The organism is Serratia sp. Ag1, assembly GCF_000743355.1.
In the GTDB taxonomy this organism is placed as follows: Bacteria; Pseudomonadota; Gammaproteobacteria; order Enterobacterales; family Enterobacteriaceae; genus Chania.
Genome location: NZ_JQEI01000007.1, coordinates 1 through 51,039, shown reverse-complemented (window position 1 = coordinate 51,039; position 51,039 = coordinate 1). Strand labels below are relative to the sequence as shown.

The window sequence follows — 51,039 nt, the reverse complement described above, 5'->3', positions numbered from 1 at the left end:
CGCTCATCAACACGGCTGCCTGCTTTAGTATTTCTTTTTCCATTTCCAGCCGTTTAATCTGCGCTCTGAGCGACTGGATTTCACGTTGCTCTGGTGTCAGTGCAGGATTGTCCGGCGTCACCCCGCTGACTTCTTCTTTGTACTGGCGTATCCATTTACGCAATTGGCTGGGGTCCAACTCCAGAGCGCGTGCAACCTCGATGGTTGACCGCTGCTACTTAACGACCTGCTCAATAGCTTCCAGTTGGAATTCAGGAGAAAAACGGCGTTTGGTCTGTTTAGGTTGAGTCATTATCAATTACCTCAATTGGCTGTAATTAAATTAACAGGCTATTGAGGTGTCCGGGATTACTGGTCCACTACAAAGACAGGCAATAATTCTTTCGCCAGCCTCTGTCGGAGCCACGCTACGGGTGGTGCGGGTCAAAAGCCGTATGTTTAACCGCTCTTCCAATGCTTTCATCGCATGGCTGAGCGCGGACTGTGAAACGCCAAGCTTACCGGCTGCTTTGGTAAAACTTCGCTCTCTTGCAACCACAAGAAAGATCTGCAGTTCGTTAAAGTTTTCTTTAAGCATTGGCGATTCCCTGATGCCAGCCCCCTCAAAGAGCACTGATGAAGGTGGTTCATAGATACCATCATATTAATCCAGTTAAGGCATTAATGATAATGATCTTACCCCTGCAGTGTGGACATACTCTCTGTGAGGCTCTGGCTTTCAACCTGCTCCCGTCTGGGCCGCCACAAACTCTGTGAGCAGCCCATCAGCCGTTAAACAAGTTAGCATCGAATCGAATGTGGCAATGTCACTGATAAGTCATGGTTAACGTGGTAATACTGTTCGCCACACCTGGCGTAACCGTGCTTTTCGTCTGGTAATAACGAGCCTGTAACGGGAGCGTCAGGGTGGTTGCGGAGGAATTACTAAGCAATATCCGTGCACCTAACGTCAGCGGTTTGCTGTTATACAGCAACTGCACCGCGATTCCCGTAGCAGCATCCGAGGCACTGTTCAGATTCAGCAGACCATTAGCGGCATCCTGAATATTCCCGTCAACCTGGAAACTGACCTGCGTTCCTGTCGAACAGGACAGGGAAATACTCAGGTCTTTCGTATTACTGCTGGCAGGTGTGCTACCAATACCGGTAAATTCGCTCTTTTTAACGTTGCCCATATCGACGCTAACGATGTTGTTATTGAGAGAACATCCTGTCGAATTCACGGAAAAGCTATAAAACCCAAACGTTACCTCAGGGGATTGCCAGGTCGACTGATTGTTTCTCAGCACCAACGCCCCCACCGTTGTCGCGTTCACCATCCCGGACGTAACCGGGCCGGTTTTGTAAAACACAATCCCTGGCGTGCCAGACATACTAGTAGGGTCAATCATTCCATTGGCTTTACATGCCAACCGCGTATTGACGTCCCCACCTATCGTATTTGTACCATCCACATTGCTCGCCGTACTGCTGCCACTACAACCAGTAGCCAGTACATAGACTGAATAACCAATGCCCGGGAGGTTGGTGCTATACACCCGTCTGCCATTGATCATCATGAGATAGTTCCCGTATGCCTTGACACCAAACTCTTGATAAGTCAGGGCTGGAGCACTGTTCACACAAGAAAAAGGGATGGAATTCGGAAAGAAAGCGCCCAGAATATCCCCAACAGCTGTATCACGGGCCACGGTTACTGTTGGGATCCCCCTGATGTAATTCGGCTGCGGTGTTGAACAGGTATAGGCTGCCGCCATTTTCGAAAACAACATCAATAAAGAAAAACTTAAAAAAAGAATAATACGCATAATTTCTCCACTCAGTGACAGACCAGCGTCACACCAGGCACAGAAGACGAGCTGCCCGTTAATCGATAAGGGGCACTGCACTGCCCTCCTTGCCACGTCACCTGTACCGTGCCCTGATCGGGCACGCCGGTCAGCCAGACGCGCTTCTGTTCATCCACAATGCCTGTTGCCGTACGCTGGTTGTTTTGTACGCTGGCCGTGGCTCCAAAAGGAATAGTCGTGCCTTGCAGGGTAAACATCACCTTCTGCCCCGAAGCCGTCGGGAAGTCAGCCAACACCAGTGCTCCATTTGTTGGCACGATGGTGCGTGTATCACTCAACAAGTCGACACCCTCTCCCAGCGATGAACTATCCAGCGTTAAACGGGTTCGCTGATAAGGGCTGACATAGGGCACTACGGCGTAACCCTGGCTATTGGTATACACCCCGGTGTTATTAAATAATTTCAGGCCTGCGGCGTCTTCGGCCCGCACGAGCGCCGTTGTCTCACCCAAGGGTTGCGTGAACGTCAGCCCATAAGGATGGAGAACCATGCCCCCCTGAGCGCCATACGTGAACTGTTGGCTCTGCCGTGAATAGTTGTAACCTGCCCGATATTCACCCGTTTGCCCTTTGTAATTCATCGTGACGTTGCCCATCGAGCCCGCATGCTGGCTGTTGTAACCCTGCTGCGCACTCCATGAGAGGTTATTATCGGCAAGAGCCGTCCCCGACAGACCGGTCATCATCGTGGTATCCCCACGTTTATTACTGGACCCTGTCATACTTAACCAAGTGTCAGGCAAGAACTTGCTCAGCGGAACTTGTACTGACAGCGAGAGCGTCTGATCGCTATTGTTAAAACGGGAAGCCTGTGAATACCCATAGTTCAGAGAGTAATTGATCCCGTTGTAACTGGTGCTGTACCCCGTATTGATCGTCCGCTCTTTATCGCCGCCCCAATAGCGCTGCTCAAAGGCTGACAGATACAGGCTGCCATAATCTCCCAGGCTCTGATTGATATTGGCCTGCGTCCGGCTACGTTTCGTTTGTGTCTCACGCCAGTTTCTATACGCTTGCTGCTCGTCTTTAGTCTGATAATCCGCTGGCATTTGATCGTAGTAATCACCGTTGGCTTCGTTAAAATCACGATAACCAGAAGTCGAATAACGATATCCCAGGACCGTAAATGTTGTGCCACTGGTAACAAGGTCTTTCGAATACTGAAAACGGAAAGAACCACCGGTCTTGGTATCATAGGCAAACTGGCTACGAGAAAATGTTCCATCCAGCGATACCGATCCTAAATCCCCAAGACCTTTCCCTATGCCTAAAGCCACAGAAGAATAGTCATTAGAGAAAATACCGCCGCCATACACCGTTGCGCTCCACGGTAGACCATAAATTCCCGACCCCTGAATAAAAGAGGGCTCTCTGCTCGCGATATCGGATGAACGATATTTACCTGCCGCCAGAGCATATTTAAAATGCCCTTCGCGCAGCATCACCGGCACGGCAGAAAATGGTTGCACCGAACGGCGCTCTGTTCCATCGGACTCGCGAATGATGATCTCCAATTCCCCTGACGTGGACGTTGGATATAAATCGTCGATCACAAAGGGGCCGGGAGGCACATATGACTGCCAGATAGTGTTCCCATTCTGGCGTATTGTGACCTGCGCATTGCTACGGGCAATCCCCCGGACAATCGGAGCAAATCCACGCTGACTCTCGGGCAGCATATTGTCATCGGAATAGAGTTGCAGGCCACGAAACGCGAAGCTATCAAAGACATCCGACTGCGTTTGCCCTTCCCCCATCACAAACTGGCTTCTCAGCGTTTTGATATCCCGGTGCAAAAAGGTACTGATCTGTTCCCACCGATCGCCTTCATGGCCTCTGGTGTAAGCACTGTAACTGCGCAAACGCCAGGCTCCCAGATTAACGCCACTTCTCAGATTAATATAATCGCTGCTGGCGGTTTCTGAAGCGCTGCTATTGTGGGTGGTAGAACCGGAATAGCTGTAATTAAGAAACAGCATATTCAAACCGTCATCCCACTCGGTTTCTGGTACATCCCCCTGCGGATTACTGGCCACATATTGTTGTGGAACGGTAATATTGAGACGCCGCTGAGGAAAATCAAAATCAATGTGGCTCTCAGGCAAAAGCTGCTCGATCCCGGCAATATTACTTTTCATATCAGCCTGCATCAGTGCTGGTGTCGCATTTTTAGCCACACCCCACAACAGCAGGTCTTCAGCCGTTATCTCTGGCGTCAGTTTTCCGCTCTCTGATGTAAAAGTAATATCACGCTCTGTGGCATAATTCCCATTCAGGTAAATAGATACCGTATAAATACCCGGAGCCTGACTGCCTACCTGACTGAATTGTGAAAGATCGATATCCCGAGACATATTACCGCGAATTTCAATCGAATCCGGGGCAAAATAATCATCCGCCTTAGCATTGGCTGCATACAGGTTGAGTAAGACTGCTGCGATAGGCAGGGTAAACTCTGATTTTAGCGATTTCTTATTATAATTAATTGGTCTCATTGGGCTATCTTTTTAAACTATTATAAAGTTGTTTGATGCTCTGCAGTGATACCGCCAAAGTCATTTATTGCACGCCAGTGAATCTGACTGCCTGGAGAAACACTTTGACCCAGCGATACTTCCTGACCCGGTAACACCATAGGAAGATTTTTGATTTCTTTACCGTTCACTTTTAAATCGTAAAGTGAAACGCTGTAAGGCGTTGGATTAGAAACAAAAAGCGCACCATTCTTGCGGTTGAATGTCAGTTCCTGCCATGCTGTTGCCGGATCCCCACTCAAACCAGCAGGCCGATAAATGAGTTTCATCCGGGCTTTCACCGCGATGAGCAGTTCATTATTTGCCTTGCTGTTGTTGGCAGGGATACTTTTAATATTCAACCAATAAACAGACTCTTTATCCTGTGGAAGCTGATTATTGCTTAACACTACCCGCACTGAATTCTGTGTATGAGGTTCGAGACGGAACAATGGCGGCGTGGTGATAAACGTTTCATCATTATCATCACCGTTTTCTGATTTATTCACCCAGGATTGAATAAGAAAGGGTCTATTATCAGGGTTGTTGACACTGATGGAAGCCTGCTTGCTGTTACCGTCATAAACAAGGCGGGTACCACCAATCTCCACGCCAGCAGAAGCAACGGCGGGCATTAAGAACATAAATAATAAAAGCGTACGTCGGGAAAACTGAAACATGGGTAAATCCTGTCTTGAGCAAAATAGGGCCGAAAACGGCCCTGCGATCTTACAGATACGTGATGGTGAACGTCGCTGTAGCATTAGCGCTACCAGCAGAAACAGAAGTGCCTGTCGCCATGTATTTAGCGATATAGGTCATTTCATTTACGCCAGTCGAGGTCAGCGTTTTAGCAGCTGAAGGTGAACCCACTGGAATCAGTGTGCTGCTGTTATCTTCATAGATAGCAACCCCAATATTCCCTGCGGTCTGTCCAGAATTCAGGCCGATAATTGCGGAGTTACCTGCTGCCGTCTTACCATCGAAACGTACTTTTGCGCTATTTGCAGCTACCGGGCAAGTCGTCAGTGAAATTGTAAAACGCGTTGGCGATGCCGTTGAACCTGCGCCACTAAATGCGCTGGTTGATACCGTTCCCAAATCTACAGTCTGATTGGCTGATGCGCTGTCAACAGTACAAGCAGTATCGGTCACATTGCCGGTGAAATTAATCACACCATCAGCAGCGTTTGCAGATTGTGCTGAAAATAATGCTGCTAACGTTGCAATTAATAAAGTCTTTTTCATGATATTTCCTTTGATAGAGATACTTAGTAGTAAACTATTACTTAAATGAATTTAAAGGTATAAACTGACGACTACTTAAACATATTATTAAGTAGTCACACTCACCTATGCGCAGGTTTAAAAACCGAAACACTGGATGTAAATGATATCAAGCACACCCCGCCATCAGTTATTGAGGCATATTATGCTCAGTTTTTATCAAATCCCTATAAGGAATACCTTAAAAGGTCAGAAATTACGTTTTTCACACACACTGATTTAGAAATGACATAAAAAAACAAAAATAAGGATTTCCTTATTTATTATTCTCTTTGTCGTTTATACCGTAGCGGGATGCCAAAAATTAACTATGATGCTATTTTATCACCGTCACGTCTGGCCCCCCATCAGCTCAAGACGTTATTGTACTTACTTGCGATAGCTTTGCTGTGTTGCATCATCGTCACAGCCATTTTTTATCTTTATTATTCCGTCAATAGCACGGTCGCCTTACCCATTTCTCAGCTGATTAAAAAAAACCTGCCTATTTTTTATGGCATAGCCGCTATGACCACTATGCTCACGATGTTTGTCGTCTTGAGCATTTGGTATGTGTCGCGGAAAGTTTTGCATCCGGTTCTCAGCCAGTTTTCAGCACTTGCGGATAGCGAGGCGCTGAATCGTAAATTGGTTGAGATGGCATCGGTTGGCCTGGCTCTGGTGCGAAGCAAAGATGCAGAACTGCTGTTTTCCAACGAACTGGCACAAACCTGGCTACAAAACGAGCGAGAGTGGTTTACCCGAATCTCAACGAAAAATGAGCCTTCCACCAGCCATGAACGAGTACTGCAAGATGGACGTACCATTCAGTTGAGTTGTACGCCGACGTTCTGGGAAGGCGAGTCTGCAATTCTCTGCGTGCTCAGTGATATTTCGGAACTGAAAGAGAGTGAATGTTCACTGGAGGAAGCCAAAAACGCAGCAGAATCGGCAAGCCAGGCAAAAACGCTCTTTCTCACCACAATGAGCCACGAAATACGCACCTTGCTGTACGGGATTTTGGGAACACTTGAGCTGTTCGCTCTCAGCGGATTAAGCGGGCAACAGCGTGAATATATGAAAACGCTTTTGCATTCATCCTCGAGTTTGCTGCGCATTGTGAACGACAGTCTGGACCTGTCCAGTATTGAAGCTGGCCAATTGACGCTGGAGAACGCGCCCTTTTCGCCGATGGAACTTGCCGAATTGGTCGTGGCAACCTATGCGGCGAAAGCAGAGAACAAGGGCCTACAGATCTATGCCATCTCTGATACCAGCGTCCCACATCTGCTGATGGGAGATGCCACCCGGGTGCGCCAGATCCTGGATAATCTGGTCAGTAATGCCGTCAAATTCACGCTCTCTGGCCATGTCGTGTTGAGAGTGAATGCCGCACAACCCTTTTGCGATAACGTCAGTCTGGCCTTTCAGGTTGTGGATACCGGGATTGGTATCACCTCCGAACATTTGCCCCGGCTGTTCGATCCGTACTTTCGCTCTGTCAATAAGTTCACTGGCAAAGATTCAGGCTCTGGCCTGGGGTTGTCCATCTGTTCACGCCTGGCCCAGTTAATGGAAGGCAAACTGTGGATCACCAGTGAACGCGGCCTGGGAACCCGTTTTACATTTGAGGTGACATTACCTTTGGCGAACGATGACAGCATGCCGCCATTCCCTCACTTATTGCCAGAGCCGGTTTACATTGATGGCACTGTGCCTGAGATCGTCAACAACCTGTGCGAGTGGTTACGCCATTGGGGAGCTCAGTCGCTGCCTTTTCGCAGCGTTACAACCCATGAGAGATCCAGGGGGATTCTGATTCAGACCTGGCCTTCATCAGTGCATACCGTGCCCTGGCGTGGCAAGCGGATTATCGCACTGCCGCCAACGTTAGATCATGAACTTAAAAGTGAAAATGACACGGTAATTACAGGCGCTTACAGCGTTATCGGCATAGGGCGCCTCGTGCAATCCATGCAGCGCAGCACCATTCCGGTGTCACCCGTCTCCCCTCCTTTTATTACGGAGAAATTTGATTTGCGTCTGTTGATTGTTGATGACAGCCCAATCAGCCACATGATTTTGCGTGAACAGTTGGAACTGCTGGGGTGCATGGTCACCTTAGCTAACAATGGTCATGATGCCATTGATTTGTTTGATGTTTTTAAATTTGATGCGGTAATAACAGATTTGCACATGCCCGAGCTGGATGGATATGAAGTCACCTGTAGGCTCCGAGAACAAGGATATGAAGGGCAGATAATCGGCCTGACTGGTAATGCCTACCAGGAGGAAAAAGAAAGAGGGTATGCGGCAGGAATGAGTTGCCTGTTGCGTAAGCCTCTGTCGCTATCACAGTTACGTGCGTTGTTGCGCACTATGAACAAAAGCAGGAGCTGACTTTATGCAGCCGAATTACAAAGTGCTGGTTCTGGATGAGCACCCGCATAGCATAAGACACATACATGCGATGTTACGTGCAACTGGCCTCTTTGATGTCCGCATTGCCAACAGTGCAGCCGGGGCTCTATCCCTATTGGAGAATCACCATTTCCATCTTGCCATCATTGATATGAGCATGCCCAATGTGGACGGCTTTCAGTTTATCAGCGAGATTAGCAAACGGCAGATGAACACCATGCTGGCGCTGGTCAGCACACGTTCACGTAGCCTGATGAACAGCGTGAGTCTGGTCGCCAAGGAGCATGGTTTGGCCGTGATTGGCACCTTCAATAAACCCTTCTGCGAAAAAGCACTGCAACTCCTCTTGCAGCAGATGAGATCCAAGGTAGGCGAAATCCCCCCCAAACACCGTGAATATGTGAACACCCAACATACGTTTGATAAACGTATGGTTGAGAATGGCCTGAAGATAGGGGATATCAAAGCCTGGTTCCAACCCAAAATTGACCTAGGCAGTGGCAAGATTGTCGGTGCTGAAGCCCTGACCCGCTGGGATCACCCAGAGTACGGGTTTATGGTCGCAGGCTCGTTTCTCGACGCAGTACGCCGCTATAAGCTCCAGCAGGCTCTTTTCTTTAGAATGCTGAATGATGCCCTAGATGCGCATCTGCTCTGGCAACACAGTGGCTACACCGTGCCGGTATCACTCAACCTTCCCGTTCCTTTGCTTGACGACCCTCAACTGCCTGACCAATTATTTCAACAGGTTACCGAGCGTGGCGTCGATCCGGCAAACCTGTGTTTCGAACTGCTGGAGGACGAGGCGATTTCTCACCCGGTAAATTATTATATGGGAACCAGTCGCTTACGTTTGAAAAAGTTCGGCTTGGCTCAGGATAACTTCGGGCGTGAATACAACTCAATGTACAGCCTGATCTCGACACCGTTTACTGAACTGAAGATTGATAAGTCCTTTGTGAATGGCGTCGCCGATGATGATATGCGGAAAACGGCGCTGATCTCCTCGGTGCAACTAGGCAGGCAGTTGGGGCTGACCGTCACGGCAGAAGGCGTTGAAACAACGCGTGACTTACAGTTTCTGCGCCGTATCGGTTGTGATTTTGCTCAGGGCTTTTTGATCTCTGCAGCCATTAGCGCCGAGGATTTTGGGATTCTTCTGGTCGCCGAAGACAGCGATGTGTATTCGCTGTCCTCGTTCACTTTTTAGGTGAGCATCGCCCATGCGAGATGGATTGGTGTTGAACAGATGAGTTATTCCACCTTTTTCAACGATAATCTCTGGCTGTCGTGCGCTGCGCTGCTGCTGTTATTACTCAGCACGCTGGGGGGGCTCTTATATATGCGCTGGCATAACCGCCACGTGATCTTACCCACGCAGGAAACCCAGCGACAAATACTCGAAAACGATGCCTTCAACCAAACGCTGATCCAAACTGCCCCGGTGGCGCTGTGCCTTATTGCCCGTGATAATGGGCACCTGCTGTTTGCTAACGCGCTGGGGCTAGACTGGCTGGACACAACGCCCGGGCAACCATTAAAAAACACAGAAGCCATGGCGGCTCTGCTCAACCTGGTACAGTATGCCACTCAAGATGGCACGATCGAGCGGTTTGACATCTCCAGCGAGCGGACACTTTATGTGACTTATGCCCCCACACGCTATAAGCAACAGGACGCCATTCTTTGTGCATTCACAGATGTGACGTCCCATGCTGAAGTGGAACGCAACCTGATCCGCGCCAGAAAAGCCGCAAATGACGCTGACGAAGCAAAAACCACCTTCCTGGCAACCATGAGCCACGAAATCCGCACCCCCTTGTATGGAGCACTGGGTACGCTGGAGCTGCTTTCCATGACGCAATTGAACAGCCAGCAACGTCAGTATGCGGAACGGATTGAAGATGCCTCACAAATGCTGTTGCAGATTATCAGCAATATTCTGGACATCAATAAGATCCGAGCCGGGCAACTCCAGTTGGAACAGACCACATTCAACCCACGGGAGTTAGTACAAAACTGTACCAGCACTTATGCTGGAATGGCTTATCGTAAGGGATTACTGCTTTTTTCCACCGTCACGACGGACGTTCCCGTGAAGATCGCAGGCGATCCGGCCAAGCTACGCCAAATCCTGAATAACCTCATCAGCAATGCCATAAAGTTTACTGAAACAGGTTTTATCATTGTGCGCCTGGGCCTGATCGAGAACGTTTCTTCAAGGCCGCGTTTATTACTGGAAGTGTGTGACAGCGGCATAGGGATCAGCAAACATCGCCAAGAGAAACTTTTCACGCCGTTCTATCTTGCCGATACTGAACACAATATTGCTGGAGGCGCTGGCCTGGGGCTCTCTATCTGTGCGCGCTTGGCTGAGTTGATGAATACAAAAATTCAATTCAGGAGTGAACCCATGATGGGCAGCCGATTCTTCTTCGAGTTAGAATTTAGGCGCTTGTTTGAAGCCCCTCCGGTCAAGCCAGAACTCCATAAATCTAAAGTCTGGGTGCGCACCCCTCATCCAGAGTTAACAGAGAATATCTGCGCTTGGTTAAACCAATGGGGAGCACGGGCAACAGCTGTTGATGAGATACCGGAAGCGATTGATGCCTCTGCGGTGATGCTGGACGTGACACGCAGGCCACATAACGTTACCGTCGACTGGCAGAGCCGGTATCTTGAGCTTTCTTTATCCGGGGAAACAGGCCCATCAGGAATCGATGCCTACTGCATGAGCAGCATTGGATTTGGTATCGATCGCCTGATTCGCAACAAAGCGCATATTCCGGCCTCCGCAGCGGATTCACGACACGCTCATCTACGCATCCCGGTAACAGAAGATGATCCGCCTGACCGGGTTACGCTGCAATTGGCTGAATAGACCCGAGTATCTCGGGTTAAAAGACTTTGTTGTCATCAAGCTCAGATAAGAGGCACTGCCTGCCCCCTTATCTGCTCTTATGAGTGTGCTAACTGCGAACCAGATCGTCGCCGTAGCCAATCCATTTATAGGTGGTTAGCGCATCCAACCCCATCGGGCCACGCGCGTGCAGTTTCTGGGTACTCACTGCGACTTCGGCTCCCAAACCAAACTGACCGCCGTCGGTGAAACGGGTGCTGGCGTTAACGTATACCGCCGAAGAATCCACCGCGCGCACAAAGTACTCGGCATTGCTCAGTGAACGGGTCAGGATCGCATCCGAGTGGCTGGTGCCATGGATGCGGATATGGTCGATCGCCTGATCGACATCGTCCACCAGCGTCACGTTCATATCCAGCGATAACCATTCGTCGTCGTAGTCTTTCGCCTCTACTGCCACCACCCGTGCCGGGCCTTCATGCAGCAATGGCATAGCATTATCGCTGGCATGCAGCGTCACCCCCACCGCAGCCATACGCGCACTCAGTGCAGGCAAGAAGCTGTTAGCAATAGTGCGGTTAACCAACAGGGTTTCTACCGAGTTGCAAGCACTTGGCCGTTGGATCTTGGCATTTTCAATCACCGTCAGCGCTTTGTCATAGTCCACGCTGTCATCCACGTAGATATGGCACACACCAATGCCGCCAGTAATCACCGGGATCGTCGATTGCTCGCGGCACAGTTTGTGTAAACCGGCACCACCACGCGGGATCAGCATATCGACATAACGATCCATACGCAGCAGCTCATTCACCAGTGCGCGATCGGGGCTTTCGATCGCCTGCACGGCGGCGGCAGGCAGGCCGCATTGTTCCAACGCTTGCTGGATCACTTTCACCGTAGCCTGATTGGTGTGGTGCGTTTCTTTGCCACCCCGCAAAATAACGGCGTTGCCGGTTTTCAGGCACAGACTGGCCACGTCGATAGTCACATTCGGGCGTGCTTCATAGATCACCCCAATCACGCCGAGCGGCACACGGCGGCGCTCCAGCTTCAGGCCACTGTCCAACAGGCTGCCATCCAGTACGTGCCCCACCGGATCGCTCAAACGGCACACCTGCCGCACGTCATTGGCAATCGCGGCCAAACGGGCGGGGGTGAGCAACAGACGATCCAGCAGAGCTTCACTCATCCCCGCCTCACGCGCCTGCACCATGTCCTGCTCATTAGCCTGCAGGATCGCTTCGCTATTGGCTTCCAGCCGATCCGCCATCACGGCCAACGCCTGATTTTTCTTTGCCGTGCTCAGTACCGCCAGTTGCCAGGAGGCCTGCTTCGCGGCTCTCCCCATCTGCTCAAGCATGCTCACTCCTTAGCTGACAATCATATCGTCGCGGTGGACTGCCACCGGGCCGTACTCATAACCCAAAATTTCATTGATTTCCTGCGAATGGTGCCCGGCGATCATGCGCATCGCATCGCTGTTATAACGGCTGACGCCGTGAGCCAGATCGCGGCCCGCCAAGTTGCAGATGCGGATCACTTCGCCACGGGAAAAATCACCTTTGACGTTGCGAATCCCTTTGGGCAGCAGTGAACTACCGCGCGCCATAATGGCATCGATCGCCCCGTCATCAACCGTGATCTCCCCCGCAGGCGGAGCACCAAAGATCCAGCGTTTACGGTTCTCCAACGGGGTTTCCAGCGCATGGAAACGGGTACCCACCGGGTTCCCTTCGATCACATCAGCAACCACGCCCGGTTTGCTGCCCGCAGCAATAATCACGTCAATGCCCGCACGGCAAGCGACATCGGCGGCCTGCAATTTCGTGCCCATACCGCCAGTGCCCAGGCCGGATACGCTGTCACCAGCGATGGCGCGCAGCGCATCATCCACGCCATGCACTTCACGGATCAGTTCTGCTGTGGGGTTATTACGCGGATCGGCGGTGTACAAACCCTGCTGATCGGTCAGCAGCAGCAGTTTGTCCGCCCCGGCCAGAATCGCAGCCAGTGCCGACAGGTTGTCGTTATCACCGACTTTGATTTCTGCGGTAGCGACCGCGTCGTTTTCGTTGATCACCGGCACGATGCGGTTATCCAGCAGCGCACTCATGGTGTCACGGGCATTGAGGAAACGTTCGCGGTCTTCGAGATCGGCTCGCGTCAGCAGCATTTGGCCGACATGGATACCGTAAATAGAAAACAGTTGCTCCCACAGTTGGATCAGGCGGCTTTGCCCTACCGCCGCCAACAGTTGTTTAGAAGCGATGGTGGCGGGCAGTTCAGGGTAACCCAAGTGCTCGCGCCCGGCAGCGATCGCCCCGGAAGTGACAATAACAATACGGTGACCCGCCGCATGCTGCTGCGCGCACTGGCGCACCAGTTCGACAATATGGGCACGGTTCAGACGCAGCGATCCGCCGGTCAACACGCTGGTACCCAATTTCACAACCAAGGTCTGGCTGCTGCTCATAATATCTCTGCCGTTGAAATAGAAGGGAATGCAAAGAACTTTTTAACAGGAGACACGCGTTATGCCAACAGGCACAACGCGATTTCAGCGCATTTGTAGAATGAAAATGCTTTAGGCGGAAAGTTTTATCGGTTTTTCATTAAGATCGGCGGCAGGTTCCAACACCAACTCCATGCTGGTCATCAGTTCCTCAAGGCGAGAATGAAAATCGCGCAGCGTGGTTTCTAACTTTTCCTGTACTTCACGATCTTTAATCTTTTCAGCCTTCCATTGCCCCTCTTTGTTAAACAAACCAAACTGATAAACATAGGTAAAACGCGATTGAACGGCCTGCAGTTCGATCCACCATCCCCAGAATTCACGCTTTTCCGGAGCGGGTTTCACATTGACGCAAACCGCTAAACAATCAAAAAAGAAACGGTCCTGCTCACATTTGCCTTCACGAAGATAAGGCCCCAGGCTGGCAAAGCGTTTCATCAACCGGCTTTTCGGATGGCCACTTGGTAACGTCATTCTTTAACCTCCTCAGATATAGACCATACTATTTAGCAAACTATTGGGAATTAGCAACTGGTTAACGCATTTTATCTTTCAACCAGTTACAAATCTCCAGCAACGACTTGTGGAAACTCTCATAGACCGGTGAACGAGGGATAGCGATCAGTTTGCCATTCAGTGAAGATGAGGCGATCAATTGCGCTTCCGCCTTCGGGCTGAGCGGATCGCCATCCCAGTAAGCTGCCAGCATCGGCGTTGGGCAACGGCGGCCAAGCAGCCCCTGAGTTTTCAGCGAATAACGGTTCAGTTCGGTTCTCAATACGCTGTCGGAAGCGTCAGACATGCCCATGCGGCTGGCTATCACATCCATATACATGTCGGGCACGCAGTCCTGGCATTGGGCTTCGCACAGCAGGCTGTGTACCAACGCCCCAACGCAGGCCACGCCGCGTAACCGGTTCGCCTCCAGGTAAGCCAGACGCACCGCCACATTGGCACCAAAACGGAAGCCAAAGGCGGCAACGCGTTGATGATCGATCCACGGCACTGAAGGCAGTTGCGTCAGCACCTGTTGGTGCAGAAAACTGGAATCTTGCGTCAGCTTCCATTTGTAAGATGAACCAATAGAGGGCATATCAATAGTCAGCATCGCAATACCCAGCGGGGCCAAGTAATCACGGAACAGGCGATGATAGTCGGTCTGCAAGGTGTCTAGGCTGCCGCACATCAGCACCGTCGGGAACGGTGCCTGTCCGTTTTCCGGCATATGCAGAAAACCGGTGATCGCGCTACCGCCCTCAATGGCAAACTCCAGTTCTTTAAGCTGATACGGTAACAGCAACGCCGCTTCTTCATACGCACGGTTGGACAGCACCTCTGCCTGCTCGGCCAGTTCATCCCCTTTCAGATGCGGATAACCGGCAATGCTGTAGAGATTGGCGGCATTGAGCCAATACTGCCCGCCCAGCAGCGGATCTTGCTGTTCCAACGCCCGCTGCTGCCATTTCATGCCTTGGCGCACCCACTCATAAATCCAGTTGCCGTTGCGGTAACCCACCACGGTATCCAGCAGGTGATCGTCGCTGTGCTCGGCGTTCGAATTGGCAATGCGCGCCAGTACTTCGCTGATTTCCAGCGGATCAATACCACGCCAGGTCCACAACAGGTGATTAAGCATGCGATACCAGTTGTTGCCAGTATCCCCCTCCAACGCCGAATGCATATCTGCCCCCACTGCGTGATGAGCGCGGGTGACCAGCGTCGAGGTTTCGACATGTTTAAATGAAGGTTTGAACAGTACTTCAGAAAGGTTGGCTTGTGCCATGGTAACAACAACCTCCGAGAATCTTGCTTCAAGGCCAATATCCGCCGGATTTCAAAGTGCAGCTTGAAAGGCAACGGGTATCAAATAGCCGAAATGTCTGAAGGTAGTGTACCTAACTCTGGCGACAGACACCAAAGCTCAGCGGACAGAATGTGGGGGAATTTACAGAAGATGACGAACTCAGGCTACCGGGGCCATAAAAACAAACGCCCGGCAAAACCGGGCGCTTTGGCTGAACTCAACGGCCACCGATCGGTGGCACAAAGGCTACGCCCATGTCCCATGGCTGCTCGATCCAGGTATCCTGAGGAATATCAACCACATAATCGTCAACCAGTGGGCGACCTGCCGGTTTGGCGAAAATAGTGACAAAGTGGGCTTTCGGATACATTTCACGAATCGCTTTCGCGGTGCCGCCGGTATCGACCAGATCATCAACCACAATGAAACCTTCACCATCACCCTCGGCGCGTTTCAGCACTTTCATCTCACGCTGGTTGTCATGGTCGTAGCTGGAAATGCACACGGTATCTACATAGCGAATACTCAGTTCACGCGCCAGCAAAGAGGCTGGAACCAGGCCACCACGGCTGACGGCAATGATGCCTTTCCATTGGTCAGCAGGTAACAGGCGGTGAGCCAGTTTGCGCGCTTGCATTTGCAACATGTCCCAAGTAACAACGTATTTTTCGCTCATAGAATGTGTGGTCCCGGCCAGCAGTTGATGTGGCTTATTCAGTAATCAGGGGAAAAAAGGTTGCGCGAGATTATAGAGACTGCCAGCGCTGAATACCAGTTTAACGGTGGAATTCATCTCTATTTTATCTGCTGGCAAGAGGAGTCATTGATGCGGATCAACTCATCTACTACCTAGTAAATCGGGAGATCTCACTGGCTAAGCCGCACAATAGGGTACGCGCACGCCCTAGAATAAAATGATATTCTCACAGCATCGTGCCACCATGCACAGATATCAACTTACCTTAACCACACAGCATGCCCTCCGCAGGGTGTGCTGTTAGAGGAGACCTCTAGTGTCTGAATTGTCTCAACTTTCGCCACAGCCGCTGTGGGATATTTTTGCCAAGATTTGTTCGATTCCCCACCCTTCGTACCATGAAGAAGCGCTGGCACAGCACATCCTCAGTTGGGCAAAAGAAAAGAACCTGCACGCCGAGCGCGATCAGGTGGGCAATATCCTGCTGCGCAAGCCAGCCACCAAAGGCATGGAAAACCGTAAACCGGTAGCGCTGCAGGCCCACCTCGACATGGTGCCACAGAAAAATAATGATACCGTTCACGACTTCGCCAAAGATCCAATCCAGGCTCACGTTGATGGCGAATGGGTGAAAGCCCGTGGTACTACGCTGGGTGCCGATAACGGCATCGGCATGGCCTCTGCGCTGGCCGTTCTGGCCGATGAGCGCGTTGAGCACGGCCCACTGGAAGTGCTGCTGACCATGACTGAAGAAGCCGGTATGGATGGCGCTTTTGGGCTGCAACCCCACTGGCTGCAGGCCGATATTCTGATCAACACCGATTCCGAAACGGAAGGCGAAATCTACATGGGTTGCGCTGGCGGTATTGATTTCATCACGACTTTACCACTGCAGCGTGAAGCAGTACCTGCCGGTTATCAAACCCTGAAACTGACCATCAAGGGCTTGAAGGGCGGCCACTCTGGCGCAGAAATTCACCAGGGTTTGGGTAATGCCAACAAGCTGCTGGCGCGTTTCCTGTTTGCTCATGCACAAGAACTGGATCTGCGTCTGCTGGATCTGAACGGCGGTACGCTGCGTAATGCGATCCCTCGTGAAGCTTCAGCGGTGGTTGCCGTACCCGCAGCCAAGGCCGATGAGCTGAAAGCCCTGAGCCAGCACTATCTGGCTATCCTGAAAAACGAACTGGCAGCGAAAGAGAAAAATATCACCGTGCTGCTGGATCCTGCTACCAGTACATCACAGGCCATGACCACCAGCAGCCAGGCGCGTTTTATCGCTCTGCTGAACGGTACGCCTAACGGTGTGATCCGTATGAGTGATGAAGTCAAAGGTGTGGTGGAAACCTCACTGAACGTCGGCGTCGTCACCACCAACGAACAAGAAGCCGAGATCATTTGCCTGATCCGCTCCCTGATCGACAGCGGTAAAGATGACGTGGTGGGGATGCTGAGCGCACTGGGTCAACTGGCTGGTGCTCACACCGAAGCCAAGGGGGCCTATCCAGGCTGGCAGCCGGATGCCAACTCACCGGTCATGCAATTGGTGCGTGAAACCTACCAGAAGCTGTTTAACAGCACACCGAACATTATGGTGATCCACGCCGGGTTGGAATGTGGCTTGTTCAAAAAACCTTACCCACATATGGATATGGTTTCGATTGGGCCAACCATCACCGGGCCACACTCGCCAGATGAGCAGGTGCATATTGCCAGCGTCGGGCAGTATTGGCAGTTGTTGACCGAACTGCTGAAAGCGATCCCTGAACGCCACTAAAAGTCATGCTGCAAGGGTGTAATATTACGCCCTTGCAGATATATACCCGTGCATGATTACCACGCCAGCACCAGTTGCCGTTCAAGCTGCGGATCCAGCAAGGTGACATGCAGGCCAACCAAGCGTACACCGCGCCCTTCACGTCGCTCTTGCCAAACCTGGCGTGCAACGTTAACCAAATCCTCTTGGTTCAGTACTGGCCAGATATGCTCCTGCGTGGTCTGCTGAAAGTCTTGAAACTTGAGCTTAACCCCTTGCCGGGCAATGTGCAGATCCGGTTTCACCTTGCGCAAACGCATCTCCAACTCGGGATACAGCTTGTCGATAATCAACGTTTCGCAATCTTCCCAACGATGGATATCTGCCGCCAGCGTGCGCTCAACGCCAACCGATTTGCGTAAACGCTCGGGGGAAACTTCACGTTCATCAATCCCCTGGCTGCGTTCCCACAGCACCCGACCAAACTTGCCGAAACTTTTTAACAATGCGGCCAGATCGTATTGCTGCACATCAGCGCAGGTGAATAACCCCAGTTCCTCCAGCCGTTTGGCGGTGACTTTACCCACACCGGGGATCTTGCCGAGCGGCAATTGTTGCAGAAATGCCGGAACCTGCGCCGGTGTAATCACATATTGCCCGTTAGGTTTATTCAATTCAGAGGCGATCTTGGCGAGGAATTTAATTGGCGCGATCCCGGCAGAGGCGGTGAGCTGCAGTTCATCCGAGATCGCCTGGCGGATCTGTTGGGCGATCAACGTGGCTGAGCCACTGCACAGTGAGCTGTCGCTCACATCCAGATAGGCTTCATCCAACGACAGCGGTTCAATCAGTGACGTGTAACGGGCAAAAATGGTGCGGATATGTTGAGAGGCTTCTTTATAGGCCGCCATTCGCCCCGGTAACAATTTCAGATGCGGGCAAAGCTTGAACGCCATGGCGGTGGACATCGCGCTGCGCACTCCAAAACGGCGCGCAGGATAGTTGGCGGTGCTGATCACTCCGCGCCGTTCGGCACTGCCGCCGATCGCCAAGGGAATATCACGCAGGCTAGGGTCGTCGCGCATTTCTACCGCTGCGAAGAAGCAGTCCATATCCACATGAATAATTTTACGCATCTCGCCCTCCCACAATACTGTTTAAATATACAGTAAATTACAGAGAACTCAAACGCAGAAATACACGGATTAGATCATCAAGGGGTTCTGCCTACAGAACCCCTTGATATGCAAACGTTATAAGATGCGGTGTTTTTCCAGTTGCTCACGCCGCCGCGCTTCTTTCGCCAGGCGCTTTTTACGTGCATCACAGGGCTCTGGGCAATCGCAAACTTTCTCCATTCCCAATGCGGTTATCCCCCCGCAACTGCCTTGCAGGGTTTTGCGCCGGAACAGATAGCCCAGTGACATGCCACCAACCACCAGCAGAAACAGCACAAAGGATGCAACGAATACCGTCAGCATAACCGCCTCACTCGCTTTTCTTCAGGTAGGGTTTAAACGCCTCGGAATAATGCTCTTCAAAACCGGCGGCGGTTTTCACGATCATCAATACCGGGATCCCCATCAGTTCGGCCAGCGCCATACCCCGCTCCGGCCCCAGCACATTCAAACCGGTGGCCAGGCCGTCGGCAGTCATGCACTGCGGGCTGATTACGGTAACCGACACCAGATGATGAGCGATCGGCTTACCGGTCGATGGATCGATAGTATGAGAATAGCGCACGCCATCGTATTCGAAGTAATTACGGTAATCCCCAGAGGTCGCAATAGACATTTCCCCCGGTTCAATCACCAAATGAGCCTGTTGCTCGCCACCCGCTACCGGGCGTTCAATGGCGATTCGCCACGGTTTTTTCTCGCCGTTATGGCCACGGGTGCGTACCTCACCACCAATATCAACCATATAGTTTTTGATGTGCTGTGATTGCAGATATTCTGCGATCACATCAACGCCATAGCCTTTGGCGATAGCAGAGAGATCGACATACAGTTCCGGGATACGCTTCACCAGCGCATTACCTTCAACCGATAACTTGTCGATCCCGGTCCAACTGCGCCGCAATGCCAGCTCAGCGGCGCTCGGCACCTTATTCGGACGGCCTTCCGGGCCAAACCCCCACAGATTCACCAGCGGCCCAACGGTCACATCAAGCGCGCCATCGGTCACCCGGTTGATCCGCAGTGCTTCCAGCACCACTTCCGTGGTGGCAGCGGAAACCGGGAACGGTTTGTTCACTTCGCGGCTGGCGTTAAAACGGCTCAGTTCAGACTCTGGCCGATAGGTCGACATCTGATCATTAACCTGCTCGAGCCGTTTATCAATCTCGCTCCGCAGCGTCTCAACGGCAGGGGTTTCTTCCCCAGGAACAAACCGGATCGAGTAATAGGTTCCCATGGTTTTGCCATCGAGATTTTCCTGCTTCGGCTCACACCCCGCCAACAGCAAAGTGGCGCTAAGCGCCACTATTGTCATGCAAAACTTCATTCCAAACCGCCTGTTCAGCCACCAAAGTCATCAAGCATGATGTTATCGTCTTCGACACCCAGATCTTTCAGCATCTTGATCACTGCCGCGTTCATCATCGGCGGGCCACACATGTAAAACTCACAATCTTCCGGTGCCGGATGGTTCTTCAGATAGTTTTCCAGCAGGACGTTGTGGATAAAGCCGGTATAGCCCGTCCAGTTATCCTCCGGTTGCGGATCGGAGAGCGCCACGTGCCAAGTAAAGTTTTCGTTCTCTTCCTGCAGATGATTGAAATCATCCTCATAGAACATTTCACGCAGGGAACGAGCACCGTACCAGAAGGTGATTTTGCGTTTGGATTTGAGGCGCTTCAGTTGATCGAAAATGTGTGAACGCATCGGCGCCATACCGGCACCACCGCCGATAAACACCATTTCGGCCTGAGTCTCTTTGGCAAAAAATTCGCCAAATGGGCCGGAGATCGTCACCCTATCGCCCTCTTTCAGCGACCAGATATAGGAAGACATAATGCCCGGCGGGGCCTCAGGATTATTCGGCGGCGGCGTGGCAATACGCACGTTGAGCATGATGATGCCCTTTTCATCTGGGTAGTTAGCCATTGAATAGGCACGCACCGTTGTCTCATTCACCACCGAACGGAAGCGGAACAGGTTGAATTTATCCCAATCCCCCCGGTATTCCTGCGGTACTTCAAAATCGTCATAGCTCACTTCGTGCGCTGGCGCTTCGATCTGGATAAAGCCCCCCGCGCGGAATGGGACGTCTTCGCCATCAGGAATCCTCAACTTCAGCTCTTTGATAAAGGTCGCTTGGTTATCATTAGAGATAACCTCGCACTCCCATTTCTTCACGCCAAAGATCTCTTCTGGCAGTTCGATCTTGAGGTTCTGCTTGACGTTCACCTGGCATGCCAGGCGACAGCCCTCTTTGGCTTCACGCTTACTGATATGGGAAAGCTCGGTGGGCAGAATATCGCCGCCGCCCTCTTTGATCACCACCCGGCACTGACCACAGGAACCGCCACCACCGCAGGCCGAGGAAACAAAGATCCCTTGGCTGGAAAGCATGTTGAGCAGCTTATCCCCTGCGGGCGCGGTAAAGCTTTTATCCCGATCGCCATTAACCTCAACGGCGATATCACCGGTATTCACCAGCTTGGATTTGGCAAACAGAATCAGCAGTGCCAACACCATAACGATGCCGGTGAACATCGCGACGCCTAAAATAATTTCCATAAATACTTCCCGCCTTTATAACTGAACGCCGGAGAAGGACATAAAGCCCAACGCCATCAGCCCGGTGGCAATAAAGGTAATGCCCAGACCACGTAACCCGGCTGGCACATCGGCATACTTCAGTTTTTCGCGGATCCCTGCCAGCGCCACAATGGCCAGCATCCAGCCGATACCGGAGCCAAAGCCATACACCACGGATTCCATAAAGTTGTAATCACGCTGTACCATGAAAGACACGCCACCAAAGATGGCGCAGTTCACGGTAATCAACGGCAGGAAGATCCCGAGGGCGTTGTACAAGGCCGGGAAGAAACGATCGAGGATCATTTCCAGAATCTGTACCAGCGCGGCAATCACACCAATGAAGGTGATGAAATTAAGGAAGCTCAGATCGACACCTTCCACCAGCGCGCCATCGCGCAGCAGCAGGTTATAAACCAGGTTGTTCACCGGCACGGAAATACCGAGCACCAGCGTGACCGCAATCCCCAGGCCAAAGGCGGTAGAGACCTTCTTGGACACCGCCAGGAAAGTACACATGCCAAGGAAAAACGCCAACGCCATGTTTTCAACAAACACCGCGCGGACAAACAGGCTGATATAATGTTCCATCGGCGGTTACTCCTTTTCTATCTGCGCTGGCTTCAGGGTACGCAACCCCCAGATCAGCAGGCCGATGATAAAGAACGCGCTCGGTGCCAACAGGAACAGGCCATTTGGCTGATACCAGCCACCGTTCTGCACCGTCACCAGGATCGGGATATCGAACAGCATGCCGGAACCGATCAGTTCGCGCAGGAACCCCACCAGGATCAGGATCACGCCATACCCCAAACCGTTACCGATCCCGTCCATAAAGCTTTCGATCGGCGGCGACTTCATGGCGTAAGCTTCCGCACGCCCCATTACAATACAGTTGGTGATAATCAGGCCAACGAATACCGACAGCTGTTTCGAAATCTCAAACGCATAGGCACGCAGCAGTTGGTCCACCACGATCACCAGCGATGCAATGATGGTCATCTGCACGATGATGCGCACGCTGTTGGGAATGTGATGGCGAATCAGCGAAATGAAGAAGCTGGAAAACGCCGTCACCAGCGTCACCGCAATGGTCATCACCAGCGCCGTTTCCAACTTAGTGGTCACCGCCAACGCCGAACAGACCCCAAGGATCTGCAAGGCAATCGGGTTATTGTCAAACAGCGGCCCCAGTAGAACCCGCTTAATCTCTTTGGAATCAGCCATTCTTCAGCGCTCCTTCACGGACTCTTTGCAGGAATGGGCCAAAGCCGTGCTCGCCCAACCAGAAATTAAAGGTATTCTGCACGCCATTGGAAGTCAGCGTCGCACCGGACAAACCATCTACCGAGTGCATATCACCTGAGCGAGCCCCGCCTTTCACAATGCGGATCGCCGGGTTGCCGTCCGCATCAAACAGTTGCCTGCCGATCCACTGCGCACGCCAGTTAGGGTTCTGGATTTCCCCCCCCAGCCCTGGGGTTTCGCCATGCTGGTAGAAACTGAGGCCACGCACGGTATTACCATCGGCATCCACCGCCACAAAGGCGTACATCATCGACCACAACCCAGCACCGTATACCGGCAGGATGATTTTGCTGATCGCACCGGCATCATCGCGCACCAGATAGATTTCGGCCTGGTTGCTGCGGCGGCGGATCCCGGCCAGATCTTTGCTGGCGGGTAAGGCGATGCTGCTGGCATTGCTGCGCAACGCGGTAGCCAGATCAAAATGGCTGTTATCGCCCGGCACAAACTCGCCAGTGTTCAGATCCAGCAAGCGCGTCTCAATACGTTTATTAAAGGTGGCTCTGACCTGCTCACTCGGCATGCCGCGTACCAGCAGCCCGGCGACGTCAAGAATGTTGCGTTGTTTGTCCAGCAGCCGCTGTTCCTGCTGTCTCGGTTTCAGGCCAACGGCGGAACCCGCCACCACCACAGAACATACCAGGCACAGCAGCAGGACTACCATCAGCGTTTTGCCGATGCTGTCGTTTTTAGATTCATTCGCCACGGGCTTTTCTCCGCTTGATGTTGGCCTGCACCACCAGATAATCAAACAGCGGTGCGAACAGGTTGGCGAACAGAATCGCCAGCATCATGCCTTCCGGATAGGCCGGATTGACGACTCGGATCAGCACACACATCGCGCCGATCAGCATGCCGTACCACCATTTCCCCTGGTTGGTAAACGAGGCAGAAACCGGGTCGGTCGCCATAAAGATCATGCCGAAGGCAAAACCCCCGAGCACCAAGTGCCAGTACCATGGCATCGCAAACAGCGGGTTGGTGGCAGAACCGATAGCATTGAACAGATACGCGGTGGCGATCATGCCGATCATCACCCCGGCGACAATGCGCCAAGAGGCTACGCGGCCAAACAGAATGATCGCACCGCCGAGCAGGATCATCAGCGTGGAGACTTCCCCGACCGAACCCGGAATGTTACCCAAAAATGCATTCATCCAGGTGATCGACTGCCCGGTAACGGTATTCGTCAGGCTGTGAACTCCACCCGTACCCCATTGTGCTAACGGCGTCGCCCCGGAGAAACCGTCGGCAGAAGTCCAGACCAGATCGCCGGAAATCTGTGCCGGATAAGCGAAGAACAGAAAAGCACGCCCCGCCAGCGCCGGGTTTAGGAAGTTGCGCCCGGTGCCACCAAAGATCTCTTTGGCGATCACCACACCAAAGGTGATACCCAGCGCCGCCTGCCATAAAGGCAGCGTCGGTGGCAAGATCAGCGCAAACAAAATCGAGGTGACGAAGAAACCCTCGTTAATCTCATGTTTGCGGACCATGGCAAACAGCACTTCCCAGAAGCCGCCCACCAGGAAGGAAACGGCGTAGAGCGGCATAAAATAGGTCGCGCCAAGCACCATTTTGCTGATCCAGCCGGCATCAGAACCTAGCGATGCCCCCAGCCACTGCGCCAGGCGATAATGCCAATCCCCCGCCAACACCTGTTGTAATTGCTCACCGCTGTACAGGTGATGCAATGCCGGAATCGCCTGCTGGCCAACGTTGTACATCCCCCAGAACATCGCCGGGAAGACCGCCAACCACACCAGGATCATCATGCGTTTCAGATCGATGGCATCACGCACGTGCGAAGCACCATGCGTCACCGTTCCGGGGGTGTAGAACACCGTAGCGGTCGCTTCATACAGCGGGTACCACTTTTCCAACTTGCCACCCGGCATGAAGTGAGGCTCAATCTTGTGTAAATAATTCTTCAGGCCCATGGGTTATCCTTCCTGCTCAATCTTGGTCAGCACGTCACGCAGCACCGGGCCGTATTCATACTTGCCGGGGCACACGAAGGTGCATAACGCCAGATCTTCTTCATCCAGCTCCAGGCAGCCCAGTGCCTGGGCGCTGTCAGTATCGCCAGACAACAGATCGCGCAATAAATGGGTCGGCAAAATATCCAGCGGCATGACGCGTTCATAATTGCCGATGGGCACCATTGAACGTTCGCCGCCGTTGGTGGTAGTCGAAAAGGCAAACAGTTTATTCTTCAGGAAATGCCCCAGCGTCGTGCGGGTGATCGAGAATTTATCTGGGGCTGGAGCGATCCAACCGAACAACTCTTTCTCACGCCCTTCCAGCAGCACCGAAACCTGAGTATGGAAACGACCAAGCCAGGCATTCGGCCCAATCGCCTGGGTGCCGCTCAGCACCGAGCCGGAAATCACGCGGTTTTCACCGGACTTCAGGCGGCCAGCGGTCAACTCATCAAGGCTGGCACCCAAACGGGTACGCAGCAGAATGGGTTGTTCCACCTGTGGCCCTGCGAGCGCCACTACCCGGCGGGTGTCGAGCTGGCCGGTGGTAAACAACGTACCCATGGCGATAACGTCCTGATAACCAACGTGCCAGACGGTTTTTTTCAGGCTGACCGGCTCCAGGAAATGAATGTGGGTACCCACCAACCCGGCAGGATGCGGGCCAGAAAACTCGTTATAGCTGATTTGCGCCCCACTCTGCACCGCCATTCGGGTGCCCGCCGCGTGGCAGACATGAACTTTGCCATCGGTCAGACGAGTCAGCACCGTCAGCCCGGCGTTAAACGCTTCCTGCTGTTCGGCAATAATCACCTGCGGATCGGCTGCCAACGGCTGGGTGTCCATGGCGTTAACGAAAATTGCGCGCGGGATTGTTCCGGGGCGAGGCGCTTTACTGAACGGGCGAGTACGCAGAGCGGCCCACAGGCCGCTGGCCAGCAAATCGCTCTCGACCTGTTCACGTTCCAGCAGCGGCAGATCGGCCTGCTGGTAATAAGCAAACTCCACCTGCTCATCACCGCCGTTTTCAATCTCAATCACCACGGACTGCAACACGCGGCGTTCACCACGCTGGATAGCGGCAATACGCCCGCTGGCAGGAGCCGTGAAGAAGACGCCAGGGTTCTTTTTGTCTTCAAACAGCGCCTGCCCCTTCTTAACGCGCGCGCCCTCTTCCACCAGCATGGAAGGACGCATACCGACATAGTCTTGGCCAAGCAGTGCCACACGCGTGATAACGGGGCCGTCCTGAATCACCTGAGACGGTATCCCGGATATCGGCAGATCTAACCCTTTTCTGATTCTGATCATAGGATGTACACGATGTTTAAAATGTCCACACGTCTTACCGGCCCAACAGGCAGGCGCAGACGATGCCAGGGTGGCGAGGCTGCCATAACAACCTCAGGATGGGCACAACAAGCACATACCCAACGTGAAACGCTCACACAGAACCGTTTTCTCTATCGCAGAATTCCGGCCCAGACAACAATACAGTGTGTTAAATAAATGTTATTAACACAAGGCCGGGATGATTCTATTTTGTTCAAAATCACCCCACCTAATTAACCAATAATGATAGTAAAACGAAGGTGGGATATTAACATTTTTTGGCAAAATTTTTCCGTGCTATCTAGTGACCTGAGTCAAGCAAACGCAATTAAATACCGATGGTTTTGCCGCATTCATCGTTAAAATCTGCCAGTCAATTCACTTTTATCGATGTTTGTATTTTTTTTATACACTTATTGTATTGCTACAAAAAAAACACACTGGTAATCTGGCGTTGCATTCGATGCAATCACATAAGCCAGTAACATGTTGGTGGTGTTCCCTACGCCAGCAGTAAATATAATCAGGATTAATAATGAGCAAAATCGCGCTGTTGTTTGCGATGCTATTTTGTATGCCGATGATCACCTCCTGCAGCGCCAGCGAGCAGGCTCCAGAAGCACCGGTAGTTAAACAGCAATTATTGGGTTCACCCGTCTATATCCAAATATTCAAAGAAGAACGCAAGCTGGAACTTTATGCCAAAATGGGCAATGAATTCCGCTTGGTGAATACTTTTCCTATCTGCAATTTTTCAGGCGGTTTGGGCCCCAAACGCCGTGAAGGTGACTTTAAAAGCCCGGAAGGTTTTTATAGCGTTGATGTCCGCAACCTGAAACCCAACAGCAAATATTACCGGGCCATCAATATCGGCTTCCCGAATGATTATGACAAAGCACAGGGATATTCCGGTGCCTATCTGATGATCCACGGCGAATGTAAATCCGTTGGCTGTTACGCCATGACCAACACTTATATGGACGAGATTTATCGTTATGTGGAGGCAGCGTTCGCCTACGGGCAAGCTCAGGTGAACATCAGCATTTATCCGTTCCGCATGACCGAACAGAACCTGCAGCGCCACCGTAACTCCAGCAACATTAACTTCTGGCGTCAGTTGAAGCCAGGTTATGAATACTTCGTCAAGCATCGCCAACCGCCGATGGTTAACGTGACCAATGGTCAATACGTGCTGGCTAACCCGGTCAACAGCAGCGGCCAGCCAACGCAATATGCCTCAACGGTTGACACTAATCCGCTCACCCAAAGCAAGCCGTTCACCGTAGTGAAATAAGGCAAACTCACCTGGCGCAATCTTGTGCCAGGTTTCATTGCCTGTTAGCGGTTGGGTTGCGATCACCGTCACCACGTCATTTGGCGTGGTTTGTTGCTGAAAATCAATCTCCACATCCTGATCGAGCAAGGTGGCTTTGCCAAAAGGTGCGCGGCGGGTGATCCAGTAAAGGTTGGTTGAGCAATAGGCCATCACGAAACGCCCGTCAGACAGCAGCATGTTGAATACGCCCTTCTGCCGTAATTGCTCGGCAAGTTGACCAATATAGCGGAACACTGCGGGCCAATTGCTGGGGGTACGTGGATATTTGAGCGCCAACTGGTTCAACAGCCAGCAGAAGGCATATTCACTGTCCGTTTGCCCCACCGGGCGGAAATTACCGGTCGATAATTGGCGGTAACCTTTGAGCTGGCCGTTATGAGCATAGGTCCAGTTGCGCCCCCACAGTTCACGCGTGAACGGGTGGGTATTCTCCAACGCCACTTCACCACGATTGGCCTGGCGGATATGAGAAACCACCGCACAAGACTTGATCGGATATTCCTGCACCAGGCGGGCGATCGGCGAATTGAAACTCGGTTGTGGATCCTTGAAGGTGCGGCAACCATTACCTTCGTAGAAAGTAATGCCCCAGCCATCTTTATGTGGCCCGGTGCCACCACCGCGCTGAACCAACCCACTAAAGCTAAAGCAAATATCGGTTGGCACATTTGCGCTCATCCCGAGCAATTCACACATCGAAAGCCACTCCTCACATGACTGGTCACGCTGCGGGCGCAGCCATATCTACCCGCAACCATTAATCACTGGCCTCTCACTTGCATAAGACTAAGAACCTAGTCCAACAAGGATCTTAGCAGCATCAAGCCTTGGTCATCTCTTTTTCAATAAGCAGAATCAGGATGTGAATCGCTTTGATGTGGATTTCCTGAATACGGTCAGCATAGCCAAAATGCGCAACGCGGATTTCCACATCAGCAGCACTCGCCATTTTGCCGCCGTCTTTGCCCGTTAAAGTGATCACCTGCATTCCCTTGGCGCGAGCCGCTTCGATAGCATTAATCACGTTAGAAGAGTTACCGGAGGTAGAAATACCCAGCAGCACATCTCCTGGCCGGCCAACGGCCTCTACATAGCGTGAAAACACGTAGTCGTAACCAAAATCGTTACTGACACAGGACAGATGGCTGACATCAGAAATCGCGATAGCCGGGTAGCCTGGGCGGTTTTCACGATAACGCCCAGTCAGCTCTTCTGCGAAGTGCATCGCATCACAATGAGAGCCCCCATTGCCGCAGGAAATGACTTTCCCACCCGCTTTAAAGGTATCGGCCAGCAAAACCGCCGCACGTTGAATAGCATCAATGTTGGCATCATCGCTGAGGAATTTCGCCAGAGTATCAGCCGCTTCATTCAGTTCACTGCGAATTAAATCGTGGTACATGGGGATCGCCTCTTTTTTGCTTTGGCATCGTCAATCTTTAATTGTGCAGTGTAACGGATCGCAGAAAAACCGAGAAGTGCTGTGAATGAAACAACACCTGTGTTGAGCTACAGCAGGAGTTTTTCACGGCACGCATCACCAGTTTGTGATTTAAGTTGTAATTAAAGTGTAAACACATTGATAAATGTATAGACATAGACTACAACCAATATATACAACAGGTCAGACCTCTTACTACTTCGGAGCTTCTTATGATGGTTCTTAGCATCGTTGTCCTACTCGCACTTATTGGTGTGGTGTTTTATCACCGAGTGAATCTGGCGTTCAGCAGTTTCCTTTTGCTGGCCTATACGGTGGTGATGGGCGCTATCGGCCTGTGGAGCTATTGGATGCTGCTGCCGTTAGCGGCCATTTTGCTGCCGCTGAATATCACTTCACTGCGCCGCTCGCTGTTTTCTGCCCCTGCGCTGCGTGCTTTCCGTAAAGTGATGCCGCCAATGTCCACTACGGAAAAAGAAGCCATCGAAGCCGGGACCACCTGGTGGGAAGGCGATCTGTTCCGGGGTCAGCCAGACTGGAACAAACTGCACAACTATCCACAACCCAAGTTAACGGAAGAAGAGCAGGCGTTTATCGATGGCCCGGTTGAAGAAGCCTGCCGTATGGCCAATGACTTCCAGATCACCCACGAACTGGCTGACTTGCCGCCAGAACTGTGGGCCTATCTGAAAGAGCATCGCTTCTTCGCCATGATCATCAAGAAAGAGTACGGTGGCCTGGAGTTTTCGCCATATGCGCAAGCTCAGGTGCTGCAGAAACTGGCAGGGGTTTCCGGCATTCTGGCGATTACCGTTGGCGTGCCTAACTCCCTCGGCCCTGGTGAACTGCTGCAACACTACGGCACCGAAGAGCAGAAAAATCACTACCTGCCGGGCCTGGCTCGTGGTGACGAAATCCCTTGTTTTGCCCTGACCAGCCCAGAAGCGGGTTCCGATGCGGGCGCTATTCCAGATACCGGCATCGTCTGTATGGGCGAATGGCAAGGCAAACAGGTGCTGGGTATGCGCCTGACCTGGAACAAGCGTTACATTACATTGGCCCCCATCGCCACTGTGCTGGGCCTGGCATTCAAACTGCATGACCCGGAGCACCTGCTGAGTGCTAACGCATCCCCTGGCATTACCTGTGCGTTGATCCCAACCAACACCCCGGGGGTAGAAATCGGCAACCGCCACTTCCCGCTGAACGTACCATTCCAGAATGGCCCAACCTGCGGCAACGACGTGTTTGTACCGATCGACTACATTATTGGTGGGCCAAAAATGGCCGGTCAGGGCTGGCGTATGCTGGTTGAATGTCTGTCGGTCGGGCGCGGTATCACCTTGCCTTCCAACTCAACGGGCAGCCTGAAATCCATCGCGTTGGCAACCGGGGCTTATGCCCATATCCGCCGTCAGTTCAAAATCTCTATCGGCAAGATGGAGGGGATCGAAGAGCCACTGGCACGCATTGCTGGCAACACTTACGTGATGGATGCCGCCGCTTCGCTGATCACCTATGCGCTGATGCAGGGTGAGAAACCAGCGGTCTTGTCCGCCATCGTCAAATACCATTGTACCCACCGTGGTCAGCAGGCCATCATTGATGCGATGGATATCACCGGCGGCAAAGGCATTATGCTCGGGGAATCTAACTTCCTGGCGCGCGCCTATCAAGGAGCACCGATTGCCATCACCGTGGAAGGGGCCAATATCCTGACCCGTACCATGATGATCTTCGGTCAAGGGGCCATCCGTTGCCATCCTTATGTACTCACAGAAATGGCGGCAGCGCAGAGCAACGATCTGCCAGCGTTCGATAAAGCCCTGCTCGGCCACTTAGGCCACGTCGGTAGCAGTAAAGTACGCAGCCTGTGGCTTGGTTTGACCAATGGCCGCACCAGCAGCAGCCCGACCAAAGATTCGACTCGCCGCTACTATCAGCACTTGAACCGGTTGAGCGCCAATCTGGCCTTGCTGTCTGATGTTTCCATGGGGGTGCTGGGCGGTAGCCTGAAGCGCCGCGAACGTATCTCTGCACGCTTGGGAGATGTACTGAGCCAGATGTATCTGGCCTCGGCAACGCTGAAACGTTTTGAAGATGAGGGCCGCCAGAAAGAAGATCTGCCGCTGGTACATTGGGGTGTGCAAGACAGCCTGAATCAGGCGGAACAAGCGCTGGATGATTTATTGCGTAACTTCCCGAACCGCTTTATCGCGGGTGCCCTGCGCGTGGTGGTTTTCCCGTTTGGCCGCGTCCATTCGGCCCCTGCGGATCGCCTCGATCATCAATTGGCGAAGATCCTCCAACAGCCTTCCGCTACCCGCAGCCGTTTGGGGCGTGGCCAGTATTTGGCACCCAGTGAACATAATCCGGTTGGTTTGCTGGAAACGGCACTGGCTGACGTGATCGCTGCAGAACCTATTCATGAGCGCCTCTGCAAGCAAATGGGTAAAAGCTTGGCGTTTACCCGGTTGGATCGCTTGGCACAGCGTGCGTTAGAAGAAGGTAAAATCAATGCTGACGAGGCGAAAATCCTGGTGAAAGCCGAAGAAAGCCGTCTGCGTTCGATCAACGTTGATGACTTCGCGCCTGAAGCGCTGGCGGCACACAAGCCGGAAAAGCCAGCGAAGAAGGAAAAACGCCAGCAGCAGACTGAAGTGGCATAATTTTCTACCCTACCCCATCCTCAGGGGCGATACATATCGCCCCTGAGACTGCAAACAAAGCCCGTTATTAGGGGGAGCGTGCCGAAGGGGTCGTAGCGGCGTAAGCCGCCGGAGCGCCCCTCGGTGCGCTAGACCCGGGTATCTCGGGTTAAAAAAACACTTTGTCATCAAGCTCAGGGGCAATACACCTCGCCCCTTTTTCTTAGTTTCTCAACCATGCTGGCGAATACGCGCCAACAATGCATCAACGTGCTCAACATGCGCTGCATTGGCGATCAAGGCGCGCCCGAGATTAAGCGCCCTGCGTTGACATTCAGTTTGCATTTCAGGGTCGGTAATATTGTCCAGATCGGCGACATGGGCCAATCCAATCGTGCGGCGAATCAGTTCAGTACCCGCATACCCCACCGCATCCTGCCAAACCTGCTGCAAAAACTGCTCGGCATAGCCCGGCAGCGCCAATGCCACATCGCGGGTGTGTTGATGGCATAACGTCAGGAAACGATCGGCAAAAATCAGCCACAGTTCACGTACATCCTGCAACCGCTGTTCGCGCGCTGCAGTCGCCTCGCGTGGGCTAAGCAACCCCGGTAAACCGCAATAATTCAGCAGCAGGTTACCCATTGCGCTACCCACATCAAACCCAATCGGCCCATAGAAACCAAACTCGGCGTCAATGGCTTTCAGTTTACCTTCTGCAACAAAAATCGAACCGCTGTGAATATCACCGTGCAGCAATGCTTCGGCCTTACTCAGAAAACGATGCTTCAGCCCGGCAACCGCCAGTTTCAGGGCAGCGTCATGGCGTAGTTCCTGCACCTGCGGTAGCAGCGCTTCATTAAACTGATTACGTTCATGGTCGATATAGGGATCGGTGAAAAACAGATCTTCGGTGATCTGACACAGTTCAGGGTTAGCGAAACGGGCAACCTCTGCCTTTTTCTTTTGCGCATCCTGGTAAAAATCTGAGGTATGAAACAGGGTCTGCGCCAGGTATTCCGCCAACTGCCCAACCGCCAACGGATAATAACGCCCTTTCAGCAGTTCACTGCGCCAGATGTGGTGATCGGAGAGATCTTCCTGCACCATCACCGCCAATTCAGGATCGTGATGTAATACTTGCACCGTATGGCGTGGGCATAAAGCACCATGAACCAGCAGGGTCTCTGCCTCAATACGTGCCCGATCCAGCGTTAACGGCCAGGACTCCCCCACACAGCGCACATAAGGCAGCGCCTGCTTGACGATGACACGGCTCACACCTTCATGATCGCGGATCTTAAATACCAGGTTCAGATTACCGTCACCAATCTCATCGGCACTCACCAGGTTCTGTGGCTCGGCAACCTGCCCGTATTGGCGGGCATATTCAACAGCATCGGCAGCAGTAAACGTACGATAAAGCGACATCCCCAACCCCTCTCGCGATGATTTTTATTTTTTGCGGCAAACGCATTTAGCCATCTATACATCTGGAAGTCATGTTGGCAGAATAGCCTGACAGATGCAATCACTGCGTAACAAGGATTTAACTGCCAATGCAAATGCTTAACACGACCAGTTTGAACCTGAAGGAAAATCGACTTTGGATCCTCGATCAGCAGGCGCTACCACAGGAGAAGTGCTGGCTGCCCTGCGACAGCGTGGATGAATTGGTGGGGCATATCCGTGCTCTGCGGGTGCGTGGCGCGCCGCTGATTGGCCTGTCGGCCAGCCTGCTGTTGGCGCTGCTGGCCGAACGTGGTTTATCCCCAGCCGAGCTGGAACAGGCGTTGCTTACTTTGCGGGCCTCGCGCCCCACGGCAGTTAACCTGATGAATAATCTGGATCGCATGAAGCAGGCACTGGCCCAACCAGATTGGGTTACGGCGATGGCCACTGAAGCACTGCGTTTGGTAGAGGAAGACCGGGCGCTGTGCGATCGCATTGCCGATCACGGTGCTGAGCGGGTGCTACCGGGCAGCCGCCTGCTGACCCACTGTAATACCGGCGGCTTGGCCACCGCTGGCATCGGTACCGCCATTGGTGTGTTGCTGCGAGCCCACCAGCAAGGCAAGGTGACACAGGTTTGGGTGGACGAAACTCGTCCGCTATTGCAAGGGGGCCGCCTCACCGCCTGGGAGTTAGGCGAATTGGGTATCCCTTACCAGCTGATTTGCGATTCGATGGCCGCCAGCCTGATGGCCGCTGGCAAAGTCGATGCCGTCTGGGTCGGAGCCGACCGCATTGCCGCTAACGGTGATGTCGCCAACAAAATCGGCACTTACAGCCTGGCGGTGCTGGCACATTACCACCGCATTCCGTTTTACGTGGCCGCGCCGCATACTACCCACGATCAGCATTGCCCAAACGGGGCGGCGATCCCTATCGAACAACGTGCAGTCGCAGAGGTGACCGGTGTCGCAGGCAGCTTTGGCTCCTGCCAATGGGCACCCATTGATGCTCCGGTGTATAACCCGGCGTTTGACGTCACGCCAGCCGCCTTAATCAGCGGATGGGTGTTGGACTGCGGCGTCATCTCCCCGCAACAGGTCGCTGACGGGATTTTTCAGCAGGCATTGCGTTAAACGCAGTTGACTGAGTTTTCTGTATTTTTGCGGCGACATGCCAACATACTTGTGAAAGGTGCTGTAAAAACGGCTGCTTGAGCGAAACCCCGCCGTCAGCGCGATATCCAGAATGGTTTTATCCGTATCGCTCAGCAGTGCCCTGACATGGTTGATCCGCATCGCCGTAATGTACTGCTTCATGGTCAATTGCATCACGCGCTGGAAAATCCCCATGGCATAATTGGGGTTGAGCTTGACGTGTTCAGCCACGCTATCAATGGTCAGTGCCTGATCGTAGTTGTCGGCGATAAACCCCAGCATCTGGCTGACATAAAACTGCGCGTGCCTGGAAACACCGTTTTTATGGGTGCGCGCGGCTTTATTGACCAGAATGGGTTGCCAGCCGGAAAGGCTGAAGCGCTTGAGCATCAAACCAATTTCGTCAATCGCCAATTGGCGGATTTGCTCATCGTCACTGGTGAGTTCCACCTGCCAGCGCTGCACTTCAAAAGCGCTGATTTGATGGGCTGTAAGCGATTTCACCACCATGCCATGCGTGACGTGGTTGATCAGTTCCCGATCCAGTGGCCATGAGAGAAACAGATGCATCGGCAGATTCAGGATCGCCATGCTCTGGCAGTGACCCGCCTGAGTAAGCTGATGGGGGACACAAGCCCAGAACAGTGTGATATGCCCCTGCTTGATCTGCACCACCTCATCGTTGATCAGGTACTCCACATCGCTGTCAAAAGGCACATTCACTTCCACCTGACCATGCCAGTGGCTGGAAGCCATCGCGAGCGGGGCGCGTAATTCGATGTCCATCCGTTGATAGTCGGAATAAAGCGACAGCGGGCTGCGCGCCACCGGGTCGGTACTGCTGCACATATCGGGATCGGGCGCTAAAGCGCGCACCACAGAGTTTTCCATCACCAGCGTCTCCCGTTTCCTGAATGGTCACAATTGTGGCATAAGCGCAGAAAACCGGGCGCGATCGAGGCCACATCTCCTTAACAATTCGCATTAACTGCCCCACATTCTCTGCTTTTCCTCCCTTTTTGTCCCATAAACTCAGATTTACCAGACTGATACGCAGAATCTGAGCTTATGGGAATGCTCACCCGGGAACATGGAAGCGTTGCCACCGTGCGTCGTGCCACCATGGCGTTATCCCAACCTGCCACTGGAGAGCATGTATGTCAGTCCCAAAAATCACTTTTATCGGCGCTGGCTCGACCATTTTTGTTAAAAACATCCTGGGTGATGTGTTTCATCGCCAAGCGTTTAAATCGGCGCATATCGCGCTGATGGACATCGATGAAACGCGTTTGGAAGAGTCGCACATTGTGGTGCGTAAACTGATGGACTCTGCCGATGCCAACGGGCGTATCACTTGCCATACCGATCAGAAAGCGGCCCTCAGCGGGGCGGACTTTGTGGTGGTCGCTTTTCAGATTGGCGGTTATGAGCCCTGCACCGTCACTGATTTTGACGTGTGCAAACGCCATGGTCTGGAACAAACCATCGCCGACACGCTGGGCCCCGGCGGCATTATGCGGGCACTGCGCACCATCCCACACCTGTGGCAGATCTGCGCAGACATGACAGAAGTTTGCCCAAACGCCACCATGCTTAACTACGTCAACCCCATGGCGATGAACACTTGGGCAATGTATGCCCGCTATCCGCAGATTAAGCAGGTTGGGCTGTGCCACTCCGTGCAGGGCACGGCAGAAGAACTGGCGCGCGACCTGAATATCGACGCCAGCGAATTACGCTATCGCAGTGCCGGGATCAACCATATGGCCTTTTACCTTGAGCTGGAGAAAAAAGAGGCTGATGGTCAGTACCGCAGTATTTATCCCGATCTGCTGAATGCCTACGCCAGCGGCCAGGCACCGAAAGCCAATATTCACGGTAACCCGCGTTGCCAGAACATTGTGCGCTATGAAATGTTCAAAAAACTGGGCTACTTTGTGACCGAATCTTCTGAGCATTTTGCGGAATATACCCCGTGGTTTATCAAGCCAGAGCGAGCTGACCTGATCGAACGTTACAAAGTGCCGCTGGATGAATATCCGAAACGGTGCGTTGAACAGTTAGCGAACTGGCAGCGGGAACTTGAAGAGTACAAAACGGCGGATCGCATTGAGATTAAGCAGTCCAACGAATATGCCAGCACCATCATGAACGCGCTGTGGACCGGTGAACCCAACGTGATCTATGGCAACGTGCGTAACGATGGCCTGATCGATAACCTGCCGCAGGGATGCTGCGTGGAGGTCGCCTGTCTGGTGGATGCCAACGGTATCCGCCCAACCAAAGTGGGCAAACTCCCCTCACATCTGGCCGCGCTGATGCAGACCAACATCAACGTGCAGACGCTGCTGACCGAAGCCATTCTGACGGAAAACAAAGAGTACGTTTACTACGCCACCATGATGGATCCGCATACCGCTGCGGTATTGGGCATCGAGGAAATCTATGCACTGGTTGACGATCTGATCGCCGCTCATGGTGACTGGCTGCCAGCCTGGCTGCACGGATAACGCTTTGCGATCGTCAGGTGCCGGGCACCTGATCCCCATTAAACAGCAGGAGGGCGCTGGCAACGGTGACCCTGTACCCTATGAGTGTTTCAATAACCACCAAGTTCAGCTACGGTTTTGGCGCTTTCGGTAAAGACTTCGCCATCGGCATTGTTTACATGTACCTGATGTATTACTACACCGATGTGGTGGGGTTATCGGTGGGTATCGTCGGGAGCTTATTCCTGGTTGCGCGCATCTGGGACGCCCTCAACGATCCGATCATGGGCTGGATTGTTAACAATACCCGCACACGCTGGGGGAAGTTCAAACCCTGGATCCTGATCGGCACAATCACTAACTCCATCGTGCTTTTTCTGCTGTTCAGCGCCCACCACTTTGAGGGGACGGCGCAACTGGTGTTTGTCATCGTGACCTATATTCTTTGGGGCATGACCTATACCCTGATGGATATTCCTTTCTGGTCGCTGGTACCCACCATCACGTTGGATAAGCGCGAGCGTGAGGAATTAGTGCCCTATCCACGCTTCTTCGCCAGCTTGGCCGGGTTTGTTACCGCCGGGGTAACGCTGCCTTTCGTCAATTACGTGGGCGGTGGCGATCGCGGGTTCGGGTTCCAGATGTTTACTCTGGTTCTGATCGCTTTCTTTGTCGCTTCAACCATTATCACCCTGCGTAACGTCAAAGAGGTGTATTCCTCTGATAACACAGCAGAGGGTGCCAACCGGATCAACCTGAGAACCATGATCGGGTTGATCTACAAAAATGATCAGCTCTCCTGCCTGCTCGGCATGGCGTTGGCCTACAACATCGCTTCCAACGTCATCACTGGTTTTGCGATTTACTACTTCACCTACGTGATTGGCGATGCAGAACTCTTCCCCTATTACATGTCTTACGCCGGGGCTGCTAACCTGATTACGCTGATCCTGTTCCCGCGTTTGGTGAAGACGCTTTCACGCCGTATCCTGTGGGCCGGAGCTTCGATCATGCCGATTCTTGGCGGCGGTGTACTGCTGGGCATCGCCACTGCGGGCTATCACAACCTGTTGCTGATCTCACTGGCAGGGGTGTTACTCAATATTGGCACCGCGCTGTTCTGGGTGTTACAGGTGATCATGGTGGCCGATACCGTCGACTACGGCGAGTACAAGCTTAATGTGCGCTGTGAGAGTATCGCCTATTCGGTGCAAACACTGGTGGTGAAGGCGGGATCGGCCCTGTCGGCATTTTTTATCAGCCTGGTGCTCGGCATCGTCGGTTATGTGCCTAATGTTGCCCAATCACCAGAGACCGTGGTCGGCATGCAATTCATCATGATCGCGTTACCGGCGCTGTTCTTCTGCATAACGCTGTTTATCTACTTCCGGCTTTATAAACTGAACGGCAATTTTCAGCACCAAATCCAGACCCATCTGCAGGATAAATATCGCCAGACGCTGGATGAGCCAATGCCGGAAACAGGCCGCATTCTGTTGCCAGAAGCGGAAGCCAAGGGGTGATTATGGAGTGGGTTTCACTTATCGGTTATCTGGCAGCCAGCCTGACAACGCTCTCTTTTTTGCCACAGGCCATCAAGGTGATCTCCACCCGCAATACGCAGGGCATCTCTTTGTTGATGTACGCGATGTTTGTGGCAGGTTTACTGCTGTGGCTGATTTATGGCGTGTTGATCGGCAATATGGCCGTCAGCCTGGCTAACCTGCTGACGTTGCTGTTTGCCCTGCCGATTCTGGTGATTAAGTACCGAAATCGTTGAACCTTTGATATTTTCTCCTGCCGGTTCATCAGGCAGGAGAAAAGCCCGCTCAGAATCGAAATTAAGCCAAACGCGGGAAAGCATCGGCAATCTTGTCACCGGTAAATTGCGCTACCCAGCCTTGTGGATTATCAAATAGGCGGATCGCGACAAAGTCTGGTGCTGAACCCATATCAAACCAATGGCGGGTATTAGCTGGCACCGAGAGCAGATCGTTTTTCTCACACAGGATCTGGAACACCTTGCCCGCCAGATGCAGGCAGAACAGCCCTCTCCCTTCCACAAAGAAGCGCACTTCGTCTTCGCCATGAGTATGCTCGGCTAAAAATTTGCCACGCAGTTCCTGGCGCTGTGGGTTATCCGGGCGCAGGCTAATGACATCCCAACTCTGATAGTTTTTTTCTGCCACCAGCCGATCGATTTCATGCTGATAGGCAGCAATCACCGCATCTGGCTGCGGATTATCCCCCAACTCGCGATCCGCCTGCCAGCGCTCAAAACGCACGCCAATCTGTGCCAATTGCTGCTGAATAGCCTGCTCGTCGTTACTCTGCCACAGCACCCGTTGTGGTTCTGCGTCACTGAAGATCGTTAATCCACTCATGCCACAAACTCCCTCAAGTCAATCTGTTCGAAATGGTTTACCTGTGGATGCTGGCTCTGAGGATCGGCCACATCGCGAATCAACTGACAAGTGCGCCAACCCGCAGCCCGTGCTGCATCAAGTTCCTGATGAATATCAGAAAGAAACAACAGCTCTGCGGGTTCCAGCGCGATATCCCGGGCGATATTCTGATAAGACCCGGTTTCACGCTTAGCGCCTACGCGGGTATCAAAATAGCCACTGAACAAAGGCCGCAGATCACCCGCGTCGCTGTAACCAAACAGCAGTTTCTGCGCCTCCACCGAGCCAGAAGAATAGACGTACAGCTTGATCCCTTGCTGCTGCCAGGCCACCAGTTGCCCGGCTACTTCCGGGTAGAGATGACCACGAAAATCACCGTTGTGATAACCCGCGCGCCAAATCATCCCCTGTAAGGCTTTCAGCGCGGTCGATTTGCGATCTTCATCCATAAAGCGATAAAGCGCCGCTATCAGCTGCTCATGATCCGCATCCGGCTGGGCAATCTCTGCGCGTAATGCGGTCAGCGCTTCGGCGACTTCCGCGTCGGCAGCCTGGGCTCGTACAAACGCGGCCAAGCGCTCGCGGGCATAAGGGAATAACACCTGATGAACAAAGCGGATATCGCTGGTGGTGCCTTCAATATCGGTCACAATCGCGCGGATCATTGAGCCTCCAATAAGCGGCATTGCAGTTCACACTGGAACAGGAACTCCAAACCTTCAAGATGGCGGCGGGCTTCTGCCACCTGTTTGCCCCAGCAATACAGCCCGTGCCCTCGCACCAACAAACCGTATGGTAACGCTGTGGTTTCTGCATAAGCCGCAACGCGGGCCGCTAGCGCGTCAATATTCTGGTCGTTATCAAAAATCGGTATTTCTACGCGATTCAAATGACTGTGCTGTCCGCTGAGGGATTTTTGCATCTCATACCCTTGCAGCACCAGCGCCCCACTCTTCTCCACGCGGGACAGCACGGTAGCATTCACCGAGTGGGTATGCAGGATCGCCGTTACCTCAGGATACAAGCGGTAGATCAAAGTATGCAGGCCGGTTTCTGCCGAAGGCGTGCGGCCACTCAGGGCCTGATTGCTGGCGATGTCCACCGGTAAAAAATCCTGCTCCGTCAGGCGGCCTTTGTCTTTACCAGACTCGGTGACCAAACAGCGTTCACCATCAAGGCGCAGCGACATATTACCACCGGTCGCCGGGCACCAGCCCTTGTCACCTATCCAGTGGCATGCAGCCAGTAACGCATCAAGTTGCGGGTTTGCGGTCATTCACTCGGTTTCCTGCAAGTTAGCGAAAAGGATATAGCCATCTAAACGTCTTGATTGCCAAAGGTTAACACCGTGTTATATTGTTGGCAACACAAGCGCCTAGAGTAAAAACCTGAAATGAGCACTTCACCCCTGATTCCCGCAAGCAAATTACCGGCCCTCGGCACCACCATTTTTACCCAGATGAGTGCGCTGGCCCAACAACATCAGGCGATTAATCTGTCGCAAGGGTTCCCGGACTTTGACGGCCCGGAGTATCTGAAACAGCGCCTGAGCTGGCACGTCAGCCAAGGGGCCAACCAGTATGCGCCGATGACCGGCGTTGCCCCGTTGCGTGAAGCCATTGCTGAAAAAACTGCGCAACTTTATGGTTGGCAGCCAGATGCCACCAGCGAAGTGACCATTACCGCAGGCGCAACAGAAGCTCTGTTCGCCGCCATCAGCGCCCTAGTACGCCCTGGCGACGAAGTGATTTGCTTTGATCCCAGCTACGACAGCTATGCCCCGGCAGTGCAGCTTTCCGGCGGTGAGTTAAAACGTCTCACTTTGCAACCACCAGCCTTCAAAGTGGATTGGCAGCAATTTGCCACCTTGATCTCGCCGCGCACCCGGCTGGTGATCCTCAATACTCCGCATAACCCTTGTGCCACGGCATGGCATGCAGCAGATATGCAACAACTGTGGGCAGCAATTGCAGAGCACGAAATCTACGTGCTGAGTGACGAAGTGTACGAGCACATTTGTTTTGCCGCTGGCGGCCATACCAGCGTGCTGGCACATCCGCAACTGCGCCAGCGGGCCATTGCCGTCTCTTCCTTCGGTAAAACCTTTCATATGACCGGCTGGAAAGTGGGTTACTGCGTCGCGCCTGCCGCACTGAGTGCCGAAGTGCGCAAGGTTCACCAATACCTGACCTTTTCCGTTAACACTCCGGCCCAGTTGGCCTTGGCCGATATGCTACGGGCAGAACCCGCACATTGGCAGCAGTTACCCGTATTCTACCTTGCCAAACGCGATCGTTTTGTGCAGGCTTTGGCGAGCAGCAGGCTGAAAATTCTGCCGAGCGCAGGAACCTACTTCCTGCTGGCAGATTACAGCGCCATTTCCGATCTGGATGATGTGGCTTTCTGCCGTTGGTTAACCGAGCACGCAGGCGTAGCGGCAATCCCTCTTTCCGTCTTCTGTGCCGAACCTTTTCCTCATCAATTGATCCGGCTGTGCTTCGCTAAACAGGATGCCACGCTGGACGCAGCCGCGGAGCGGTTATGTCGACTTTGAAAATTAGCCTATTGCAGCAACCTCTGGTCTGGCGTGATGGCAAAGCCAATCTGCGCCAGTTCGACGCGTTACTTGCGCCAATGACTGGCCGCGATCTGATCGTGTTACCGGAAATGTTTACCACCGGATTTGCTATGGATGCCGGTGAAAGCGCCTTGCCAGAGCAACAGGTCATCGACTGGTTGCATAGCTGGGCGGTAACAACCAACGCCCTGATCGGTGGCAGCGTGGCGCTAAAAACCGCAGAGGGGGCGGTTAACCGTTTCCTGTTGGTCGAACCCGGCGGCAAGGTGCATTTCTACGATAAACGCCATTTGTTCCGTATGGCAGGTGAGCACTTGCATTATCAGGCAGGAACCCGGCGCGAAGTGTTTGAATGGCGCGGCTGGCGTATTCTGCCGCAAATCTGTTACGACCTGCGCTTCCCGGTCTGGTCACGTTATCAGCAGGATTACGATCTGGCGCTGTACGTCGCCAACTGGCCTGCGCCGCGCAGCCTGCACTGGCAAACGTTGTTGACCGCGCGCGCGATTGAAAATCAGGTTTACGTTGCGGGTTGCAACCGTGTGGGTGAAGACGGCAATGGCCTGAATTATAGTGGTGATAGCCTGATTATCAGCCCGCAGGGGGAACGACTGGCCAGCACTGAACCGGGCATGGCAGCCCGATTAGATGCGGAATTATCGTTAGAGAATCTGCAAAGCTATCGTGATGCATTTCCAGCCTGGCGCGATGCCGATAGCTTCAACTATCAAGATTGAGAATAACAGGGCGCCGCGAGCCTGCAGCGCCCTCTGCCACTTATCTCTCGCGGAATGCCTCGCGTGCTTTTAACACCGGTTTCAGCAAGTAAGACAGTATCGTTTTCTCGCCGGTACGAATTTCAACATTCGCCACCATCCCGGGGATAATGGGGAAAGTTTTATTCTTAACGTGCAACGCCGCCTGATCGGTTCGTACATAGACGCGATAGTAGGTTGAATCCCCACGGCCAGATCGCGCTTTCTCTTCATCAATCAGAGTATCCGAGCTGATGTGTTCCACAACACCGCTCAACCCGCCATAAATGGCGTAATCATAGGCGGTGATTTTGACCGTGGCGGGCAAGCCAGGGCGTATAAAGGCGACATCTGCCGGTTTGATCTGGGCTTCAACCAGCAGGTTATCTTCAAGAGGGATAATGGTCATGATTTCCGCCCCCTGCTGGATAACCCCACCTACGGTATTGATTCGGATGTTATTCACCGTGCCGCGCACTGGTGCCACCAGAGTGGTTCGCTGCATCACATCTTGGCGGCCACGCAGGATTTCCTCTGCCTGTGCCAACTCGGATTCCAGCTTGTTCAGTTCGTTATTGGCATCAGAACGGAAACGGTTGGTGCGTTCGGCAATCTGCAGTTGAAACTCGTTTGCCTGCCTGCGCAAACGCAGGATTTCCACATCCGACACCAACCCTTTTTTGGCCAAGGGGGCTGAAAGCTGTACCTCGTTTTCTGCCAGCGCTAGGCTTTTCTTCAGCGCTTCCACGCTCTCATTCAGGGTTCGCAACTGCGCATTGTAAGCCTGAGTTTCGTCACTGACGATACTGGGCTCCGCCATCACCTCGGGCGGAAACACCAACGGAGTACTATAAGCCTGCGCGCGCAACCGGGCTATAGAGGCCTCTAATGCCAAGACTTTCGACCGAGACTCACCATAGCTGGAGTCAGCACGCGTCGGATCCATCTTCAGCAACACCTGCCCCTTTTCAACCACATCGCCTTCGCGCACTTTCAACTCTTCGAGGATCCCGCCTTCAAGGCTCTGGATGACCTGTTCGCGACTGGCGGGGATAACTTTACCGTCGCCGCGCGTGATCTCTTCAACGCGGGCAAAATGTGCCCAAACCAGTGCAACCACAACCACTAATGCGATCGTGTACAGCATAATCATGCTGAACGGCGTTTTTTGCGAGATCAACGCCGCTTGCAGGTCATTGATAAACGCCATATCGTCGCCTTCAACTTTCCCGCTAGCGGTTTCTTTGCTGCTTTTATTGCTTGTAGCGATCTCGTTCTGTGCTGGGGATTTAAGGCCATCTTTCTTCATCACTATGCTCCCCTTTTCCGTTCAGCGATTTCTGCAACGCCATTACCTGGTTCCGCTGGTGCTGCTTTTGCCGCTTCAGCCTGGGCATTCTGCTGGTTTTTCTTCTGGCTGTTGGCATTAAGCCGGGCGATAACCTGATCTTTAGGGCCGTCCGCTATCACACGACCATCGTCCAGCACGATCAGCCGATCAAAAATATTCAACACGGACATCCGGTGGGTCACGATCACCAGGGTTTGCCCTTCTATCGCTTTCTGTAGCTGACGGATAAACAACGTTTCTGTCAACGCATCCATTGAGCTGGTAGGCTCATCCATCAGCAGAATTTTGGGCCGCAATAGCAGGCAGCGAGCCAATGCAACCAACTGTTTTTGCCCGCCAGACAGCGAACTGCCCATTTCACCTACCGACATGTCATAGCCCAACGGATGCTTGGCCGCTATCCGGTCCAGACCGGTCATACGCGCAACGCGCAAAAACTCTTCGGTACTGGCACCCGGGTTGCCAATGGTGACGTTATAACGCAAGGTGCCATGGAATAATCGACAGTCCTGGCCGACATACCCCACTGCAGCCCGCCAGTCAGCCGGATCCACCTGTGTTGCATCGACACCATCGATAGTAATTTGGCCACTACGTGGTTGCAGCAAACGGCCCATCACTCGTAGCAGCGTCGATTTCCCACTGCCAATGCTGCCAATAATCGCCACCCGCTCGCCCGCGTGAATATTGATATTAATGTTCTCCAATATGGAAGGAGGAACCATGACGCCCGGTACCGGATAGGCAAAACCGACTTTTCTCAGTTGCAGGTTCCCGGTGAAATTCGGCGTCGGCAGATAGTTAATCGCGGCATCACGCTCTGTCGGTAGCTCCATCAACTGATTCAATGATTTCAGAGCAGTTTTGGCATGCTGATAACGCAGCGCCAAAGCCACTACCGAAGCTAATGGCCCCAACGAACGGCCAGACAGGATCACTACCCCAATCATCGAACCCATGGTCAGTTCACCCGCATGGATCAGATAAACGCCAAACACCACAATGACCACCGTGGTCACCTGTTGCATAAAGCTAACGAAGTTGGATGTCAGTGAGGAAAGGTAACGGGTCTTCATGGAGGAAGCCGCCGCCAACGCGCTGAAGTCATCCCAGCGCTTTTGCATTACGCCTTCGCCCCGGGCCGCTTTCAACGCTTCAAGCCCCTCAATAGTCTCGATTAACAGCCCCTGTTTCTGGGATATCTCACGAATATTCTCCCCCATATAGCGGCTGAGCGGCCATTGGATACACACGCTGACCAACAAAATAATAGGGATTGCAATCAACGGTACGATCGCCAGTTGCCCCCCGATCAGATAGATGATCAGCATAAACAGGATACAGAACGGCAAATCTGACAGCGTTGATAAGGTCGCTGATGTTACAAAATCCCGAACGGCTTCAAAATCGCGTAATTGGTTAGCAAAAGACCCCGTTGACTGCGGTTTGCTCTCCATGCGCATTGCCATCACCTGGCGGAACAATTTAGCCCCCAGAATCAGATCGGCTTTCTTACCTGCCACATCAATCAGATAAGTACGCACTTGCCGTGAGATGAATTCAAAGACAATCGCAATCAATACCCCAATCGCCAGCGACCATAAGGTCACATAAGCCTGAGTCGGGATCACGCGGTCATAAACGTTCATGGTGAAAAATGTACTAGCCAGCGTCAGAATATTGGCCAGCAAAGCAGCCAGCGCCGCGCTGTAAAAATAGTGACGATAGCGCCACAGGGTTGAAAACAGCCAGTGCCCTTCGCGGTTAGCCTCTGGCAGGATTTCGTCATCTGTACGCTTATCAAGTTTGGGTTGCGGGTTCGCCAACATCGCGTACCCACTATACAGAGTGGCCAGATCGCCCTCAGACATCTGCAAAGTACCGCCACTTTCCGGCACGATCACCTGATATTGCTGATCGCCGCGTTTACCACTACGTGAAGTGATGATGCAATAGCTGCCATCATTGCAAGCCAGTACCAAAGGCATAAGATAAGAAGAGAGCTTGCCCAGATCTCTTTTTATCCATCCACCAGAAATACCCACTTGCCCCAGCATCCGTAGAGCAAGTTCCGGCGTCAACTTTTCGCCACGCGGTAATCCCGCGTATAACACTTCTTTGCTTGCGAACTTATTATGATGCTGGCATAACCATTCAACTGCCCATAGCAATGAATCTTTAGCATTATCTTCAATATTATCAAAGTCAGTGGATTCTAATACGGGCGGAGGAGTAATTTGCTCACTCATAGCTGCTCTCTGGCTTCATAAATAACCTGCATTAATTGGTTATACTTAATTATATTTAAGCGTAGCAAAGGAAATACCCCCTCGCAAGCCAACGCACCAATCACAAAAAAAAACCATTTTAAAACATGAAAATACAAAAAAAAGATGCAAGCAAGATTAAATATAATCCAATTAGGATTATACTGAAACACTTTAATAATTGACTTTTAATCAGAAAGGAACTTTAAGCTATTGCAGCCAGGATTTATAATAAATGAATAGGCCACCTAATATTATGGCCTATTTTTGCATTAACTATTTTATACCCTTCATACTTCGAGTGACTTGGGGGTTGTTACTTGACGATGATATCGACACGCCGACTATTGATATTACACCCCATATCCTGGCCTGCCGCACAACCTTCAGCACTTGGCGCAACGCCCATGCCTTCAACTGCCACGATGCGGGAAGGCGCAACCCCTGCCTGAGTCAATAAACTGCGTACCGCCTGAGCTCTGGCGTTAGAAAGCCGCACATTAGACTCAGGGTGACCAACCGCATCGGTGTAACCGTGCAGTTCAACAGCTACAGCACCCGGTGCCCGCTTGATAAAATCAATTACAGTACGCAGTTTAGCCTGCGACTCAGGTAAGATTGCTTTGGCATCGCTCTTGCCAAACTGAAACAGTACCGTTTCTTGGAGCAACAAGGCATTACTGGCGTTCACGTATTCGCACGGTTTGACCTGAGAAGCCCGGTTCACAATACGCGTCTGCTTGCGCAGAGAATTTAATTCGCTCTCAGCCATCACACGATCTGCCAATGCGGTCGTAGTCCCTTTAGAACCTGGGTTAACCTGCAGGAAATAAGTCCCCCCTGCTTTCATTGTTAATTGGTGAGTCGGGTTTTGTTTTCCCTGGTAGTTTGGCTGATCGTTAAAGTATGATTCAACAGCATGTACCCCAGGCTTAACGCAGAACACACTAAACTCGCCAGGCAATAACGCTGATTGCAGTTCACGATCCACATAAATAGCCGCTGGCAGTTCCCCTTGCGGATAGTAAAACACCACCTGAGCCAGATCTGCAGTAACATCGGCAACGGGCCGATACTGATCTGCACCGAATGAATGCGCCACATGCGCTACATCTGATCCAGCACGCGCAGGTTGCTGTTCGGCCATAGCGCCGAAAGAAAATACCCCCGCCACCAAAGCAATCAACGAAACTTTGACTGACTTACGTCCATGATAAACAACTTTCATTATTCAATAACTCCAAAATCACCGCATACATCTTCTCTCGCGTCGATTGACCCGAGCAGTCGCTGAAGATTTATCTGCTGCTGATGCACAAAATTAAAATACCAATCTGCTTTACCATTTTTCTCTCAACGGTTGCTGCCTAGACACAGAGCCGCTGGGGAATGGCCCACGGTCTTGAACCGTGGGCGTTTTATCGGTTAAACAATAATTTGGTTATTCTGCAATAACGTTTCCAGATCGGTATGCACGTTGGATAACGTTACAACGCCGGTAAAGGCATGCTGTCCACCCTGACCATCACGGTCAATACTGATCACCGTGTCGGCCCCGCTGGTCTCTACCTTCAGGTACTTGAGAATACCTTGGGAAGAGTAGTCCAGCTCCATCTTGCCATCGTCCTGGAAGAAGGAGATCGGACCGTTGTAGTCCAGCAGATCGCTCAGGTCGATCAGATCGGCGTCATTGTCCGTTGCAACGTTGCCCACGTGGAAGCCATGGACCGTGTCGTGACCGTTACCGCCCGTCCCGTCACTTTCCATACCCGCCAACACCTTGTACATCAGCGTGTCGTTGCCACCGTTAATCAGGTAGAACGTGTCATTGCCACCCCGGCCTTCAAACAGGTTGTTGGCCGAGTTGTCAGTGAAGGTGTCGCCCTGATTGCTCCCGATCAAGCCTTCGATACTCACCAGCTTGTCGTTACCGTGACCCGTCGCAGTGCCTGTCCACAGGTTGGCCGTAATGGCGCCCGGTGCCCGACTGTAATCGACGATGTCCATCCCCGCCGTTGCACTCCAGACCGCCTGACCGCTCACGGTCTGGTTCCAGCCACCACCGCCGGTATAGGTATCGTCACCCGCTGAACTGAAGAAGGTGTCGTTATACCCGGTGCCAGTGATCCCGCTGCTGCCAATGGTATTGTTGACATCATTGGTGTTTTCCGCCGTCAGCACATAAGCATCATGCGCCTTGCCGGTGGTCAACCCGCCCCAGTTTTCGTTGACGGTGGTGTTGATGTTGCCACCCTGCTCACCGGCAAACGCCCCCACGTGGTTGGCTGCACCGTTGGTGATGCGCAACAGCTGTACCGAGTACACTTCGTCCGCTTTCAGGCCGAAGAAGCTCACCAGACCCATGCTATTGCTGGAGCCGGACGCCTGCGGGTTAATCAGTTGCGTCGCCACCAGGTTACCGTGCGAGTCATACAGCTTGACGGTGTTGCTGTAGAAGGTATTGATGCCGTTGCCGTCAACAATACGGATCTGCAGGCTGGTACCGTCTGCCGCGATGTTGGTGTTCTTCACCAGCAGCGTTGGCGCTGACGCATCGCCAGACACCACCGCCCCATCCGCACCGGAGCGGTACAGCACCAGGTCCATCGAGCCATCCCAGTCGTAATCCAGCGCCACCGCACCCGTCAGGTTGCTGTAGGTCTGGCTGGTCAGGCTGACCGCATTGGTCCCCCACACGTTGTTACCCTGGTTCAGATACAGCACCGGGCTACCGGTCACACCCGAACGAGGCACTTCGATGATGTCCATCTTGCCATCGTGGTTCCAGTCCACCGCCAGCGAGGTACCGCCGTCCAGGCTGTCACCAAACCACAGCGCCTGCGCATCGGTCGCCAGCAGCTTGCCGGTGCCGTCGTTCAGGTAGATGCGGCTCTCGTTACCGTCCACCGCATTTTTCGCCCCACGACTGATAAACAGATCCAGCCAGCCATCACCGTTGTAGTCGGCGTAGGTCATGGAAATCGACAGGTTACCGTAGTCGGTCGCACCGTCGCTGCGGAACACGTTGGCATAATAGCCTACCTCACCAAAGGTGGTCGAAGTGGTGCCGTTGGTCTGGTTATACAGGATCCCCAAGCCACGTGAAGCATTGCCTACTAACGTTGTGCCGTTGTAGTCAATGTGCGCGGTGATATCTACCGTACCGTTGTTATCGATATCCACCGCGCCCACTTCGTGCAACACACTCAGACCGGAAGGAATAGCCCCACCAGGATGCCCGTTAGGTGCAGCAGTCCCGTTTGCCAGCGTCCCTTTCTCGTAAGTCAGCGTTCCATTGACGTTCTTGATGAACGAGATGGAGTCGGCTTCTGAGTCAGCCAATACGAAGTCCAGATAACCATCGCCTTCACGGTCATAGGCAATCACCCCACCCAGGTGGTTCAACGTGCCCTGGTCCAGTGCCTGCGCCGTATAGCTGCCGTCAGCATTCTGCATCCAGTAGGCGGTCCGGTTGGCGTTACCGTACGAACTGACCTGCGACATCACATCGGTCAAGCCATCGCGGTTGATATCCGCAAAGGTGGCCGAGTTGATAAAACGACCGTAACTCGCCTCTGTCACGTTTGAAGGCTGTGCCAGATAGGTTGAGGTGTAATCCTCCTGCGACGTCATGTTGTACACACGCCCAGCGTTGGCTGTCGCGATCCCCGAGGTGCCACGCACGCTCTGGAAGAACGACCACAACCCGTCCTGCCCGATGGTCACTGCCGCGGCGTTCAGGCCATAACCGTCCGCATCGGTCGTGCCGCCCCACTTCTGCTCAATCAGCGTACTGCCACTCCCCTCGGTTACCCCGATGCTGGTAGCAGAACTCATGGCCGAACGGTTACCCGCCTCATCCCACACCATAAACGCGATGTTATGCGCACCGGATGGCAATGTGGTGCTCAGCGTCCAGGTACCGTCCGCGTTAGCCTTGGCAAACCCGATCACCTGATCCAGACCTTCCTGGTAGGTGCCGTTACGGTTCACGTCGCTGACCAGGGACACAATCGCCCCGGCTTCCACCTTGCCGTACTGGCTGCTGTTGAAGACGAACGTGGTGCTGTTGTCCACAATCTGCGGCACATTAGGCGCACCGAGGATCGCATCCGGGGAATCCAGATCGATCACCACCTGATAGCTGTTGGCAAAGTGGGTGTTGACCCCAACGTTACCAGCAGAATCAATCACCCGCAGTTGATAGTTCACCGTGGTGCTCTGCGTGACCGCATCCAGCGTGTAGTTCCACTGGCTGCCGCTCTGTGACAACAACGTTGTCCAGGTCGTCCCATTGTCCAACGAGATCTGCAGATACTGGTTGGTCTGCAGTGCCGCACTCAGGTTACCGTTCAACGTCACGGTACGGTCACGGGTGACCATATCGTTGTCGATCGCCGTCGCACTGTGGCTGAACAGATCGCCACTCACCAGACCATTGCTGGTATCGGTAGAAATACCCGTAGTGGTAGCCAAACCATTCAGGTTCGGCCCACCGGTTGCGATGGTCAGCGCATGCGAATCGGTGTTACCGATATTGCCTGCCAGATCGACCACCCGTGCTTCGATGGTGTAGTCACCCGAGTTCAGCGGTTGACTTTGCAGATCCACGGTCCAGTTGCTGGCGGTGGTGCTGGCCGCTTTGGTCCAGGTTTTGCCACCGTCCAGGCTGACTTCGACCCACTCATCAGGCTGCAACGCCTTGTTCAGCGTACCGTTAATCAACAACGTGTTATCGCTGGTATTAAAGTCGGAGTTACTGATCCCCAGATCATCACTGATCGACGTGATAGCGATAACGGCATCTGGTGCCGTGAAGTCCAGCATCAGGGTAAAGGTGTTCGACGGATCGCGGACGTTACCCGCCTTGGCCGTCGCCGTCACCGTGAAGCGGTGCTCGCCTTCCGACAATGTGCTGGTCGGGGTAAAGCTCCACTGCCCACTGGCGTTGGTCTGTGCCGAGCCCAGCAACCCGTTCTGGTCGTAGACCTTCACGATGCTGTTGGCTTCTGCACGGCCTGCCAGCGTTGGCGTCGGGTCATCTGTCGCACTGCCGCTCTGCATGTTCTGCGACTGTACGCTGCCCACATCGTCC

At 53.0% G+C, this 51,039-nt stretch carries 40 protein-coding genes and 3 pseudogenes; 12 read left to right on the top strand and 31 right to left on the bottom strand.

What is annotated here, in order from left to right; genetic code table 11:
• The 6 genes and pseudogenes from IV04_RS26695 to IV04_RS03970 form a co-directional block, all read right to left on the bottom strand.
• A pseudogene (locus IV04_RS26695) lies at positions 1-292 on the bottom strand (transposase); the annotation flags it as partial.
• 72 nt (positions 293-364) lie between these two features.
• Positions 365-577 (bottom strand): annotated as a pseudogene (locus tag IV04_RS03990) (LysR family transcriptional regulator); the annotation flags it as partial.
• Between the two features lie 229 nt (positions 578-806).
• Positions 807-1,559 (bottom strand): fimbrial protein, encoded by a 753-nt coding sequence (locus IV04_RS03985; RefSeq protein ID WP_152562799.1) that lies wholly within the window; start codon positions 1,557-1,559, stop codon positions 807-809.
• Positions 1,560-1,819: 260 nt separating this feature from the next.
• Positions 1,820-4,345, bottom strand: coding sequence for a fimbria/pilus outer membrane usher protein (locus tag IV04_RS03980; RefSeq protein WP_037440625.1), 2,526 nt, complete (start codon positions 4,343-4,345; stop codon positions 1,820-1,822).
• Between the two features lie 20 nt (positions 4,346-4,365).
• Positions 4,366-5,043 (bottom strand): molecular chaperone, encoded by a 678-nt coding sequence (locus tag IV04_RS03975; RefSeq protein ID WP_037403810.1) that lies wholly within the window; start codon positions 5,041-5,043, stop codon positions 4,366-4,368.
• A 49-nt stretch (positions 5,044-5,092) separates the two neighbouring features.
• Positions 5,093-5,611 carry a fimbrial protein gene (locus IV04_RS03970; RefSeq protein ID WP_037403812.1) on the bottom strand — a complete coding sequence of 173 codons (519 nt, stop codon included), beginning with the start codon at positions 5,609-5,611 and terminating at the stop codon, positions 5,093-5,095.
• Between the two features lie 333 nt (positions 5,612-5,944).
• Here IV04_RS03970 and IV04_RS03965 point away from each other — a divergent pair, with 333 nt between their 5' ends.
• From IV04_RS03965 to IV04_RS03955, 3 genes are read left to right on the top strand one after another with little or no spacing between them, the layout of a single operon-like run.
• Positions 5,945-8,029 (top strand): ATP-binding protein, encoded by a 2,085-nt coding sequence (locus tag IV04_RS03965; RefSeq protein WP_081893160.1) that lies wholly within the window; start codon positions 5,945-5,947, stop codon positions 8,027-8,029.
• A 4-nt stretch (positions 8,030-8,033) separates the two neighbouring features.
• A complete protein-coding gene (locus IV04_RS03960) occupies positions 8,034-9,260 on the top strand; it encodes an EAL domain-containing protein (protein WP_037403814.1) in 1,227 nt (408 codons plus the stop codon).
• A 39-nt stretch (positions 9,261-9,299) separates the two neighbouring features.
• Positions 9,300-10,931: an ATP-binding protein gene (locus IV04_RS03955; RefSeq protein ID WP_051916650.1), complete on the top strand. Its 1,632-nt coding sequence runs from the start codon at positions 9,300-9,302 to the stop codon at positions 10,929-10,931.
• 88 nt (positions 10,932-11,019) lie between these two features.
• On the opposite strand, the gene proA is transcribed toward IV04_RS03955, so the two are convergent.
• From proA to gpt, 5 genes are all read right to left on the bottom strand, one after another.
• Complete coding sequence (gene proA, locus IV04_RS03950) at positions 11,020-12,273, bottom strand: glutamate-5-semialdehyde dehydrogenase (protein ID WP_037403816.1); 1,254 nt, start codon at positions 12,271-12,273, stop codon at positions 11,020-11,022.
• Between the two features lie 9 nt (positions 12,274-12,282).
• Positions 12,283-13,386, bottom strand: coding sequence for a glutamate 5-kinase (gene proB, locus IV04_RS03945; RefSeq protein WP_037403817.1), 1,104 nt, complete (start codon positions 13,384-13,386; stop codon positions 12,283-12,285).
• 111 nt (positions 13,387-13,497) lie between these two features.
• Positions 13,498-13,899 (bottom strand): sigma factor-binding protein Crl, encoded by a 402-nt coding sequence (crl, locus tag IV04_RS03940; protein ID WP_037403818.1) that lies wholly within the window; start codon positions 13,897-13,899, stop codon positions 13,498-13,500.
• A gap of 61 nt (positions 13,900-13,960) precedes the next feature.
• Positions 13,961-15,208, bottom strand: a complete 1,248-nt coding sequence (frsA, locus tag IV04_RS03935) for an esterase FrsA (protein WP_037403819.1) — start codon at positions 15,206-15,208, stop codon at positions 13,961-13,963.
• Positions 15,209-15,446: 238 nt separating this feature from the next.
• Entirely contained in the window at positions 15,447-15,905 is a 459-nt protein-coding gene (gene gpt, locus IV04_RS03930) for a xanthine phosphoribosyltransferase (protein WP_037403820.1), read from the bottom strand.
• 337 nt (positions 15,906-16,242) lie between these two features.
• On the opposite strand from gpt, the gene pepD reads away from it, so the two are divergent.
• On the top strand, positions 16,243-17,703 hold the full coding sequence (gene pepD / locus IV04_RS03925) for a beta-Ala-His dipeptidase (protein ID WP_037403822.1): 1,461 nt from the start codon (positions 16,243-16,245) through the stop codon (positions 17,701-17,703).
• 56 nt (positions 17,704-17,759) lie between these two features.
• Here pepD and dinB read toward each other — a convergent pair whose 3' ends face one another.
• The 9 genes from dinB to IV04_RS03880 form a co-directional block, all read right to left on the bottom strand.
• Positions 17,760-18,818 carry a DNA polymerase IV gene (gene dinB, locus IV04_RS03920; RefSeq protein WP_037403824.1) on the bottom strand — a complete coding sequence of 353 codons (1,059 nt, stop codon included), beginning with the start codon at positions 18,816-18,818 and terminating at the stop codon, positions 17,760-17,762.
• A gap of 117 nt (positions 18,819-18,935) precedes the next feature.
• Positions 18,936-19,163, bottom strand: coding sequence for a (Na+)-NQR maturation NqrM (gene nqrM, locus IV04_RS03915; protein WP_037403826.1), 228 nt, complete (start codon positions 19,161-19,163; stop codon positions 18,936-18,938).
• A 7-nt stretch (positions 19,164-19,170) separates the two neighbouring features.
• Positions 19,171-20,187 carry an FAD:protein FMN transferase gene (locus IV04_RS03910; protein WP_037403828.1) on the bottom strand — a complete coding sequence of 339 codons (1,017 nt, stop codon included), beginning with the start codon at positions 20,185-20,187 and terminating at the stop codon, positions 19,171-19,173.
• A 14-nt stretch (positions 20,188-20,201) separates the two neighbouring features.
• Positions 20,202-21,425, bottom strand: coding sequence for an NADH:ubiquinone reductase (Na(+)-transporting) subunit F (gene nqrF, locus IV04_RS03905; RefSeq protein WP_037403830.1), 1,224 nt, complete (start codon positions 21,423-21,425; stop codon positions 20,202-20,204).
• Positions 21,426-21,440: 15 nt separating this feature from the next.
• On the bottom strand, positions 21,441-22,037 hold the full coding sequence (nqrE, locus tag IV04_RS03900; protein WP_037403832.1) for an NADH:ubiquinone reductase (Na(+)-transporting) subunit E: 597 nt from the start codon (positions 22,035-22,037) through the stop codon (positions 21,441-21,443).
• Between the two features lie 6 nt (positions 22,038-22,043).
• Positions 22,044-22,673, bottom strand: coding sequence for an NADH:ubiquinone reductase (Na(+)-transporting) subunit D (locus tag IV04_RS03895; RefSeq protein WP_037403833.1), 630 nt, complete (start codon positions 22,671-22,673; stop codon positions 22,044-22,046).
• Positions 22,666-23,460: a Na(+)-translocating NADH-quinone reductase subunit C gene (locus IV04_RS03890; protein WP_037403834.1), complete on the bottom strand. Its 795-nt coding sequence runs from the start codon at positions 23,458-23,460 to the stop codon at positions 22,666-22,668. Before IV04_RS03890 ends, IV04_RS03895 begins: the two co-directional genes overlap by 8 nt.
• Positions 23,450-24,691, bottom strand: a complete 1,242-nt coding sequence (locus IV04_RS03885) for an NADH:ubiquinone reductase (Na(+)-transporting) subunit B (RefSeq protein WP_037403835.1) — start codon at positions 24,689-24,691, stop codon at positions 23,450-23,452. Before IV04_RS03885 ends, IV04_RS03890 begins: the two co-directional genes overlap by 11 nt.
• A 3-nt stretch (positions 24,692-24,694) precedes the next feature.
• Positions 24,695-26,044 carry a Na(+)-translocating NADH-quinone reductase subunit A gene (locus IV04_RS03880; RefSeq protein ID WP_037403837.1) on the bottom strand — a complete coding sequence of 450 codons (1,350 nt, stop codon included), beginning with the start codon at positions 26,042-26,044 and terminating at the stop codon, positions 24,695-24,697.
• 556 nt (positions 26,045-26,600) lie between these two features.
• Here IV04_RS03880 and dpaA point away from each other — a divergent pair.
• Positions 26,601-27,359 (top strand): peptidoglycan meso-diaminopimelic acid protein amidase, encoded by a 759-nt coding sequence (dpaA, locus tag IV04_RS03875; RefSeq protein ID WP_037403839.1) that lies wholly within the window; start codon positions 26,601-26,603, stop codon positions 27,357-27,359.
• Here the strand turns inward: dpaA and IV04_RS03870 are convergent.
• Positions 27,303-28,097: a class II glutamine amidotransferase gene (locus tag IV04_RS03870; protein ID WP_037403841.1), complete on the bottom strand. Its 795-nt coding sequence runs from the start codon at positions 28,095-28,097 to the stop codon at positions 27,303-27,305. The genes dpaA and IV04_RS03870 overlap by 57 nt on opposite strands.
• Before the next feature lie 124 nt (positions 28,098-28,221).
• On the bottom strand, positions 28,222-28,803 hold the full coding sequence (gene lpcA / locus IV04_RS03865; protein WP_037403842.1) for a D-sedoheptulose 7-phosphate isomerase: 582 nt from the start codon (positions 28,801-28,803) through the stop codon (positions 28,222-28,224).
• A gap of 251 nt (positions 28,804-29,054) precedes the next feature.
• On the opposite strand from lpcA, the gene fadE reads away from it, so the two are divergent.
• A complete protein-coding gene (gene fadE, locus IV04_RS03860; protein WP_037403845.1) occupies positions 29,055-31,511 on the top strand; it encodes an acyl-CoA dehydrogenase FadE in 2,457 nt (818 codons plus the stop codon).
• Between the two features lie 210 nt (positions 31,512-31,721).
• Here fadE and mtnK read toward each other — a convergent pair whose 3' ends face one another.
• Positions 31,722-32,921 carry an S-methyl-5-thioribose kinase gene (mtnK, locus tag IV04_RS03855; protein WP_037403846.1) on the bottom strand — a complete coding sequence of 400 codons (1,200 nt, stop codon included), beginning with the start codon at positions 32,919-32,921 and terminating at the stop codon, positions 31,722-31,724.
• A 128-nt stretch (positions 32,922-33,049) separates the two neighbouring features.
• On the opposite strand from mtnK, the gene mtnA reads away from it, so the two are divergent.
• Entirely contained in the window at positions 33,050-34,078 is a 1,029-nt protein-coding gene (mtnA, locus tag IV04_RS03850) for an S-methyl-5-thioribose-1-phosphate isomerase (protein WP_037403847.1), read from the top strand.
• On the opposite strand, the pseudogene melR reads toward mtnA, so the two are convergent.
• Positions 34,079-34,990 (bottom strand): annotated as a pseudogene (gene melR, locus IV04_RS03845) (transcriptional regulator MelR); the annotation flags it as partial.
• Between the two features lie 266 nt (positions 34,991-35,256).
• On the opposite strand from melR, the gene IV04_RS03840 reads away from it, so the two are divergent.
• From IV04_RS03840 to IV04_RS03830, 3 genes are all read left to right on the top strand, one after another.
• Complete coding sequence (locus IV04_RS03840) at positions 35,257-36,609, top strand: alpha-glucosidase/alpha-galactosidase (RefSeq protein WP_037403849.1); 1,353 nt, start codon at positions 35,257-35,259, stop codon at positions 36,607-36,609.
• A gap of 80 nt (positions 36,610-36,689) precedes the next feature.
• Positions 36,690-38,111 (top strand): melibiose:sodium transporter MelB, encoded by a 1,422-nt coding sequence (gene melB, locus IV04_RS03835; protein ID WP_037403850.1) that lies wholly within the window; start codon positions 36,690-36,692, stop codon positions 38,109-38,111.
• Positions 38,112-38,113: 2 nt separating this feature from the next.
• On the top strand, positions 38,114-38,368 hold the full coding sequence (locus IV04_RS03830; protein ID WP_037403851.1) for a SemiSWEET transporter: 255 nt from the start codon (positions 38,114-38,116) through the stop codon (positions 38,366-38,368).
• A gap of 61 nt (positions 38,369-38,429) precedes the next feature.
• Here the strand turns inward: IV04_RS03830 and IV04_RS03825 are convergent, their stop codons facing one another.
• From IV04_RS03825 to IV04_RS03815, 3 genes are read right to left on the bottom strand one after another with little or no spacing between them, the layout of a single operon-like run.
• Positions 38,430-38,972 carry an acireductone dioxygenase gene (locus IV04_RS03825; protein ID WP_037403853.1) on the bottom strand — a complete coding sequence of 181 codons (543 nt, stop codon included), beginning with the start codon at positions 38,970-38,972 and terminating at the stop codon, positions 38,430-38,432.
• Complete coding sequence (gene mtnC / locus IV04_RS03820; RefSeq protein WP_037403855.1) at positions 38,969-39,658, bottom strand: acireductone synthase; 690 nt, start codon at positions 39,656-39,658, stop codon at positions 38,969-38,971. Before mtnC ends, IV04_RS03825 begins: the two co-directional genes overlap by 4 nt.
• Positions 39,655-40,269: a methylthioribulose 1-phosphate dehydratase gene (locus IV04_RS03815; RefSeq protein WP_037403857.1), complete on the bottom strand. Its 615-nt coding sequence runs from the start codon at positions 40,267-40,269 to the stop codon at positions 39,655-39,657. The genes mtnC and IV04_RS03815 overlap by 4 nt, the downstream gene beginning before the upstream one ends.
• Positions 40,270-40,386: 117 nt before the next feature.
• On the opposite strand from IV04_RS03815, the gene IV04_RS03810 reads away from it, so the two are divergent.
• Positions 40,387-41,547: a pyridoxal phosphate-dependent aminotransferase gene (locus IV04_RS03810; protein ID WP_037403858.1), complete on the top strand. Its 1,161-nt coding sequence runs from the start codon at positions 40,387-40,389 to the stop codon at positions 41,545-41,547.
• Positions 41,535-42,308 carry an amidohydrolase gene (locus tag IV04_RS03805; RefSeq protein ID WP_037403859.1) on the top strand — a complete coding sequence of 258 codons (774 nt, stop codon included), beginning with the start codon at positions 41,535-41,537 and terminating at the stop codon, positions 42,306-42,308. The genes IV04_RS03810 and IV04_RS03805 overlap by 13 nt, the downstream gene beginning before the upstream one ends.
• A gap of 40 nt (positions 42,309-42,348) precedes the next feature.
• Here the strand turns inward: IV04_RS03805 and IV04_RS03800 are convergent, their stop codons facing one another.
• The 4 genes from IV04_RS03800 to IV04_RS03785 all read right to left on the bottom strand — a co-directional run.
• Positions 42,349-43,536 (bottom strand): HlyD family type I secretion periplasmic adaptor subunit, encoded by a 1,188-nt coding sequence (locus IV04_RS03800; protein ID WP_231566319.1) that lies wholly within the window; start codon positions 43,534-43,536, stop codon positions 42,349-42,351.
• A 101-nt stretch (positions 43,537-43,637) separates the two neighbouring features.
• Entirely contained in the window at positions 43,638-45,926 is a 2,289-nt protein-coding gene (locus tag IV04_RS03795) for a type I secretion system permease/ATPase (RefSeq protein WP_051916646.1), read from the bottom strand.
• 334 nt (positions 45,927-46,260) lie between these two features.
• Complete coding sequence (locus IV04_RS03790) at positions 46,261-47,172, bottom strand: OmpA family protein (protein ID WP_051916644.1); 912 nt, start codon at positions 47,170-47,172, stop codon at positions 46,261-46,263.
• Positions 47,173-47,369: 197 nt separating this feature from the next.
• The coding region (locus tag IV04_RS03785) for an Ig-like domain-containing protein (protein WP_152562797.1) at positions 47,370-51,039 on the bottom strand (3,670 nt) is incomplete at its 5' end.

Excerpts from the sequence above, each read along its gene's own strand:
- IV04_RS03985 (WP_152562799.1), bottom strand. The coding sequence starts at position 1,559 with ATGATGATCAATGGCAGACGGGTGTATAGCACCAACCTCCCGGGCATT.
- IV04_RS03980 (WP_037440625.1), bottom strand. The coding sequence starts at position 4,345 with ATGAGACCAATTAATTATAATAAGAAATCGCTAAAATCAGAGTTTACC.
- IV04_RS03975 (WP_037403810.1), bottom strand. The coding sequence starts at position 5,043 with ATGTTTCAGTTTTCCCGACGTACGCTTTTATTATTTATGTTCTTAATG.
- IV04_RS03970 (WP_037403812.1), bottom strand. The coding sequence starts at position 5,611 with ATGAAAAAGACTTTATTAATTGCAACGTTAGCAGCATTATTTTCAGCA.
- IV04_RS03965 (WP_081893160.1), top strand. The coding sequence starts at position 5,945 with ATGCCAAAAATTAACTATGATGCTATTTTATCACCGTCACGTCTGGCC.
- IV04_RS03960 (WP_037403814.1), top strand. The coding sequence starts at position 8,034 with ATGCAGCCGAATTACAAAGTGCTGGTTCTGGATGAGCACCCGCATAGC.
- IV04_RS03955 (WP_051916650.1), top strand. The coding sequence starts at position 9,300 with ATGAGTTATTCCACCTTTTTCAACGATAATCTCTGGCTGTCGTGCGCT.
- proA (WP_037403816.1), bottom strand. The coding sequence starts at position 12,273 with ATGCTTGAGCAGATGGGGAGAGCCGCGAAGCAGGCCTCCTGGCAACTG.
- proB (WP_037403817.1), bottom strand. The coding sequence starts at position 13,386 with ATGAGCAGCAGCCAGACCTTGGTTGTGAAATTGGGTACCAGCGTGTTG.
- crl (WP_037403818.1), bottom strand. The coding sequence starts at position 13,899 with ATGACGTTACCAAGTGGCCATCCGAAAAGCCGGTTGATGAAACGCTTT.
- frsA (WP_037403819.1), bottom strand. The coding sequence starts at position 15,208 with ATGGCACAAGCCAACCTTTCTGAAGTACTGTTCAAACCTTCATTTAAA.
- gpt (WP_037403820.1), bottom strand. The coding sequence starts at position 15,905 with ATGAGCGAAAAATACGTTGTTACTTGGGACATGTTGCAAATGCAAGCG.
- dinB (WP_037403824.1), bottom strand. The coding sequence starts at position 18,818 with ATGCGTAAAATTATTCATGTGGATATGGACTGCTTCTTCGCAGCGGTA.
- nqrM (WP_037403826.1), bottom strand. The coding sequence starts at position 19,163 with ATGCTGACGGTATTCGTTGCATCCTTTGTGCTGTTTCTGCTGGTGGTT.
- IV04_RS03910 (WP_037403828.1), bottom strand. The coding sequence starts at position 20,187 with ATGAAGTTTTGCATGACAATAGTGGCGCTTAGCGCCACTTTGCTGTTG.
- nqrF (WP_037403830.1), bottom strand. The coding sequence starts at position 21,425 with ATGGAAATTATTTTAGGCGTCGCGATGTTCACCGGCATCGTTATGGTG.
- nqrE (WP_037403832.1), bottom strand. The coding sequence starts at position 22,037 with ATGGAACATTATATCAGCCTGTTTGTCCGCGCGGTGTTTGTTGAAAAC.
- IV04_RS03895 (WP_037403833.1), bottom strand. The coding sequence starts at position 22,673 with ATGGCTGATTCCAAAGAGATTAAGCGGGTTCTACTGGGGCCGCTGTTT.
- IV04_RS03885 (WP_037403835.1), bottom strand. The coding sequence starts at position 24,691 with ATGGGCCTGAAGAATTATTTACACAAGATTGAGCCTCACTTCATGCCG.
- IV04_RS03880 (WP_037403837.1), bottom strand. The coding sequence starts at position 26,044 with ATGATCAGAATCAGAAAAGGGTTAGATCTGCCGATATCCGGGATACCG.
- dpaA (WP_037403839.1), top strand. The coding sequence starts at position 26,601 with ATGAGCAAAATCGCGCTGTTGTTTGCGATGCTATTTTGTATGCCGATG.
- IV04_RS03870 (WP_037403841.1), bottom strand. The coding sequence starts at position 28,097 with ATGTGTGAATTGCTCGGGATGAGCGCAAATGTGCCAACCGATATTTGC.
- lpcA (WP_037403842.1), bottom strand. The coding sequence starts at position 28,803 with ATGTACCACGATTTAATTCGCAGTGAACTGAATGAAGCGGCTGATACT.
- fadE (WP_037403845.1), top strand. The coding sequence starts at position 29,055 with ATGATGGTTCTTAGCATCGTTGTCCTACTCGCACTTATTGGTGTGGTG.
- mtnK (WP_037403846.1), bottom strand. The coding sequence starts at position 32,921 with ATGTCGCTTTATCGTACGTTTACTGCTGCCGATGCTGTTGAATATGCC.
- mtnA (WP_037403847.1), top strand. The coding sequence starts at position 33,050 with ATGCAAATGCTTAACACGACCAGTTTGAACCTGAAGGAAAATCGACTT.
- IV04_RS03840 (WP_037403849.1), top strand. The coding sequence starts at position 35,257 with ATGTCAGTCCCAAAAATCACTTTTATCGGCGCTGGCTCGACCATTTTT.
- melB (WP_037403850.1), top strand. The coding sequence starts at position 36,690 with ATGAGTGTTTCAATAACCACCAAGTTCAGCTACGGTTTTGGCGCTTTC.
- IV04_RS03830 (WP_037403851.1), top strand. The coding sequence starts at position 38,114 with ATGGAGTGGGTTTCACTTATCGGTTATCTGGCAGCCAGCCTGACAACG.
- IV04_RS03825 (WP_037403853.1), bottom strand. The coding sequence starts at position 38,972 with ATGAGTGGATTAACGATCTTCAGTGACGCAGAACCACAACGGGTGCTG.
- mtnC (WP_037403855.1), bottom strand. The coding sequence starts at position 39,658 with ATGATCCGCGCGATTGTGACCGATATTGAAGGCACCACCAGCGATATC.
- IV04_RS03815 (WP_037403857.1), bottom strand. The coding sequence starts at position 40,269 with ATGACCGCAAACCCGCAACTTGATGCGTTACTGGCTGCATGCCACTGG.
- IV04_RS03810 (WP_037403858.1), top strand. The coding sequence starts at position 40,387 with ATGAGCACTTCACCCCTGATTCCCGCAAGCAAATTACCGGCCCTCGGC.
- IV04_RS03805 (WP_037403859.1), top strand. The coding sequence starts at position 41,535 with ATGTCGACTTTGAAAATTAGCCTATTGCAGCAACCTCTGGTCTGGCGT.
- IV04_RS03800 (WP_231566319.1), bottom strand. The coding sequence starts at position 43,536 with ATGGCGTTTATCAATGACCTGCAAGCGGCGTTGATCTCGCAAAAAACG.
- IV04_RS03795 (WP_051916646.1), bottom strand. The coding sequence starts at position 45,926 with ATGAGTGAGCAAATTACTCCTCCGCCCGTATTAGAATCCACTGACTTT.
- IV04_RS03790 (WP_051916644.1), bottom strand. The coding sequence starts at position 47,172 with ATGAAAGTTGTTTATCATGGACGTAAGTCAGTCAAAGTTTCGTTGATT.